We start from the raw sequence: 56,858 nt of genomic DNA, 5'->3' as shown, positions 1-56,858 counted from the left end.
TAAAGGCGTGCTTGGCAAGATGGCCGCCACGCTCGTCGGCCAAGCCAACACCCGCTACCTCAGCGCGGAAGCGATTGCCAATGACTTCAACGATTGGCTTGCAACCTCAAGTCTGGTCATTGTCGAAGAATTCGAGGATACCGGGCGACGAGGTAGCGCAGCGCGCATCAAGAACTACATCACAGACGAAACCGCGGACATCAACCCAAAGCACGCCCCACGCTACCGAGCAGTGAATGTTGCCCACTTCCTGCTCTTTGCCAATGCATCCGCCCCGCTGAAGCTGACCGAGGCTGATCGCCGTTTTGTTGTACACCGCAGCCAGGCACAACCCCGCGCCACCAGTTACTACGCCGACTTGATGCGCTGGTTCACTGCCGATGGCCGCAGGCATGTCCTGCATTTTTTGCTCAACCGAGATCTGACCAGCTACAACCCTAACGGTCGCGCCCCGGTCACCTCATCCCACCACGAACTCGTTGCAAATGGCCGCGATCCTCAGACAGCCTACCTGCACCATGCTTGGGAGGCCGAAGAGCCCCCTTTCACCTGTGATTTGGTCACCGTCAAACACGTGGTAGATCACGTCAACAGCATCGGTCGCATCAGACTCACCACGCGCATCGTCGAGGACTTCCTCCGTGAAATCAAAGCGCGACGGCTAGGGCAATACCGACTCATCCCGAATCACTCCGGTCGCAATTACGTGTGGGCGATTCGTAACCAAAGCAGCTGGGCGGGTGACATTCCAGTCGAGCTCGTGCGCGAAGCCTACGTCCACCCGGACGACCAAGCCACCTATTTTCTCAACACGGCTGATTCGTCGACCGCTCCGCCGCTCGCAACGCAGCCCCAACGCCGCATTACATCCAACGGCATTTGATTCCAACAGCGCGCACTCCCAACGAGACGCGCCCCACCTCAAGGAGCCTTTCAATGCGCATTACTACAAACAGCACCAACTTGGTCGAGGCACACTTCGACACCATCCTTCTCAACGTAAACTACATCGTCGAGGCGAGCCCGATGACGGCGTCGATCAAGCTGCCGCCGATTCAGTTCCAGCCAACGAAGTACGTCAACCGTCCGACGCCCCCTACCTGCCCGCCGGGTACCTTCGTGGTGCTCCAATCCGACGGCGAATGTGTTCAGGCAGGCCTAGTCAGTCATGTCAATGACGACGCGGACTCACCCGAATTCGTGATCAGCGTGTGGCCCTTGACGGAGCCAGTCGGAACATTCAGCCCGAAGGGAGGGCGTACCGGAAATCTTAGCTGGGGGCCCAAAACTTACGTTTTCGAGGGAACTGTCTGGGAGGAGACCTTCTGCGGCCAACTTTGGCAGCTGACTCCCGCAGAAGGCGGCCGCCTGCGCCAGCAGATCTTCAATGGCGTACCCACGAACCTCCTTGAGGTTTTCTGGAGCCCGGAGGCACGTCAAGCGTTAGAGGTTTGTAAGGCTGAAACGCAGCGTTATGAGAATGCTGTGTTGAGGCTCATTGAAAGCCTGTAAATATTAGCAATTTACACAACTGCGCCGTCTCGATCAGGAAGATACCTTGGACGCTCATAGTGCTACGTAGCAGATGCCGCGTCCAGGGCATCAGCCACATTTCGAAAATCGGCGAAATCAGGCTCCCAGCCCGATATCGTGAGAACACAAAATTGTCGATTTCACACAGAAACCGCAATGACTCACCTTGTCCCTCGGCACTCCAACGTCAGGCTGATCCTTCGGCGCCCTATAGCCCCCCGCTTTCCCCTCAACTTTCTATGTCGTGCTGCAACGCTGCCGGGCAAGACACTAGCCGTTGCACTGGCTCTGTACGTACTCGCCCACGCCCTCCGATCACCAACAGTCTCGCTAAGCAAATGGGCAACTACCCAATTCTCATTATCCTCAGATGCAACCCTCGATGGCCTCACTCGGTTATCTAATGCGGGGCTGATCTGGGCAAGCCGTCGCCGTGGTCGGCATGCAGAAGTCACCATTCTCGATGATGAGGCATGCAGGCATGTTCGGGGCTGACAACTGTCAGTCGGCAGGATTAACACTCTGGTGTATTCACCATCCAGTCACTCACCTCGTTCGCTCCGTAGCTGCGTCTCCTAAATCGGTCCCATAGCTGGATTCTCTCGACGAGCGCCCCTGGGAACCTCCAGAAATCAAATGCGAGTCCGATATGTCCACCCCGCATAGCGGCCACTCAACCAATCTCCCCCGAAGCGGCCCCGCACTCGACGCCCGTCCCAGGCTCAACGGGCATTGGCGTATGACCCCATCGTCTCAGACACATGTCATTTCTATGATCCGCAAGGGTCAAGCTAGCCTCGGTCACCGCAGGGTGTCCGAGGCTTTTCTCTGGCTGCGCGTCAGCCATCAAACCGTAGAGAGACCCCATGACATGCTCACATCTGTGCTTTCCCGCGTTGCTCTGGCCGTCATCCCGGGGGCCGGGCCGCTGGTGTCCGTGCTCGTGCCCATCGTGGCCGAAGCCGTGGTGACCTCCATCGCCCAGCACAAGATCGACATCCACGCGTTGATCGACTAGGCCTCACTCAGCCAGCCGCCCCCCAAACCTTTCAAGCCCCCTACGGCCAAGTGCCGTCGGGGGCGTCGTCTTTTCTGGAGCGCCCCCATGACTCATCCCACCACCAGCCTCTCACCGCAGACGAACTTTCTTCGCCTATTTGAGGCCGAGGCGCCGACCCTGAGCGGCAACTCGGCAATCCACTACGCCGTCTTCGCCAACCTCGACCGCAGTCAGATCTTCCTGACCATCACCGCCAACCGTGGCGGCGGCAACTGGAACCGTGAGGTGGTCAGCCTCACTGACATCGACACGGCCCTGGCCGAGGTACCCGCAGGTGAGCCCTTCGGCTCGAAGGTACTCCGACTGGCCTTCGTTGGTCGCAGCAACAACAACGCCCCGTTCATGGCCGCGGCGCTCGTCCACGCCGGCCTGATGGCGCCAGCCAAGGACATGAAGCACAAGCTCGTACGTGCAGGCGACTGGACGGCCTGGGCCAACACGATGCTTGCTCGCGACGGTGAGCCGACTCTCTTCCCGCCAACAGCGCCTGCCGAAGGTCAGACCGCTCCGCCCACCCCCAGCGTGGCATCTGACAGCGGCAAGCCGGCGAAGAAGGGCAAGCGCGCCAGCAGCGCACCGGCACCGACACCCGACCCGGACGGGGAGGCCGAGCATGCTGACCATCCGTAACGAGACCGACATCGCTCAAGTGGCCGACGGCCAGCTACGTGAGCTGATCGCCCATCGGCTGGCCGACCTGTGCCAGGAGGAAATCTACGATCCGGACGCGCAGGGCTTTGTCGTGGTGATGGAGCCTGGCGACAGCACCGCTGCCGTCGAGACTGCCATCGGAGCCCCGCTACTGCGGAGCCCGGTAACGGGCATCGAGTACGGTCACCCGGACTTCCAGCCCGTGGCCGAGTACTTCGGCCGGCACGCACACTGGTACGAGGTAGTCGTCGTTCCCAGCGACGGCGACTTCGGCGTGATCCTCTTCGTGCCCCGCCAGCAAGGCGGCATCGAGACGCGCCTCTTGGCGCTGTGTGCGGAGTATGCCGTCACCGAGTCAGCCCAGGTCTAGCCCGGTGGCGCTTGCGCCCCTAAGGACCGCGCCGCTTTTCCCCACTTTCCCACTTTCCCCACTTTCCCCCGACGCCCAAAGCCTTCCCGCTTTGGGCGTTTTACTTTCGGAGTTCGCAATGTTGTCTTCCTTCCGCTTTCCCTTCGGCGACGTGGTCGCCACAGCCGGTGCGGACGCCCTACTGCGCGAGCACAACGTCGCCCCCGTCCGACTCTTGGCGAAACACCTGTCCGGTGACTGGGGCCAGGTTTCGGCCAACGATGCACAAGCCAACGAGGCCGCCCTCAGCAACGGCGGACGCATCCTGTCCAGCTACTGCGTGGGAGATCAGACGATCTGGCTGCTCACCGAGGCCGACCGATCGGTGACGACCTTCTTGCTGCCCAGCGAGTACTGACCATGACCGCCACGAACCACCCCATCCCCCGCGACGCTGGGGTCGCCCGCCTCGTCCAGCAACTGGACAGCAACCGTCGTGAAGCCTTCGAGGAGCGCGCCGGCATCCTGGAGTTCGACGCGAAGCTGCCTCGGCTGGAGGCTGAGCGGCAGGCGCTGATCCAGACCTTGGCCCGGCACGGCTTCCCCAACGCGCCGCCTGTGCGTCTGCTGACCGCAGAGATCGACGGGACGACCCAATGGCTGCTGACCGGCAACGAGCTTGCTACTCGGCTGGCTCTGGTCCGACGGGGTGTCACGGATGCCGTCGAGGTCGATCTTTCCGACACGCTGCGCCACCAATTCGCCGACCTCGCCGTGCTGGCGATCTTTCCGTAACCCCCTCGGCAGCGTCCCCGACGCCGAGCTCCACCCCCAAAGCCGGCAATCGACCGGGAGGCCGTCCGACCCAAGCCTCGGACGCACCTCGTCCTTGAGGCATCGCTAGCAACTGCGCAGGACTCCGGTACGTCAGCGTCACCGCACTTCCGACGGACACGCGGATTTCAACGGCGCGGAGCTTTCCTGCCAGAAGCGTTGGCGCCCATCTCCTCTCGACTCCCCCTCACCGGCACCAGTCCGCGATCCAACTTTGCGCGCAAAGGACGACTTGCGAACAGACCCATAGCGGGTTCGGCGTCACGCCCCCGCCTCGACCAGCCGCCCCCGGCTCCCTGCCGGGCGCGGCTTTCTTTTTTCTGTCTTCGATGAGGCCAACCATGACCCAGAAGCGCAAGTTCCCCTTCACCAACCGCAACATCGCCGCCCTGCTCGCACACGATCCGAATGCCGCGTCGAGCTCGGCGGAGTACTCCGACATGACCGTCGCCGGACTCAAGATGATCGTCGGCACCAACGTCAGCAGCAAGCGCTTCGCCTTCCGCTACCAGACCGTCGGCGGGCGCAAGCGCTACGCGCCGCTGGGCACCTTCCCGGCCATCGACGTGGCCGAAGCCCGCCGGCTCGCGCTGGAGATGCGCGCCATCGTCGATCGCGGTGGGGATCCGCTGGAAGACCGCGACCGCGTGAAGGCCATGCCGACGTTCAGCGAGTTCGTGCGCCAGGAGTACCTGCCCTACGCCTACCAGGCCAAGCCCGGCTCCGCCCACGACGACGAGTCGAAGTTCCGGCTTCACCTCGAGCCCAAGTGGGGCAAGCTGCGCCTGTGCGACATCACCACGCGCGACGTGCAGATGCACCATGCGGCGATGCGCCAGAGCCACAGCACCGGCACCGCCAACCGCCATCTCGCCCTGATCTCGGCCACGTTCCGCAAGGCGCTGGAGTGGGGCCGGGTGGACCGCAACCCGGCCACCGGCATCCGCACGTTCCGCGAGGAGAACCAGCGCCAGCGCTTCCTCACCCCCGACGAGATCGGCCGCCTCTTCGCGGCGATGGAGGCGGAGCCGAACCAGACCGCCGTGTCGGCGCTGAAGCTGGCCCTGTACTCCGGCGCGCGCCGCGAGGAAGTCCTGCAGGCACGCTGGGAGCACGTGGATCTGCAAGGCGGTCAGTGGTGGCTGCCGAAAACCAAGAACGGCCGTGGGCGCTACATCGCCCTGTCAGACAAGGCCAAGGCGCTGCTCACCGCCCAGCCCAGCCTCGGCACCTCGCCGTGGGTCTTCCCGGGACGCTTCGGCGACAAGCCGCTCAACAACCCGCGCAAGGCCTTCTGCCGGGTGCTGGCCGCCGCCGGGGTCGAGCACCTGCGGATCCATGATCTGAGGCACAGTTTTGCCAGCTTGGCGGTCAATGCGGGGGCGACCCTGTACGAAGTGCAGGACCTGCTCGGGCACAGCTCGGCACAGATGACTCAGCGCTACGCTCACCTGGCCGACGCCGGGCGCAAGCGGGTGGTCAGCAAGGTCGGCGCGGTGGTCACCGCGGCCGTGCGGCAGGCGGTGGGTGACGAGGACAAGGCGGCCTGACCACTGGTGAGTTAACAGGAACCCCGAACGGCTTCGCGGCCGTTCGGGGTCGTTGTCTGTTTTTTTCCCCGCCGGGTCACCTCTACTACCCTACGGATTCCCCTAGGTCAGGTCAAGGTACAGCCTTGGCCACCTGGACTTTCCTCGTTTACCCCAGTCCCACCGACCTCTGCTGAAGGCTACCACCGACAGCCTCCTTGCATCCGGGCACCGACGACATCGTGGGAAGTAGGGGAACTGGGGGCCCCCAACATCGCCAAGGATCGAGGCACGATCCGGCCTGGGGGAGGCGGCGGGGATTTCCCCCAGCTTGAGGAGTGGCTGCCATCCGCCCTAGCAGCGCGTAGAACGCCCGACAAGGGCGATCCGACAGGAGTGCTTGGGGTCGGATCACCTGAACGGGGCAAGCAGGCTAACCGAGGCGGGAGACACCGAACTGGCGAGTTGCACGACACGTCGGCCCGGTCCCCTTGCTTTGCCCCCTACGACGGCATCGCGCCCGAGGTCTCGGAACCGCGGCGCTTCCTCCCCCACCGGACCGACGCCCCTCCCCAACCGTTTCCCTAGTTCCTGCGCCCGCCACGCCTTGGCACGCCTGCACTTTCCCTGCTTACCCCAGTTTCCCCACACCGCAGTGCGAGGCTGCTACCAGCTGCCGGCGGTCAGCAACCGCCTCCCCAATCCCCGGGGAGCGGCTGCCGGCCGCCCCTGTCGGCAACAGAACATTGTCTTCCTCAACGGTAACCTGACCATGTCTGCCCCTCCCCTCGACCTCTCCGTGCGCACCTACGCTTCGCCCCCTACGACCACCGGGCCAGTCCGCTTCGACTGGCTGCAGGCAGTAGCCCAGATCTCGGGGCGCTCGAAGGCGCTGTACGTCGCCGTCCTTCTCGCTTGGCTTGCGGCACGCCAGGGAAGGCCAGACGTCAGGGTGACTCGCAGCCACATGGCCTTGTGGTCGCTGTCGCGTGACGCCTGCGGCGATGCCCTGCGTCTGCTCCGGGCGCACAGGCTGGTGCTGGTCTGGTCGGCGCCAGGACGTGCCCGTGTCGTCATCCTTACGGAGCCAGGCAGCGATAAGCCCCTGATCATCCGTTAACGAATGCCCTTCCTACCGAAAACCACGCAGTCCAAATCCTCTTAGCCTCTTGGCGGTGACGGTGATCGCGCACCGCAGAAGGTCTACCAGCACGCAGGCAAGGCTTCGGTCGAACAGCAGAAAATGTCAAGAACCCGGCTGTAAGTCTCCGCGGCGCGCTCGGGAGAGCGCCCGCTTCCTAGTCTGCAATGCGGCGATCTGCGGGTCGAACAGCTCGCGGCAGATTCGCTCCAGTTGCTCGCGGGCGTAGGCGCGGTTGGGCTGCGGCTGCATGTCGGCCTGCCGCAGCAACTGCTCGCGCATCCGCCGCGCCTCCACGAGGCCCAGCGTCGCCTCATGGACGCCCATCTGACGGCCCTGGAGGTCCTGAGCACGCGCAAGCTGGCGTGCGCTACAGGCAAGCGCGACCGCCTTCTCAAGCTCCTGCGCCTTCAGCAATTCGACCAAGGACGCCGCCAGACGAACAAACTCGGGAGTCACGTCCGGGGCCCGGCCTGCCCCTCGTCGGGCGCGACGACGTCGCGCACGAGCTGGGGCAGGATGCTGAGCGCCTGCCGACGCGCGTCGCCATCCGCCTCGGGAATGCCCTTCATAACCTGCTCGATGACGAGCGCCGCCGCCTCGCCGCGCGTGCGGATGTTCTTCCTCTCCGCCATCAGTCTTTCGACCTCGGCCCGCATCACCTTGGCCATCGCGTCGCTGCGCGCCTCGATGCCGGCCACCTCGGCGTTCGACTGGGCGCGGATCTGGGCGATCTCGACGAGGCCGTTCGCGATCGACACAACGCCCTCCATCGTCCTGGCGCCACTCTCGACCAGAGTGTCCATCTGCTTTTCGGAGAGGCGGGAGCGACGAGCGGGAAATGCGTGCCCCGGTTGCGCGACGGGGTTCGGGGAGCGGCGGACCGGCAGGTCCAGAGGATCCTTACTCATGTTTTCATCCTATCCATTCAAGTCAAAGAAGCAGCCACAAGTTCGGCGCGCAATTCGGCAAGGTAGCGACGGCGCAGCCGGACGTCGTCGAGGTGGGCGTCGCGGTCCGCATCGACCACGTCCGTCGCGGTAAGCTCGACGTCGTAGAGATCCTGGACGATGCGGTAATTCGCCTCCCGGAGCGCCGGAATCTGGTTCTCGAGCAGTTCCTGCGTGACCGTCCGGCACCACTCGTCGAGCGCATCGTCGCCGCGCTGCGTCAACTGCTTCTGCCAGACGTTGGCCTCGTAAACGAAGCTCACGACCTCGACCAGCACCAGCACGACGACATTCAGCCGTTCGAGCATCTTCTTCGAGAACACACGGCCGATCTGGTTATACACCTCCCGGCCGAACTGCTTCCCGAACAGCTGCCCGGCGCGCGACACCGCCATCTTCGCGAGATTGCCCGCGCCGGCCGCGGCGCCGCCGACGCCGCCCAGGCCACGGAGCAGGGAGCCGACCGCGTTACCTGCCAGACGTTGTCCCAACATCGACACGAGATTCTTCGTGAAGACCGCTACCGGATCCTCGCCGCGCAGCGCCACGCCCTGGTCCAGTTCGGCAATCGCGGTGTTGGCGATCTCCTCAAGGCGCCGGTTGAGTGCATCGAGTTCGGTTGCGAGATGCTCCTCGATCGCGCGCCCGACGCCCCGCACTTCATGGGGCAGGCAGTGCCCCGCGATCCATTCCGCGCAATCGACGTGACCGAGCCACTTGCCCGAAGAGCCGATCTCGCTGGACAGTTTGCGGGATACCGCCTCGGTCATGCGAACGATGAGGACTGGCAATGCCGTCTCCAGCCGCGACATCGTGGCATCGATCTCCTGCAATGACTCACTCAGCGCGCGCCGCGCCACATCGATCTTCTCCGCGATGGCGGCCCGCCCCAGGGCGCTCGCCATGAGTTCGGCCTCGCGTCTCTCGGCCGCGGCGTCCGCATCGTCCAATAGTTTCACCAACGCCTGCTCGAGCTTTCGCCGCACCGCGTCGAGGCGGGTCGGATCGAAGGCCAGGCTGTACACCTGGGTCCACAGGTTTGTGGCAACGACTGCCCCGCGCTGCTGCGCCCCCCCTTCCGCGGGCCTATTAGCGGACGACACAATCTGCAGCGGCATCGGCCGCCTCACCCCGTCCTCGGCCAGGCGCTTGATCTCGGCGATCCGACGATCGTCTTCAGCGCGGCCCGGCGGCGCCCGATTCACGACCAGCAGCAGCGGGATGTCCCGGTCGTGGCGGGTTGCGGACTCGACGGCCTCGAAGAGGTCCTGGTCGGTCTGGCCGAAACCGGTGCGATAGCCCACGACGAACACGATGACGTCGCTTTGCGGCAGGAAGCTCATCAGCACTTCCTCGTGGCGGCTGAGCACCGCGTTGTAGCCCGGGGTGTCGAACACATGCAGGCCGACGTGCTTGGGCAGCGCGGGTTGTGCCCGCACCTGCAGGCGCAGCAGGTCGTCGCCAGGCTCCAGGCTCAGCTCGGAGAAGCGCTCGAACGTGACGCTCTCCTGCGTCGCATCGCGATAGATTGCGAGAAAGCGCGCCTCGGGCTCTTCCCGGCAGGCGACATGAGTGACGATCCCCGTCGTCGGACGGGCGCTAACCGGCAGCGCAGGCTGCGCGAGCAAGGCATTGACGAGGGTCGACTTGCCCGAACTCGTTTCTCCGACCACCGTGACGTAGGCCTGCGGAAACACGAGCCGCTGTCGGAGCAGGCTGGCAAGCGTCGCACGCGCCTCGTCGCCCGCCCCCTCGAAAAGCTCGACGAGGCGGGCAGCGCCCTCCTCCCACGTACTTATCCGGTCGTTCATGCCGCCACCTCGCCAATCCGGCTGCGCAGGGACTTCACCTCTTCGAGATGTGCGGCGCATTCCTCGGCGAGACGGGCCTTCTCGTCCGCCGACGCATTCATCACCGTGGCGGACGCCTGCTGCTCGGCCTCGAAGCCTGCCATGCACGACGCACGCCAAGCCTCCAGCAGTTCGCCCAGGCGGCGGCAGAAGGCGTCTGCCACCCCGTTGAGCACTTTCGCCGTCTCGTGGATGTAACGGTCGATGGCCGCGTTCACCTCGCCCTCGACTGCGTTGATACGCTGCTCATTGACGTATTCCTTTGACTTGTTGCCAAGCCATCCCCCGGCTAGGCTCCCGAGGAGCCCCCCGATGATGGCGCCGATGGGGCCACCGACGGCGAAGCCGGCAAGCGCGCCACCCACGCCTCCGCCCGCCGAGCCGATGGGCCGGACCAGGTTTTCCCACTTGGTGTTTTCTTCCTTGTGCACCGTAAACCGCAGTGCCGGCGCAGCGGCGTCCCAGGCATCCAGCCCCTCCAGCTCCATGCGCAGGTTATCTTGCAGGGCCAGCGCATCCTCCTGAACCTCGACGAAGATGTCGTCGGTCATCACCGACTGCTCGTCGACCAGGGCCCGCTCGAGCCGCGAGCCATCGACGATGCCAGCGCGCATCTTGGTGCGCATGCGGTTGCGCAGTTCAGCGCCCTTGTCGTTGCTCCACATCTGAAGACGCTTGCGCACCGCCTGGCGGAACGCATTCGCATCCTCACGCATCCGCGCAGCCCTCGCGTCCAGGTCCCGCAGGCGCTCGGCAAACATCGACGCCTCGTTCCGGATCCGCTCGGCGTGCCCACTGCGATCCAGCGCGGCTTCCTCGAGGCGCCGCGCGACAACATCCTCAAGCCCGTCGAGTTCGGCCGCCAGCGCCACGCGCACATCCGTCGCGACACGATCGCTCCAGTCGGCCCCCAGGCGCTCGAGTTCGCCGCGCAGGGCGGCGAGGCCGGACAGCGCCGCCAGTCCCTCGTCGCGGGTGAGCGCGGCACGCAGCGCCTCGTAGCCATTCACGACGCGGATCATCGGCGGCGCCTTCAGCCCGATCCTTGCCTGCTCTGCGATGCCCTGCAGCACCTTGGCGTTGTGCTCACACCCGGCCTGCGCCTCTTCGTCAGTCTCGTCGTACCAGCGGTTCTGGACGAAGATCGCGGTCCGCAGCGCAGCCCAGTGCAGCCCCACGAAGGTCGCCTCGGAGCGCGTCAACGGCGGCACAGTGCGGATCATGAAGATCACGCCAACCGCCTCCTCGAGGTAGCGCTGGGTGGTGGCCGCGTTGGCGGTCGTGATGCTCCCCACGCCTGGCAGATCCACCAGCACGAGACCGTGGCGGAACATTTCCCGGTCCGACTCCAGCACCACGCGGACCACGCCCTTCTCGTTGCCCGGATTGTTCTCGTTGTGGACAACCGAGCGCAGCGCCTCCTCGGTGCGCGGCAGCGTTTCAGTACGCCCGTCGCCGTAGTGCACGATCGCGCTGGGCGTCGGGCTGGCGGCCCAGCGGATCTCCACCGGGACGCAGGTGGTCTCGTCCGCGTCGATCGGCAGGACCGGCTCGTCGAAGGCGAGCGCATTGAGCAGTGTGCTCTTGCCGCTGCCCTGGATACCGGCGATCGGCAGGACGAAGCGGTCCGCGCCCAATTGATGCTGGTAGGCCTGCAGGCGTGCCGTCACGCCCGGGCGATCAGCGGCGTGCGCTTCGTAGCGCTCGCCCAGTTCTGCCAGCCTGGCATTAGCCAGCACGGCGAGCATCGCTTCCTTGTTTTCATTCATGACTTCGCGCTCCGCGAGGAAAGGAAGAGACGGCGCCACCACGGCCGGTTCAGGCTGTCGAGGCCCTGGGCAAGCTGCTGCAGCGCCTCGTGCTGGGTCGCCTGCCGCTGCCCGACGTCCTGCAGCATCGCAACGGCATCCTTCAGCAGGCCGGCCAGGGCGTCCTGGGCTGCGTCCTGCCGGCTGGCCATGGCCTGGTGATCGCGCCTCAGCGCGTCCAACTCGCGCCGCTGCTCCGTGGCCTGCACGCCACCCTGCGCACTCAGCTCGGCGAGGCGGGCAACCTCCTGGACGAGGCGATCGACGGACGGGGCCTGCTGGGCGAGGCGCTCGTCAAGCACCCCGATCGCCGCGCGCACCGCGGCCAGGCGCTCGACTTGGCCGCTCGATTCGGCCTGGAGTGCCTCGGTTCGCGCGGCCAGGTCGCTCCGTGCCGCCTCCAGCGTGGCCTCCTGGCGGAGCACCTCGTCGCGGGTCGCCCCCGCGTCGGCTAGGAGGCGTGCCTGCGTGGCGCGGACCTCGGCCAGCAGACGCTCGAATCCGTCCAGCCGCCCGTCTAGCGCCTGCAGCCTCGCCTCAACGCCGCCAAGCAAGTCGGCCTGCCGGCCGAGCTGGGCCTGAAGCGCGCAGCCGGAGGCGGCAATGGGCTCCAGGGCGCGCGCCTGCGCGGCCTGTGCATCGCTGAAGGTCTCGACGAACGCTTGCTGGAGGTCGTCGCTCAATTGCTGGGTCCAGGATGGCGCCCTCGCGAGCTCGGTGCTGAGCTGATCCAGCACTTCACGCGTCGCCTCGTCTACGGTGACTCGGGTTCGGTTGATCATGGGTCTTTCTTCGAAGGGGAAGGTCGGCCGTCAGGCGGCGAGCGCCTTCCAGTTGCGGAGGATTTCGTTTGCCGCCTTGCGGGCGCGCGGCGGGATCGAGGCCAGGAGTTCGGTTTCATCCACCACGGTCCGCAACTGCCCGGCGGTACCGAGCAGCCAACCGGCTAGGGTCGAATGGAAGAGTTCCTCGTCATTGACGATCACCCCCGCCGGCATCCCGCCGCTGCGCGCGATGATCCGGCGCAGCTCGTTCAGCGCGTCGGCGATCGTGCTCGAATTCTCCAGTTCGCGGATCGACTGCACCACCACGACGGTGGAAGTGGCCTGGCCGCCGAGGACAATCCCGCTGCGGTGCAGGAGGCTTTCGCTGGAGCCGATCTGCTGGATGTTGACCAGGGCGAACAGCACGCAGGGCGCTGCCATGAACTGCGCCATGGCACGCCGGGAGGCCAGATCGGGGCCGTCCAGGCAGACGACGCCAAGTTCATCGAAGCCGTCCCGGCCGATTTGGAGGGACGCGAAGCCAGCCCCGGCACCTCCCACAGGCTCGAGCAGGTCGAACCAGAACCTGCGCAGGAAATCGTCCAGACTGTCACGGTCGAAACCGAGGATCAGCACACGCACCTCCCCCGCGGCCTCGGCGCGAATGCGGTCGAGCAGCCGATCACGCAGGTCGAGGAACCGTCGCCTTGCAAGCAGCGCGGCAAGGTGTGCCAGCCCGACAACCGTCGCCTCGACTTCCGTCTCGCACAGATCCTCGGCGAGATGGAGGGCCGCCGCCACGGTCGGCCCCGTGGCGGCGGCTTCGCTGGAAACCGACGGATCCAGCAGCAGGGCGGCCAGCTCCCGGGCCACCGCATTGCGCTGGGCGATGTCGGCTGCGGCCGTCATCTTCGTCCTGATCGCTGCCTGCTGGCGCGCGAGCTCGGCACGGAACTGCTGGCGCACGTCCCGGGTGCGCTGCTGCGCCTGCTCCGAGTAGGCCGCGACCTGGTCTTCCTCCCGCTGCGTCGCGGCCGTCACGCGCGCTTGGAAGCCCTTGAGGTCGGCAATCTCGGTCCGGTGCTCGTAATACTCATCGACGCCCCAGTTATTATTGAAAAAATCTGCTTTGCGCTTTATCCAGCCCCAGGCGCCGGACTGCTCGACCCGACGCTTGTGGGGTGTCTCGGTGGTCTCGAACTGCAACCCAGGGTTCGCGCGTGCAGGCATCCGTCCAAGCTCGATGTCTTCGCGACGCAGATTCAGGGATTCGCAGTCCTGCGCGACGGCCGCCGCGAAGCGCCGGTTAAGCTCGATAAGGGCGGCCGGCGAGGCCCGAAGCCACTTCTCGACCTCGGTCTTCAACGCATAGGCGGGGTCCACGTCGCGCTTCTTGAGGCTCGCTGCCTTGCCGCGCAAGGCCTCGCCCTCGCACACCGCCGCACGCAGAACTGCCTGCAGCGCCTCGTCGAAACGACCATAGCACGCCTCGATATCGCCCATCTGGCGCTCGATCCGGGCCAGGTCGGCACGATGGCGCCGCTCCAACTCGACGGGATCCTCCGCCCCCGCGTCCTGGACGACCGTGGCGAGCCAGCGGCGCACCTGGGCGAAGCGACCGGCGACGATCACCGGAACGAGCGCCTCGAGCTGCTCGCGCACCCCGGCCACCAGCTGGAGCAGCCCCGATTCGGGCAGCCGTCTCTGAAGGGCCCAATGGGCCGACACCTGGCTCACCGAGACCGCGTCGACGCCCGCCCGCTTCAAGACGGACAGCACTCGGCGCAGGTGCTTCTCGAGAACCTGGTTCCGGGTTTCAATGACCTGGCCATGGGCACCGAGGCGCTCGACGACGCTGTCGACCATGTTCTGCACGACGATCACTGGCTTGCCGTGGTCCCGGGCCCGACAGACGTACTCCGTGAGCTTGGCATCGGAGTTCGCCTTGCAGGTCGTCAGGAACAGCACGACATCCACCGTCGGGAGCAGCACGTCGAGGGTGAGCGTCTCGTGGTCGTCGTGACCATAGGCGTCGAGGCCGGGGGTGTCAACAAGCGACACACCGCGCCCAAACCGAAAACGCGGGGAACGGACGCGGATCTCCTCCACGCCTTCACGGTTTCCCGGATTGGTCTTTTCGTCCGCAAAGCCCGCGAGGCCGGCGTTGATTGCGTCACCACGGAATACCTGCGGCTGGCGGGCGGGGTTCTTGAAATAGACGACGCCTTCAGTCACCTCGCCCCATTCGCACACCACCAGGCAATTCGAGCTCGGGCGTACTGCGTCGGGCAGGAGCCGGGCCTCCAGCAACGCATTGACGAGCGTCGATTTTCCAGAACTCGTGACACCCAGCAAGCCGACCCGGAAAGCATCGTTGCGCCACAGGCTCTCTCGACGATCCAGCCACTCTAGTTCATTACGGAAGTAGGTCGCCAGCTTACCGTTCTGCCCCATGAGGGTGCGGATCTGCCGGACCAATTCTTCAAGCCGGGCCTTTTCGGGGTGGACTGCGTGGTCCATCGTGAGCCTCCGGCTAAGGCACGTTTCGGCCGGAGCCGGCAGTTTCATCAACTCTTCCCATCGAGAGTGAAAGGCGAACGCCTCTCGATCGCATCACACGACTCCGCGTCAACTTCTCGCGACCATCCTCCATACATCCCCAACGAATCCAATTCATAAACGATCTCCTGCGTCCAATGTGTACGGCGTCTGCACGCCAGCGGCGGAAGAACCACTCAGCCTATGAAGATTTCATTTCCGCTCTTGGCCCTTCAGCACGACACCACATGCAACCACCGCCCGAACACCGCACCAATGGCAGCTACAACTCCTCGCGCAGCTAATCCGGTAACCGACGAACCAGCAGAAGCACCAACGACAGTACCAACATCAACTTGGGAACTTGCGTGATCACCGTAAATGCACCACTCACAAGTCAGAGAACCCCGAGTAATGCACAACCCGATCGTCACCGACATAAATCCGATGATGGCAGTACCCTGTTCGAGGGATAACCAAGTGCGAACCGATAGCAATGCCAGAGATGTGATTCCCCATGCAGAACGTTGATGTTAAAGACATCACGGACTTCACCAAGAACATTGCGCATGAGGATCAAGAAGACCGCAGACGACCAACACTGCGGTGCAACCCGACCATCCTTCTGCGCAAATGCAGTTAGGACCCGTGGCTTTGCGTCCGAGGCTCTCACCTCGTTTGCCGATGCTGTAAATCCTGTATGGAATAGAAACCACGCGATATGACTTTATTCACACAATCCAAAATGCCTTGAACCGATGCAGGATACCTGCAGCAATGTACCTCGCCCGCTTCGGAAGCATCTGCGTACTCATTTGCTCGGGCACAGCTCAGCCCAGATGACGTAGAGGTACGCGTACTTGGCCGACGCTGGGCGCAAGTGGGTGATGGGCAAGCTCGGTGCAGTGCTCACCGCGGCAGTGCGACAGGCGGCGGGTAACGAGGAAGATGACGAGGACAAGGCGACCTAACTGCTGGTGAGCGAACAGGAACCCCGAACGGCTTCGCGGCCGTTCGGGGTCGTTGTCTGTTTTTTCCCGCCGGATCACCCCTACTCCCCTACCGCATCCCCTAGCTCAGATCACGGCGCGACCTTGGCCAACCTCGACTTTCCCCGTTTCCCCCAGTTCCCCCGACTTCTGCCGAAGGCTGCCCCCGGCACCCCGGCACCCGGGCACCGACAACATCGTGGGAAGGAGGGAAACAGGGGGGAACCCAACATCGCCAAGGATTGAGGCAGGACCGGGCCAGGGGGAGGCGGCAGGGATTTCCCCCAACTCGGGGGAGCGGCTGCCGGCCGCCCCTGTCGGCAACAGAACATTGTCTTCCTCAACGGTAACCTGACCATGTCTGCCCCTCCCCTCGACCTCTCCATGCGCACCTACGCTTCGCCCCCTACGACCACCGGGCCAGTCCGTTTCGACTGGCTGCAGGCTGTCGTCCAGATCGCGGGGCGCTCGAAGGCGCTCCACGTTGCAGTCCTTCTCGCCTGGCTCGCCGCGCACGAGGGCAGGCCAGACGTCAGGGTGACCCGCTGCCACATGGCCTTGTGGTCGCTGTCGCGGGATGCCTGCGGCGATGCACTGCGCCTGCTCCGGGCGCACAGGCTGGTGCGGGTGTGGTCCGCCCCGGGACGTGCGCGTGTCGTCATCCTGACGGAGCCGGGCAGTGACACGCCCTTGACCATCTCCTGACAGCAAAAACTCCGAACGACATCGTGGCCGTTCGGGGTTCTGGTCTGGCGCTCCAGCCCTCGACAGACAGGTAAGCGTCGGCGCGTTAGATGCCTACGGCAGCCAAGGGGGAACAGTCCACTTCTCTACACTTATCGCCTAACCTTAACATTCGCTTTCGCGTAATACTTGCAGGCGAATAAACGCTTTAAGCGCCGGATCCTTGAACGTGGTGTAGTTTGCGAGACGATCTACACCATCCGCACGTTCGACATCCTTTAGCACTTCTCCGTAGCGCGGCTCCTTCAAGTCTCTCAAGGGACCGGAAAGGGTGGAGCTCGCCACATCCTTGCCCAAATACGCACTGACGCGTGTGCGAAGCATCTCCATCGTCACATACTCGTCTTCACACTCGGCCATCGCCCGTAAAATCTGCTTGCGATAACGCAAATCTCCAGTACTTTCGATGGCTGCAAGGTACGCTCGGTTTAGCCGAGCAACTTTTTTTCCGACAAAGGTATTAAGTGCAGCATCGACATCAGCCATCGAAACTTCTCGAGGACTGCGTTCAAATGCTGCTTCAGCAGCTTCAAGTGCAAGATACTGGAGGATGCTGGGAGAACCTACGCAAGTTCGTACAAGTTTCCCTGCCACGGATTGGGATATTTTGATCGCAAGATCTCCCATCCCTTTAGAAACAACAAACTCCGCCTCACTTTCGGTCATCGCCTTCAAATGAATCTCTTGGAGAAGGCGGTCAATACCGGGATCGGACGAAACTAAACGGCTTGCATCGGATGATGTGCCGAGAAGCACGATACGGAACTTTTTACAGTTAGCGTTACCGTAACTCTTTAAAAATTTTGCAAGATCTTGCGAAAAGCTTGGCGAAGCTTGATGCAACTCGTCGAGCAACAGGACTATTCCCTCAGCTTCGCAAAGTTCAATCAATTTTGAATCGGTGGGCGAGGTCACAACAAACTGCTGCTCTTCCTGCTGGGTCGAGGTTGCTGTCTTCGTTCGTTTAGATGCAACTACAGCCTTGAAAAATCCAGAAGTTGCTTCAGCCTGACCTGACTGTTCGTGCACAGCAGAGTTCGTACTGCCCACCACTCGTTTCGTGGTGACGGCGTAGCCAAGCGCCTCTAGGCAAGAACTGAAAATTTCATCGAGTGACTTACCCGCAACGCTCTTAATATTAACGAGGCGGCCTTGGCTGTCTTCGTCACGAAGTACGAAGCGGGCCATGGATGTTTTACCAACTCCATATTCTCCGTAAACGACCGGGATCATCCCTCTGCTCAGGGTTTTCTGGAAATCCTTCTCTGCCTCTCCTCGGGCCGCGTACACGTTAGTAGGCAGGATCGGCAGTTGGCCCGGAGTGAAGACATTATTCGGAGTGAGCATCGCGTTACGAAAGCTGGGAATATGAAGGCTGACAATATACTCGACTGGAATCAGAACATCTGCAACGCGCTCGCCTCTGGCACGTCGTCTCGGTCGTCGCGAAACCGGCGATGCCCCGGCCCGCGGAGTTTCCCCCGCGCTGAACGCAAAAACGCCGACCACATGGATCGGCGTTTTTACTTGAATTTTTTGGTGGCCAGTCGCGGAATCGAACCACGGACACGCGGATTTTCAATCCGCTGCTCTACCAACTGAGCTAACTGGCCCCGAAAGAGAGCGCATTATAGGAAGCGGTTCGGCACTCGTCAAGCACTTTCTGTTTTTATTTTAATCAGCCCGGAGGAAAGTGTTCCGAAGCCACCCGCGGCAAGGCCGGGCGCTCCGCCAACTCCTCTTCGAAAGCCGAGCGACTGCGCGGGAAAACCACTTGGGCGATGGTGCCCTTGCCGGACGGGTTGGGAATCAGGCTGACTTTGGCGCGGTGCAACTCGGCAATTTCACGCACGATTGGCAAGCCGAGGCCCGAGCCACTCTCGGCGCTACCGAGTACGCGGTAAAAGCGCTCGAAGACCCGCTCCCGGTCGGCCTCGGGCACACCGATGCCGGTATCCTCGACCTCGACGATGGCGCGCTCGGTGGCGATCGTGCGCACCGTGACGCAACCGCCATCCGGCGTGTACTTGATGGCATTGTCGATCAGGTTCTTCAGCAGTTCCCCAAGCAGCACAGGGTTGCCATCGATGACCAAGGGCTCGTCGGTGGTTTCGAGGCCGAAATCGATGTTCTTCTGGCGTGCACGCGGCACAAAGTCGCTGAGCATGTTGCGCAGCAGCGCCTCGAGATCCACCCGTTCGACAGCATAGATTTTTTCGTAACTGGCCTCGGCGCGGGCCAGGGAAAGGAGCTGGTTGATCAGATGGCTGGCGCGCTCTGCGCTCTGGGAGATATGCAGCAGCGAGCGGTGGATCTGCTGCGGGTCGGTTTCCATCAGGGCCAGATCGGTCTGCATGCGCAGGCCGGTCAGCGGCGTGCGCATCTGGTGGGCGGCATCGGCGATGAAGCGCTGCTGAGCCTGTAGGTTCTCCTCAAGACGCGCCATCATCTCGTTGAAGGCGACGATCAGTGGACGCACCTCCTCCGGCACGCCCGACACCGAGATCGGCGACAGATCCGACGGGCGGCGGCGGCGGATCAGGCGCTGCAGCTGGTTGAGCGGCGCGATGCCGCGGGACAGACCCAGCCAGACGAGGATCACGGCAATCGGGATGATCGCGAACTGGGGCAGCAAGACCCCGGTCACCACCCGCGATGCAAGGGTGCTGCGCTTGTTGCGCGTCTCCGCCACCTGCAGCAGCACCAGCCGATTGGGCATGCTGTCGATGGGGCGCAGGAACTGATAGGCGACGCGGACTTCCTCGCCGGCGATGGTCTCATCCCGATACATGACCAGATCCGGCACGACGTTGTCCGGTGGGCTGAGATTGGGAATTTCCTTGTCGCCAGCAAGCAGCTCGCCCTTGAAGCCGATCACCTGGTAATAGACGGTGTCATCCTCATCGGCCCGCAGGATCAGGCGTGCCGGCGCCGGAAAATTGACCTTCGCCTGGCCGTTTTCCAGCTTGACGAGCCGGGCGATGGCCCGCACGTTGACCGCCAGCGCCTGATCATAGGGCTGATTGGCAATGCTGTTGGCGACGTTGTGGGTGACGATGATGGAAATCGGCCAAAGGAACAGCAGGGGCGCGAGCATCCAGTCGAGGATCTCGCCAAACAGCGAATTGAAGGCCTTGCCGTCTGCAGAGGACGCTTCCTCCGCCACCTTGCGCCATCTAGGCGACCACATCCGGCTTTTCCAGGCAGTACCCCAGGCCACGCACGGTGACGATCTGCACGCCGCTCTGCTCGAGTTTCTTGCGCAGGCGGTGCACATACACCTCGATCGCGTTGTTCGACACCTCCTCGCCCCAGCCGCACAGGTGGTCGACCAGTTGCTCCTTGCTGACCAGGCGGCCGGCACGCAGCAACAGCACCTCCAGCAAGCCCACCTCCCGGGCCGACAGTTCCACCACCTGGCCGTCGATCTTGACGACCCGGTCCGCCTGGTCATAGACGAGACGCGCGTATTCGATGCATCGGGCCTGGCCGGTGCCGCGACGGGTCAGCGCCCGCACCCGGGCCTCGAGCTCCGGCAACGCGAAAGGCTTGGTCAGGTAATCGTCCGCCCCGGCATCCAGCCCCCGCACGCGATCCTCGACGCCATCCTGGGCAGTCAGGATCAACACCGGCAGCACCGATTTGCGCGCACGTAGTCGGCGCAACACCTCGATGCCCGACAGCTTGGGCAGCCCCAGGTCGAGGATCAGCAGATCGAAAGTCTGGCCGAGCAAGGCCGTATCCGCCTCTGCGCCGTTAGCAACATGGTCCACCGCGTAGCCGGCCTTCTTGAGCGCACGGCACAGGCCGTCGGCAATGATCAGGTCGTCTTCAGCCAACAGAATCCGCATGGCACTCCCGGTGAAACTGAGGTGTAAGTTTGAAGTAAGCAGGCCATTGCATATTCGCCTCGCTGTTCTCCTTTTACTCGGTCTTGGGGGCACGGGCCCGGCTTTCGCCTGGACCACGCCTCGGGGGATCGGGCCGCCCGACGGCTCTGTCCCCCGCCGTCTTTTTCCCAGCCTGGCCGCTTCCGGCCACCCCTGACGCACCGCGCCACCGGTCTCAGCCACCTTCCGGCCGAAGACTGCGCTGCCACACGCCCAAAACGAATCCGTCCGAGTCTAGCACAGGGCTCCTTGCCCCATTCCGGCATGCCCTGGCCGACCATGCAAATTAAAACCCCGGCGGCCTTTCGGCCCACCGGGGTTAGCGAACGACCACCGGGCTTTCGCCCGGCGGGGAAACAGCTTAGTGGCTGGAAGCAGCCGCGGCACCGATACCGGTTTCGGAACGGATCAGCTGGGCGGCGAAGTCTTCGCGCTCCTTCTGGGCATTCGGGCTGCGGTCGAGCAGCGAGAAGATCCAGATACCGACGAAGCCGATGGTCATGGAGAACAGGGCCGGCGAGGTGTAGGGGAACGGAGCAGATCCCTTCGGGTTGCCCAGCACAGCCACCCACACGGAGTCGGACAACACGGTCATCAAGACGGCACTGATCAGGCCGAGGAAACCGCCGATCACCGCGCCCTTGGTGGTGCAATCCTTCCACAGCACGCTCATGAAGAGCACCGGGAAGTTGGCGGAAGCCGCGATGGCGAAGGCCAGTGACACCATGAAGGCGATGTTCTGCTTCTCGAAGGCAATGCCAAGCACGACGGCGATGATGCCCAGAACAACAGTGGTGATACGGGATACACGCAGTTCGGCGGCGGAATCCGCGTTGCCGTTCTTGAACACGGTGGCATACAGGTCGTGGGACACGGCGGAAGCGCCGGACAGGGTCAGACCCGCAACCACGGCCAGGATGGTGGCAAAGGCAACCGCGGAGATGAAGCCGAGGAAGATGTTGCCGCCAACCGCGTTGGCCAGGTGGATTGCCGCCATGTTGCCGCCGCCCTTCAGCGCGCCCTTGGCATCCAGGAACTCCGGATTGGTCAGCACGAAGGTGATCGCACCGAAGCCGATGATGAAGGTCAGGATGTAGAAGTAGCCGATCCAGACGGTCGCCCAACCCACGGACTTACGGGCTTCCTTGGCATCCGGCACGGTGAAGAAGCGCATCAGGATGTGGGGCAGACCAGCGGTACCGAACATCAGGGCCATACCGAAGGAGATGGCGGAGATCGGGTCCTTCACGAAGGTGCCCGGCCCCATGATGGAGTCGCCCTTCTTGGCGGCAGCCACAGCGATATCCACGCCCTTGGCGGCAGCCTCCTCGATCAGCTTGGCATCCTTGGCGGCCAGCGCGGTCTTGATCTCGACCGCCTTGGCGAACATCGCCTCGGGGCTGAAACCGAACTTGACCAGCACCATGAAGGCCATGAAGGAGGCACCGGCGAGCAGCAGGCAGGCCTTGATGATCTGCACCCAGGTGGTGGCCGTCATGCCGCCGAACAGCACGTAGACCATCATCAGCGCGCCAACCACGACCACCGCGATCCAGTATTCGAGACCGAACAGCAGCTTGATCAGCTGACCGGCACCGACCATCTGAGCGATGAGGTAGAAGGCCACGACGACCAGCGTGCCGGATGCCGCGAAGGCGCGGATCGGAGCTTGCTGGAAGCGGTAGCCGGCCACGTCGGCAAAGGTGAACTTGCCGAGGTTACGCAGGCGCTCGGCCATCAGGAAGGTGATCACCGGCCAGCCGACCAGGAAGCCGATCGCATAGATCAGGCCGTCATAGCCATTGGCCATCACAGCGGCGGAAATACCCAGGAAGGACGCGGCGGACATGTAGTCGCCGGCGATCGCCAGGCCATTCTGGAAGCCGGTGATGCCACCGCCGGCGGTGTAGAAGTCGGCAGCCGACTTGGTCTTGCCGGCCGCCCACTTGGTGATGAACATCGTGAAGGCGACGAACACGCCGAACATGATGATCGCAGTCCAGTTGGTGGCCTGCTTCTCAGCCTGGCCCAGATCGGCACCAGCCGCCAACGCAGCACCGGAAGCCACGACGGCCAGCAGGCCGAGGAAAAGTTTGGAAACGCGCATCACTTGGTGGCCTCCTTGATAACCTGAGCCTTCAGATCGTCAAACTCGGTGTTGGCCCGGCGGATATAAATGCCGGTAATGATGATGGTGAAAAAGATGACTCCCAGGCCAATGGGAATCCCGAGCGAGGTCACGCCAGCGCCGGTCTTCTGCGCCAGAAATTCCTTGTCGAAGGCCACCAGCATGATGTATCCGTAATACACGATCATCATCATGGCCGTCATAACCCACCCGTAGGCGTTGCGTTTCGAAACCAGCTCCTGGTATTTGGGATTTGCCCGGATGCGGTCGCCGAGTTCGTCTCTCATTTTTTCCTCCTCTCCAATTAACCTTTGCCGAGGAACCACAGGATTCCTCTCAGGGTGATGTCAAGGTACCGGGCCTCCCTTACTGCGAACTTACGTATTCTATGAACCGATAAAAGTCCTTAATAAAGAACAAGAGGCCCCCAGAAAGCAGAAAACCCCGCCGAAGCGGGGTTTTCCAAGGCTTTGGGAGCCGGGCGGGAATTACATGCCCATGCCCATGCCGCCCATACCACCCATGCCGCCCATGTCGGGCATGCCGCCGGCCGGCTTGTCTTCAGCCAGTTCGGCAACCATGCAGTCGGTGGTCAGCATCAGGCCGGCCACGGAGGCGGCGTTCTGCAGCGCGGTACGGGTCACCTTGGTGGGATCCAGAACGCCCATTTCGACCATGTCGCCGTACACATCGGTGGCGGCGTTGTAGCCGAAGTTGCCGGAGCCTTCGGTAACCTTGTTCACCACCACGGAAGCTTCGGCGCCGGCGTTGGCGACGATTTCACGCAGGGGCTGTTCCATGGCGCGCAGCACGATCTTGATGCCGGCGTCCTGGTCGTGGTTGTCGCCCTTCAGGCCGGCCAGATTGGCGCGGGCACGCAGCAGCGCGACGCCGCCGCCGGGGACGATGCCTTCTTCAACGGCAGCGCGGGTGGCGTGCAGCGCGTCTTCCACGCGAGCCTTCTTTTCCTTCATTTCGACTTCGGTGGCAGCGCCAACCTTGATCACGGCAACACCGCCGGCCAGCTTGGCCACGCGCTCTTGCAGCTTTTCACGGTCGTAGTCGGAAGTGGCTTCCTCGATCTGCACGCGGATCTGCTTGACGCGGGCTTCGATGCGCTCGGCAACGCCGGCGCCGTCGATGAGGGTGGTGTTTTCCTTGCCCACTTCGATACGCTTGGCCTGGCCGAGGTCGTCCAGCGTGGCCTTTTCAAGGGTCAGGCCGACTTCTTCGGCGATCACCTGGCCGCCGGTCAGCACGGCGATGTCTTCCAGCATGGCCTTGCGACGGTCGCCGAAGCCCGGAGCCTTGACGGCACAGGTCTTCAGGATGCCGCGGATGTTGTTCACCACCAGGGTGGCCAGGGCTTCGCCATCGACGTCTTCAGCGATGATCAGCAGCGGACGGCCAGCCTTGGCGACTTGCTCGAGAACCGGCAGCAGGTCGCGGATGTTGGAGATCTTCTTGTCGAACAGCAGGACGAAGGGGTTGTCCAGGATGGCAACCTGCTTGTCCGGGTTGTTGATGAAGTAGGGGGACAGGTAGCCGCGGTCGAACTGCATACCTTCGACGACGTCGAGTTCGTTGTTCAGGCTCTTGCCGTCTTCAACGGTGATGACGCCTTCCTTGCCGACCTTTTCCATCGCGTTGGCGATGATGTCGCCGATGGAGGAATCGGAGTTGGCGGAGATGGAACCGACCTGGGCGATTTCCTTGTTGGTCGAGCAGGGCTTGGACAGCTTCTTCAGCTCTTCCAGGGTAGCGACGACAGCCTTGTCGATGCCGCGCTTCAGGTCCATCGGGTTCATGCCGGCGGCAACGAACTTCATGCCTTCGCGGACGATGGACTGGGCCAGCACGGTGGCGGTGGTGGTGCCGTCACCAGCGATGTCGGAGGTCTTGGAAGCGACTTCCTTGACCATCTGGGCGCCCATGTTGGCAAACTTGTCCTTCAGCTCGATTTCCTTGGCCACGGACACACCGTCCTTGGTCACGGTCGGGGCGCCGAAGGAGCGCTCGAGCACCACGTTGCGGCCCTTGGGGCCCAGGGTCACCTTGACCGCGTCGGCCAGGACGTTGATGCCTTCAACCATGCGGGCGCGAGCGGAATCGCCAAACTTGACTTCTTTAGCTGCCATTTAGTATTTCTCCGGAATTCTTTATCTAGGGACTGGGGAAGACGCGGGTGGCGAGGCTCAGGCCTCGAGCACGCCCATGATGTCTTCTTCGCGCATGACCAGCAGTTCCTGGCCATCGACCTTGACGGTCTGGCCGGCATACTTGCCGAACAGGACGCGGTCACCAACCTTGACATCCATCTTGCGCACTTCGCCGCTCTCGAGGATCTTGCCGTTGCCGACAGCCAGGATCTCGCCCTGATCGGGCTTCTCACCGGCGGAATCGGGGATCACGATGCCGCTGGAAGTGGTGCGCTCGGCTTCAACGCGCTTGACGATCACGCGATCATGCAAGGGACGGATATTCATCTATAGATCTCCTACTCGTTTCAAACCGGGCAAGGCTGCCCGACGGAAAAATGCGTTGGCCAATTCAGGTCTTGGCGAGAACCGGGGACGACGCCTATTAGCACTCACCCCCAACGAGTGCTAATAATAGGGTCGCCCAGAACGCTTTTCAAGTCCGCTTGCACAGCTTTTTCACTTCCTTCATATGCGCGGCACCTCTCCTGCCAGGAAACACAACGCAAGCTTTGCGCAAGAAAAAAGTAAGCTCACCGACAGAAAGTCTTTCTAGACTTAGCTAACTGCCCCATCCCAGATCCCGGCATGCGTCCCTGTCCCTTCTTCATCCTGGCCGCCCTTGCGCTGCCCCTCCCCTGCCTAGTGCAGGCCGCCGACGTCCAGCCCCTGGGTCTTGCTGACGCCGATCGCCTGCTGCTCGAAGCCAACCCGGCCATCGTCCAATCTCGCACAGCCCTGGCCGGCGCACGCGCCGGCATCGACATCGCAGCGGCCCGACCGAACCCGCAGCTGACCGTCGGGGCCACCTCTGTCGATCCCGGCGCGAAGGGCAGCGGCGGCTACTGGAAACGCCCCACTGACAACGTCGTACGCATCGACCAGGTGTTCGAGCGCGGCGACAAGCGCGCGCTGCGCCTGCGCGCCGCGGAAAGCAACCTGACCGCTACCCAGGCCGACCTGGACAACACCATCCGCCTGGCCCGCATCGACCTGGCCAACGCCTGGCTCGACCTGCGCGCGGCCCGCGAGATCCGCCGCATCGCCGACGAGAACGCCGCCCTCGCCCGCCGCGCCGCCGACGCCGCCGAGCTGCGCGGCAAGGCCGGTGACCTGGCTGGAGTGGACGTGGCCCGCTTCGCCGCCGATGCCGCCCGTGTCGCCAACGACGCCGTGCAGGCCGAGCTGGACCTGTCCCGCGCCCGTGTCGCGCTGGCGCTGCTGCTCGGCAACCGTGTCCCCGCCGATCGCGTCGATACCACCGACGAATGGCCTGGGGCCGACGCCCTGCCGGCACCAGGCGCATCAAGTGCAGGCGAGCGCTACGACATCGTGGCCGCCCGCCAGCGTGTCGAACAGGCCAATGCCTTGCGTGACGTGGCCCGCGCCCAGCGCACCCGCGACGTGTCGATCGGCGTGCAGTACGAACACACGCCGGTCAATCCGAACAGCACCGTTCCCGAAAACGCCTACGGTCTCAGCGTCTCCATCCCGCTGTTCCTCGGCTACGACTACCGTGGCGATATCGCCAAGAGCGAAGCCGATTACATTGCCGCCGAACAGCAGCTCGTCGCCACCCAGGCCGGCGTCAGCAGCGAGCGGACTCGCCTGCGCGCCGAGCAGGCAGCCAGCGCAGCGCGCTTCACCCGCATTCGCGACGTCGTGCTGCCGGCCGCCGAACGGGCCGCGCGCGGAGCCGACATCGCCATCCAGAAAGGCGGCATGAGTCTCACCGACTATCTCGACACCCAGCGCACCCTGCGCGCCACCCGCATCGAGGCCATCCAGGCCCGCGCCGACCTCGCCCGCGCCGCCATGCTGCTGCGCCTGGCCGGAGACACCCAGCAATGAAAACCCGACTGATCGTCATCGCCGCGGCCGTGGCCGCCGCTGCCGGCGGCGCCTACGTATATATTCACAACGGTACGGACGAAGCCACCTCCGAACCGGTGGTCATGAAGCCGTCGGCAGAGCCCGGCGTGCTGCGCTTCCCAACCGCTGCGCCGCAACTCACCCAAATCAAGGTGGAACGGGCCGAAGTGGCGCCGGTGCCGCTGGACGAACCGCTGGCCGCCCGTGTTGCCTACGACGAGAACGCCACCGCCCGTCTGTTCGCGCCGATCGCTGGCCGTGTGCTGGAGATCCACGCCAACATCGGCGACCAGGTCAAGGCCGGTCAGGTTCTCGCCATCCTCGATGCGCCCGAGCTGGGTACCGCTGCAGCCGATCTCGCCAAGGCTCAGGCCGACGCCCACCAGAAGAAAGCCGCCTTCGAACGCAGCAAGAGCCTCTTCGATGCGGAAGTCGTCCCCAAGCGCGATCTCGAAGCGGCCCAGTCCGACTGGCACCAGGCCCAGGCCGAGGTCGAACGGGCCCGCCTGCGCCTCGCCAACCTGACGCCGGGCAGCGGCGCCGCTCAGGGCGGTGAGCGTTACGTGCTGCGCGCACCGATCGCCGGCATCGTCGCCACCCGCCGCATCAACCCGGCGATGGAGGTCCGTCCGGACGCCGACGAGCCGCTGTTCGTGGTCACCGACATGAGCCGCCTGTCGGTCCTCGTCGATGTTCCCGAGCGTGATCTGCCGCTGGTCACCGTCGGCAAATCCGCCCAGGTGGAAGTCTCCGCCTATCCCCACCGCAGCTTCGTGGGCAAAGTCGTGCGCGTCGCGCCGACCCTCGACCCGCAGACCCGCCGCGTGCAGGCGCGGGTCGCCGTCGACAACAAGGAAGGACTGCTGAAGCCTGAGATGTACGCCAAAGTCGGCATCCTCGCCGACAACCAGGGCGAGCTGCCAAAGATCCCGACCGGCGCGCTGCTGGTGGAAGGCGTCAAGAACTATGTCTTCGTCGAACGGGAGCCCGGCGTCTTCGAGAAGCGGGAAGTGACGCTGGCGGTGCAGACCCGCAGCTACGCCTACGTCTGGCAGGGCATCAAAGCCGGCGAGAAGGTCGTCGGCGTCGGCGCCCTGCTGCTCAACGCCGAACTGGCCAGCAGCTCCCGCTAAGGACGCACGGGCATGTTCGACTCCATCATCACCGCAGTCCTGCGCCAGCGCGCCTTCGTCATCATCGCCGCGCTGGCCCTGCTCGTTTACGGCCTGTATTCCTTCAGCCAGATCTCCATCGAGGCCTTCCCGGACGTGCAGGACGTGCAGGTCCAGGTCGTCACCCAGGCCATCGGCCAGGCTCCGGAAGAGGTCGAGCGCACCGTCACGCTGCCGATCGAGCGCGAGATGAGCGGCGTGCCGGGCATGACCCAGCTGCGCTCGGTGTCGATTACCGGCCTGTCGGTGGTCACCCTCACCTTCAACGAGAAGACCGCCGACTACTTCGCCCGCCAGCAGGTACTGGAGCGCCTGCAGACCGTCAATCTGCCGCCGGGCGTGCAGCCCACGCTGGCCCCGCTGACCACCGCCGTCGGCGAGATCTACCGCTATGTGCTGGACTCGCCACCGGGCGCCTCCCAGGAGGAGGTCCGTGCCATCCAGGACTGGACCATCCGCCCGGCCCTGCGCATCGTGCCGGGCATCGCCGACGTGGTGAGCTTCGGCGGCTCGATCCGCGAGGTGCAGGTGCGCATCGAACCCGACCTGCTGCGCAAGTACGGCGTCAGTCTCGACGACGTCAGCAAGGCTCTGACAGGAGCCAGCGGCAACGGCAGCGGCGGCCTGCTGCGCCGCGGCGACGAGGCCCTGGTGGTGCGTTCGCTGGGCCTCTTCAACAACCTCGACGACGTCCGTGACGTGGTCGTGGTGGCCCGCGACGGCAAACCGGTACGCATCAGCGACGTCGCCGAAGTGGTCGCCGGCGCCCGCCCGCGCTCGGGCATCGTCGCCTTCAACGACCACGATGACGTCATCGAAGGCATCGTGCAGATGACCAAGGGCGGCAACGCCGCCAAGGTCGTCGAGGCTCTGCGCGCCAAGGTGGACGAGGTCAATGCGCGCCTGCCGGAAGGCTACAAGGTCCGCCCGATCTACCAGCGGACCGAGCTGATCGGCCACACCGTCGCCACCGTCGGTGAGAACCTGCTGGTCGGCGCAGTACTGGTCACCGCGATCCTGCTGATCTTCCTGCGCAACCTGCGGGCGGCGATCATCGTCGCCGCGGTGATTCCGCTGTCCCTGCTGTTCGCCTTCATCCTGATGCACGCGCTGGGCGTGTCGGCCAACCTCATCTCCCTCGGTGCGGTGGACTTCGGCGTCATCATCGACAGCGCGGTGGTGATGGTGGAAGCCCTGATGGTGCGCCTGGCCTTCGACGCCCGCAGCGAGCACCACGGCATCACCTCCCCGGTCGGCCGGCGCATCCATGCCCTCAAGCAGACCTGCATCGAGCTCGGTTCGCCGATCCTCTTCTCGAAGGCCATCATCATCGTCGCCTTCCTGCCGATCTTCACCTTCCAGCGCGTCGAAGGGCGGATCTTCACGCCGGTGGCGCTGACCCTGTCCTTCGCGCTGCTCGGCGGCCTGATCCTGACCCTGACGCTGGTGCCGACGCTGCTGTCCTTCGCCCTCAACAAGGACATGGCCGAGAAGGAAAGCGCCTGGCTGCACAATCTGCAGCACCGCTACCGCGACCTGCTGGTGCGCCTGCAGTCGCACCGGGCGGTGACCATCGGCCTGTCCGGCATCTCGCTGGTCGTCGCGCTGGCGCTGGCGCCGCTGCTCGGCTCGGAATTCCTGCCCAAGCTCGACGAAGGCAACATCTGGCTGACCGTTACCCTGCCCCAGTCCTCTTCCCTCTCCAACACCAAGGAGATCGAGCGCAAGGTGCGCGGCATCCTGCTCAGCTACCCGGAAGTGAAGGCGGTGATCACCCAGGTCGGCCGCCCCGACGACGGCACCGACCCGAAGGGCCCCAACAACCTGGAAATCCTCGCCGACCTCAAGCCCCACGGCGAATGGCGCTTCGCCAGCAAGGACGCGATGGTGGACAGCATGGCCGCCAAGCTGGCCACCATCCCTGGCCTGCCGTCCAACTTCTCGCAGGTCATCGAGGACAACGTGGAGGAGTCCCTGTCCGGCGCCAAGGGCGAGCTGGCGGTCAAGGTCTTCGGCCCCAACCTGCAGGTGCTGGAAGCCAAGGGCCAGGAGATCGCCACCGTCCTCAACCACATCCAGGGCTCCGCCGACGTGGCGGCCCTGCCGGTCGGCGGCCAGAGCGAGGTGGACATCCGCCTGCAGCGCGAAGCCCTGGCCCGCTACGGCATCCTGGTGAACGACGTGAACGCGATGATCCAGACGGCCCTCGGCGGCACCGCGGTCAACGTGTACTACGACGGCGAGCGGCGTTACGACGTGACGCTGCGCTTCGGCCCGCAATACCGCGACCAGGTGGACGACATCGCCCACCTGCCGGTGGCCCTGCCCGACGGCAAGGGCAGCATCCCCCTCGGCGACCTGGCCGACATCGAGCTGCGCCAGGGTGCATCGCGCATCCAGCGCGAAGCCGGCAGCCGCAACGTGATCGTCAAGGCCAACCTGCGTGGCCGCGACCAGGGCAGCTTCGTCGCCGAAGCTCAGCAGAAGGTCGCCGCCGAAGTCTCACTCCCGGCGGGCTACTCCGTCACCTGGGGCGGCCAGTTCGAGAACCAGCAGCGCGCCATGGGGCGCCTGAAGGTCATCGTGCCAATCACCCTCGGGGCCATCTTTTCGCTGCTGTTCTGGGCTTTCAAGGACATCCGCCCAGCCCTGCTGGTGCTGGCGATGGTGCCTTTCACGCTGATCGGCGGCTTCGCCGGGCTGGCCGTCGCCGGCCTGCACCTGTCGGTATCGGCGGCAGTGGGCTTCATCGCGGTGGCCGGCATCTCGGTGCAAAACGGCGTGATCATGGTCGAACAGGTCATCGAGATCGCCCGCCGCGGCGCCACCCGCACCGAGGCTATCCTCGACGGTGCGATGCTGCGCCTGCGCCCGATCGTGATGACCGCCCTGATGGCCGGCCTCGGCCTGCTGCCGGCGGCTCTATCCCATGGCATCGGCTCGGAAACCCAGCGCCCCTTCGCGGTGGTGATCGTCGGCGGCATCGTCAGTGCCACGATCTTCACGCTGTTGCTGCTACCCGTACTGTTGTCCTTCGGCGGCCCCAAAGACGGCGGCCAGAACGGCAGCCGAGACGGCCACGAAGGCTGAGGCCACACTCAAACAGCCCGTCCTTCACCGACAAAAGACCTACCATGCGCATCCTCATTGTCGAAGACGACCCCCTGCTGGCCGATGGCGTCGCGCAACTGCTGCGCGGTGCGGGCTTCACCACCGATTACGTGGGCACCGCCGAATTGGCGGAGGCTGCGCTGTCCGCCGAGAAGTTCGATCTGCTGGTACTCGACATCGGCCTGCCCGGCATGGACGGACTGGAACTGCTGAGCCGCCTGCGGGCCCGCCACAATCCGGTCCACGTGCTGATGCTGACCGCCCGCGACGCCCTCAACGAACGCGTACGTGGCCTCAACCTGGGCGCCGACGACTACCTCACCAAGCCCTTCGCGGCAGTCGAGTTGCTCGCCCGCGTCAATGCGCTGGCCCGGCGCAGCCGCGGCCAGGGCAGCGCGCGGCGCGAATTCGGCCCCCTCGCCCTCGACGAGGAAGCCCACCGGGCCTGGCTGAACAACCAGCCGCTGGAACTGCCGCAGCGGGAATGGGCGATCCTGACCTTTCTGCTCGACAACCTGGAACGCGTCCTCAGCAAGGAGCGCATCGTCGCCGCCGTGTGTTCGTGGGACGAAGACATGAGCGAAAACGCCGTCGAAGTGTACGTCTCCCGCCTGCGCACCAAGTTGGAGCCGGCAGGCATCCGCATCCGCACCGTCCGCGGGCTGGGCTACATGCTCGAAGACATGCCCCATGACGCGAAGCCTGCGTAAGGCACTGCTGCTCTGGCTGCTGCTACCAGCCGGGCTTGCAGTCGCAACCTTCCTGCCGCTGGCATACCACCTGATTCACCAGCCAGCGGTCGAGGCCTTCGACCAGGCTCTGGCCGATGCCGGCCTGGCCCTCGTGCCTCACCTGGATGTAGTTGGCGGCGAACCCCGCTTCGTCTTCCCGGCGGCAGCCGAACAGGTTCTGCGTACCGACCGGGTGGACGAGATTTACTTTTTGGTTCTCGGCCCCAACCAGCGCTTCATCGCTGGCGACATCGGCCTGCCCCACGCCACGTCCGGCGATGACGAAAGCATCGAATCCGATGGCGAGGAACGCATCAATTTCGACTCCCACTTCCGCGGCCACCCGATCCGCGTCAGCACGCTGCGCCGGACCATCGACGGCGAGTCCTTTCTCTTCGTCACTGCCGAAACCACCCGCAAGCGCGACCAGTTGCGCGTGGACCTGACTTTCGCGCTGGTCCTGCCGCTGCTCTTCTTCGCCGGCGCCACCGGGCTCACCATCTGGTTTGGCATCCGCCACGCACTGTTGCCGGTAGAGGACATCCGTGCCGCGCTCAAGCGCATGGGGCACCGCGCGCTACAACCGCTGGATTCGGACTCCGCCCCGACCGAAATCCGCCCCCTCGTCGAAGAATTCAACCTCGTACTGGACCGCCTGGACCAGGCTTCAGCAGCCCAGCAGCGCTTCGTCGCCAACGCCGCCCACCAGTTGCGCACCCCGCTGGCCGGCGTCCGCACCCAGCTCGAACTGCTGCAGCGGGAGACCGACGCCGATGCACGAGCGGCCCGTTGCAGCCAGTGCATCAGCGCCATCGAGCGCCTCGGGCACCTGGTCAACCAGATGCTGGTGCTGTTGTCGGCGGAACCCAGCGGCCGGCACGCCGACCTGGCGGCCCCCATCGACGTGCCGGAACTGATCCGCGAGCGCAGTCCGGAGTGGATCCGCCTCGCCGAGACACATCGCATCGACCTGGGCTTCGAACTGCAGCCAGCCTGCGTTAGGGGCGACAACCTGCTGCTCGGCGAAGCCATCGCCAACCTGGTGATCAACGCCATCCACTACACGCCCGCCGACGGGGAAGTGACGATCCGCTGCCGACAACAGGGCCACGACGTCTTCATCGAGGTCGAAGACAACGGCCCCGGCATCCCACTGGCAGCCCGCGAGAGCATTTTCGAGCGCTTCTTCCGCCTGCCGGGCACCGGAGGCCAGGGCAGCGGCCTGGGCCTTGCCATCGTGCGCGAGATCGCCCGCGGCTTCGGCGGCGAAGTCCACGCCCTCGACCCGACCGGCGGACGGGGCGCCCGCCTGCAGGTACGCCTGCCTAGCAGCCCGTCCCCCACCTGAGCCCCCGCCAGGCCCCCGCGGCACGGAAAAATCCGCTTTATCTCCGCCGATCCACCCACTGCCACACCGCCGGCATTTTCATCCCCATGCAAAACGGGCATTGAAAGATGGCGACCTTACCCGTACCGTATGCGCCGAACACACGCAGCACGGCTTGCGCCCCTCGCTTGCCCCATGCGCCCCCTTATCGCTACAGGATGGAGATCCCCAGCATGACCATGGATGTCGTCGATTACGAAATCTTCGGGAACGAAATGCAGTACGTCGAGGTGGAGCTCGACCCGGGCGAGGCCGCCGTCGGCGAAGCCGGCGTGATGATGTACATGCAGGACGGCATCCAGATGGACACCATCTTCGGTGACGGCTCGGCCCAGCAAAGCGGCCTGTTCGGCAAGCTGCTCGGCGCCGGCAAGCGCCTGCTGACCGGCGAGAGCCTGTTCACCACCATCTACCACAACGAAGGCAGCGGCAAGCGCCGGGTCGCCTTCGCCGCCCCCTACCCGGGCAAGATCGTACCGGTGGACCTGTCCACGGTCGGCGGTACGCTGATCTGCCAGAAGGACTCCTTCCTCGCCGCCGCCAAGGGCGTCTCCCTCGGCATCGCCTTCCAGAAGAAGATCGGCGTCGGCCTGTTCGGCGGCGAAGGCTTCATCATGCAGAAGCTGGACGGCGACGGCATGGCCTTCATCCACGCCGGCGGCACCCTGCTCGAAAAGACCCTCGCCCCCGGCGAAACCCTGCGCGTGGACACCGGCTGCGTAGTGGCCTTCCAGCCCAGCGTCGATTTCGACATCCAGTACGCCGGCAAGATCAAGACCGCCCTGTTCGGCGGTGAAGGCCTGTTCTTCGCCACCCTCACCGGTCCCGGCAAGGTGTGGCTGCAGTCCCTGCCCCTGTCGCGCATGGCCGACCGCATCGTGATGGCCTCCCGCGTGGTGCAGGGTGGCGGTGGCAAGGAGAGCACGTCGTTGCTCGGCGGCATCGGCCTCGGCTCCCTGCTCGGCGACGACGATTGAAAGCCACCGCCCGGTCGTCCGCAGGCGGCCTTCGCCCATCCGCGGGGAGGATGTCGCGTAGCGACAGGAGCGTGTTCCAGTGAGCGACGCACCGGTTTCCGCCCGCTACTACCCGGCCGGCGGCGATGCCCACGGCCACCCGGCGCTGCTGTACTGGGAGGGCGGGCACCTACTCGTCGCCCCCGAAGACTCCGAGCCGCTGCACATACGCGCCGCAGCACTGCGGGCCGAGGCGCGGGGCTTCAACCACAGCCAGTGGGCGATCGCCTGGCCCGGCGAGGGCGGCGAGCACCTGCTGATCGTCGCCGACACGGCCATCGCGCCGCTGCGCGCCGCCGCGCCGGCCCTGTTCGCCAGCGGCGCGCACGCCCAACGCAAGACCCACCGGCGCTTCGGCCTCGGCGTGACAGCGCTGATCCTGCTGCCGCTGCTGCTCATTGCCGGCATCTTCCTGGCTGTCGAGCCACTGGCCGACCGGGTCGTCGAACACATCCCACCGTCCATCGAGAACCAGATCGGCGAAGCGGTGCTGGCCCGCACCCGCCTCGACAGCAAGCTGATCGAACAGGGACCGGCAGTCGATGCGCTGCAGCTCATCGGCAAGCGCCTGGCCCGCCCCGGCGAAAACCTGCGCTTCTACCTGGCCGAACGCCCGGACATCAACGCCTTCGCGGCCCCCGGCGGCGTGGTGGTGGTGTATTCGGGACTGATGAAGCAGGCCGGTTCGGCGGAGGACGTAGCCGGCGTGCTGGCCCATGAGATCGCCCACGTGGAGCTGCGCCACAGCCTGCGCCAGATCGTCCGCTCGGCTGGTCTGCGGGTCATCGTGTCGGCGCTGTTCGGCGACTACGGGGCCCTCGGCGGCTGGGGTGCCCGCCTCGGCGAGCTGAAGTTCTCCAGAGATGCAGAGCGGGAAGCCGACGCCCGCGGCCTGCAACGCCTGGCCGAAGCGCACATCGACCCGCAGGGCATGCTGCGCTTCTTCGAGACGCTGGCGCGCAGCGAAAACGGCACCACCTCGGCGGTGCCGACCGTGTTCTCCACCCACCCGGCCACCGCCGAACGCATCGAGCGCCTGCGCGAAGCGCTGGCCAGCCAACCGGCCGGCGCGGCCCAGCCCATCCCGGTAGACTGGCAGGCCGTCCGCCAGGCCTTGCCCGACACCCGACCATGAGCATCTTCGACGACGCCAAGATCGACTGCCACGCGCACATTTTCGACTCGCTGCATTACCCCTATGGGGAAGACAGTTTCTGAGTGCCTACTGCCCGATCCGGCCCAACACCGGGCCGTGCTGTGGGACAACCCACACAGCCTGTTCGGCTTCGCGTAGGCAAGTCCGCTAACATAGTCAGCTCATTCCATAGGGGTCATCGCCAAAGCATGAGCACACAAGAAAAACATCCCGTCGTCTTCGGTACCGAAGACCTGCTGTTGAGCCTCTGCAACTCGGTCACCAAGGTTCTCAGCGTGGCCACCCACAGCCAGATCCGCTATTCGGGCATGGTCCAGCGCATCACCAAGACCTGCCTGAAGCCGGACATCGGCTGTTTCGTGCTGTTCGACGGCGGTTTCTCCGGCCTGGTGGTCATCAACTTCTCGGCCCAGTCGGCGATGGAGTTGTACGAGAGCTATATGCTCAACATGGGCATGGCAAAGGACGACCTGGCCAGCACCTACACCTCCGACGACGTCAGCAATGTGATGGGCGAACTGATGAACCAGATCGTCGGCGACTTCACCGGCCAGATCGGGCGCGAGCTGCAGACCCACATCACGCAGAACCAACCGAAGATGCTGGTCCTCAACAAGCAGGTGGTCCTCAGCGTCGATACCCACCTGGATCAGCCCGAGACCCGCCGCGTGACTTTCTACACCGGCCGCAACAACATCTTCTACCTGGAGCTGGCGATCGACCGTACGGAGTTCATCAAGCTCTACGACTTCGAGCCCCAGGACGCCCCCGATCCGGACGCGCTGATCGACGCTGCCGACGGCGCGCCGGCGGCAGCAGCTCCGGCCCCCACCAACGGCGGAGGCGACGATCACGACGACCTGCTCAAGTCCCTCGGCTTCTGAGCCGGATTTTCAGGCGGGCAGGTCTGCGCGGGTATCCACGTCGCGCAGGCAGCCCGCGTCGTCGGTTTCGATGGCGAGCAGTTCCGCCTTGTGGGCAACGAGAATGGCGCGCGCGCCCTCGTCACCGACCAAAACCAGCAGTTCATCCCGCCAGCGCGCCGCGAAACCGACCGGGTGACCCCGCCGCCCAGCGTAAACGGGTGCTACCAGCGCCGCACCGCCACGGAGGGCAGCGGCAACCCGGCGCAGCGTGTCAGGTTGCACAAAAGGCATGTCGGCCAGCGCGACCACCCAGCCCGCCGCGTCCATGCTGGCCGCCACGGCCGCCGCCAGGCTGTGGCCCATGCCGTCCACGGCCGCCGCGCAAAAGACCGTTTCCAGCCCTTCCGCCTGAAGCAGCCCGGCCAGTTCGCGCTGTTCCGGGCGGAGCACCGCGATGCTCCGCGGACAGGCTTCGCGCAGCTGTCGCGCCGCCGCCACGGCGATCGGCGTGCCGGCGGGCAGCGGATGCAGCAGTTTGTCACCGCCAAAACGCCGCCCCTGCCCGGCCGCCAGCAACAGCCCAACGATCTCGCCGGCCACCGCTAACGCACGCCGCAGCCGGCGCTGGCAACAGTACTCGCTTCGGCCCGCGGCACCACGACACCGTTCTTCACCGCGGTCATCTCAGCCAGCACGGACACCGCGATCTCCGGCGGCGTGCGGCTGCCGATGTGGATGCCGATCGGCCCGTGCAGGCGCCCGACTTCCCCTTCCGACAGGTCGAAATACTTGAGCAGGCGCTCCTTGCGTGCCGCGTTGTTCACCCGCGAGCCCAGCGCGCCGACATAGAAGGCCGGCGACTTGAGCGCTTCCAGCAGGGCCATGTCGTCCAGCTTGGGGTCGTGGGTCAGCGCGACGATGGCGGTGTGGGGATCGGGCCCCATCGCCAGCACCGCGTCGTCGGGCATGCCGGCCACCAGTGGCGCGCCGGGCACTTCCCACTCGACGGAATATTCCTCGCGCGGGTCGCAGACGCTCACCGCGTAGTCGAGCGCCTGGGCCATCGGCGCCAGGTAGCGGGCGATCTGCCCGGCACCGATGATCAACAGGCGCCAGTGGGGGCCGTGGATCGTGCCGAGCCGAGTGCCGTCCCACAGCAGGGCTTCGCCGCGGCAGGCATCCAGGATGCGCACCGCGCCGCTGTCCAGCTCGATTTCCCGACGCACCAGTTGCCCGGCCTCGATGCGCGTCGTCAGTTCGGCAAGCTGGGTCGCGTCCGGCGCCGGCTCGATGACCAGTTCCAGCGTGCCGCCGCAGGGCAGGCCGAAGCGGTTGGCCTCTTCCCGCGTCACCCCATAGCGCAGCACGAAGGGCTGGCTGCCGGCGATGCGCCCGTCCAGCATGCGGGCGATCATGTCGTCCTCGATGCAGCCGCCGGACACCGAGCCCTGCACCCGGCCGTCGTCCCGCAGGGCCATCCAGGCCCCGGCCGGACGGGGCGCCGAGCCCCAGGTCTGGGCGACGGTGACGAGGGCCGCCCGGTGCCCTTCCTCGCGCCAGCGGCGCAGCGCGGCGAGGACCTGCAGATCCTGGCTGTCCATTGATGCAAACCTCCTCATGATCCGCCACGGATCCCCGTCGCGGCGATGTCATTCACTTTCGCGCCACAGGCCCGAAGGTCGCGGGCGCGGCCTCCCTGCGGGAGGCCGGCCACGCGCTCAGGCCTTCAGCTCGTCGGAGCGGAAAGGCAGGCGGGTCAGCCACTTGCCGGTGGCGGCCGCGATCGCGTTGGCCACCGACGGCGCCACCGGCGGCACGGCGGGCTCGCCGATGCCGGTCGGCTTCTCGGCGGACGGCACGATGTACACCTCGGTCTTCGGCATCTCGTTGATGCGGATCGGTGCGTACTCGCCGAAATTGCCCTGCTCCACGACGCCGTCCTTGAGGGTGATCTCGCCGTGCAGCGCAGCCGACAGCGCGAAACCCACCGAGCCCTCGACCTGGGCGCGGATCACGTCCGGGTTGATCGCCACGCCGCAATCCACCGCGGTGACGACGCGATCCACGCGCACGCTGCCGTCGGCCTGCACCGTCACCTCGGCCACCTGGGCCACGTAGGAGTGGAAGGACTCATGCACGGCCACCCCGCGGCCGCGGCGCTCGCCCGGCTTGCCCTTGGCCAGCGGCGTGCCCCAGCCGGCTTTCTCGGCGGCCAGGCGCAGCACACCGGCGTGACGCGGATGCTTGTCGAGCAGCTTGAGGCGCAGGGCCACCGGGTCCTGCTTCGATTCGGCCGCCAGCCGGTCAATGAAGGTCTCGGTGGAATAGGCGGTATGCGTCGAGCCCACCGAGCGCCACCACAGGGTCGGCACGGTGATGTCGCTCGGTGTGTGCAGCTCCACCTGCAGGTTGGGGATACCGTAGGGCAGCGTCGCCGCGCCTTCCACCGACAGGCCATCGACGCCGTCCTTGATCATGAAGCCCTCGAAGGGCGAGCCCTTGGCGATGGACTGGCCGACCAGGCGATGGCGCCACGCGCGGATCGAGCCGTCGGCGTTCAGCGCGGCCTCCATCGCATGGTGGAACTGCGGCCGGTAGTAGCCGCCCTTCATGTCGTCCTCGCGCAGCCACACCATCTTGACCGGCGCGCGGGTGCCGGCTGCCTTGACGATGGAGGCAGCTTCCTTGACGTAGTCGGAATCCTTGCAGGCGCGCCGGCCGAAGCTGCCGCCGGCGTACAGCATGTGGATGTTCACCTTCTCGGGCGGCAGGCCGAACAGGGCCGCCAGATTGGCCTGGTCTACGGTCTGGAACTGCTCGCCGTTCCACACTTCGAGGCTGTCACCGGTGAATTGCACGACGCAGTTCATCGGCTCCATCGCGGCGTGGGCGAGATAGGGGAAATCGTAGCTGGCCTTGACGACCTTGGCGGCACCGGCGAACGCGGCGTCACCGTCACCGTCCTTGCGGGCGATCAGGCCGGGGGTCTGGGCCAGTTCATGGTAACGGGCGAAGATCTCCTCGCTACCGAGCTTGAAGGCAGCGCTGTCGTCCCACTCGACGCTCAGCGCATCGCGGCCCTTCTTGGCGCTCCAGGTGTCCTTGGCGAGCACCGCGACACCGTTGGGAATCGCCACCACGTTGACGACGCCCTTGACCGCCTTGGTCTTGCTGGCGTCGAAGGACTTGACCTTGCCGCCGAAGCGCGGCGGGTGGGCGACCACCGCCACCAGCATGCCCGGCAGATGGACGTCCTGGGTAAACTGGGCCGTGCCGTTGGTCTTGGCAAAACTGTCCTTGCGCGGCGCATGCTTGCCGACGAGGCGGAAGTCCTTCGGGTCCTTGAGGGGCACAGTAGCCGGCACAGCCTCGGCGGCGGCCGCTTCGGCCAGTTCGCCGAAGGTCGCCTTGTGCTTGCTCGCCGCGTGGGACACGACGCCGTCGCGCACGCTGATCTCGGCGGTCGGCACGTTCCAGCGCTTGGCGGCAGCGGCGACGAGCATCGCCCGCGCCACGGCGCCGGTCTGGCGCAGCTGATCCCAGGAATTGGCCATCGCGGTGCTGCCGCCGGTGCCCTGCATCGGGCCGAAGGCCAGGTTGTTGTAGCGCTTGGCATCGGCCGGCGCGCCGTCCACGCGCACCTGCGACCAGGCGGCGTCGAGCTCTTCGGCAACGATGGTGGCCAGGCCGGTGTAAGTGCCCTGCCCCATTTCCAGGTGCTTGGAGATCACCGTCACCGAGTTGTCGGCGCCGATGCTCAGGAAAGGCGTCGGTTCAAACGTGGCGGCAGAACCGGAGACAGCCGTCTTGGCACCCTTGGCGGCGAAGGCCGGCAGCGCCAGGCCGAGGGTCAAGCCGGCGGAACCTTGCAGGAAGTGGCGGCGGGAGAGGTTGTGAATGGCTTGGGTCATGTCGTCTCTCCTCAGGCCAGCGCCTTGGCGGCTTCGTGGATGGCCGCGCGGATGCGCACGTAGGTGCCGCAGCGGCACAGGTTGCCGGCCATCGCAGCATCGATGTCGGCGTCGGTGGGGTTCTTCTTTGTCTTCAGCAGGCCCACGGCGCTCATGATCTGGCCGGACTGGCAGTAGCCGCACTGCACCACGTCGAGCTTGCGCCAGGCCTCCTGCACGGCCTTGCCGACGCGGGAGTTGTCGACGGCCTCGATAGTGGTGATCTTCTTGCCCGCCACGCTGGACACCGGGGTGATGCAGGAGCGGGTCGGCTGGCCGTCCACATGCACGGTACAGGCGCCGCACAGGCCGGCGCCGCAGCCGAACTTGGTGCCGGTGAGGAGGAGCGAATCGCGCAGGGTCCACAACAGCGGGGTGTCGGGGTCGACGTCGGCGCGCTGGGGCTTGCCGTTCACATTCAGCTGGATCATGGTCTATCTCCGTGGGGTTGCCGGATTGTTCTGTGTTCAGGGGTGGGGCGAACGGATTCGCCTACAGGCTTCGATGGACATGCCGGGAGCGGATAAATTCGCCCGGCGGTCGGCGGGAACCCTGCCACCATGAGCGGAAATGTAGCCGAAGCCCATCCACAAGGCATTGCAGGATCCTGTGAGATTCTTGCCCAATCATCCAGAATAGTGTCTCATCCGCTGCGCCCTCGAGGAGAAGACGATACCCTCGGCATCCTGGGCAGGAGGATCAAATCATGACTGGATCAGGCATTTCCACTCAGCCGGCTCCATTTGCGCTCGACGCCTCACGCCTCGAGCTGGCCGCGCTGATTGAACGATATTGCACCGTGGACGGCCCCAATCCGACACCGATCAGCGGCCTCAGCCTGTTCCGCGCGTCGAGCACCAGCACGCCGATCTGCGCCGTCTATCGCTCGGTGCTGGCCGTCGCGGCCCAGGGCACCAAGCGCCTGAGCCTTGCCGACGAGGCTTTCCAGTACGACAGCCAGCATTACCTGATCACGTCGGTGGATCTGCCGGTGATCGGCCAGATCACCGAGGCTTCGCCGGAACGCCCCTACCTGTGCGCGGTGTTCGACATGGACCCGCGCCGGATCGCGGAACTGGCCGGCTCCATGCAGCTGGCGCCGCTGCCGCCGGGGGCCGGCGCGCTCGGCCTCGGCGTCAGCCCGCTCACCTCGCCGGTGATGGACGCCTTCCTGCGCCTGGTACGCCTGCTCGACACGCCGGACGACATTCCGGTGCTGGCGCCGCTGCGCGAACAGGAACTGCTCTACCGCCTGCTCACCGGCGCCCAGGGGCAACGCCTGCGCAGCATCGCAGCCACCGACAGCCAGGGCCACCGCACCGCCCGCGCGATCGACTGGATCAAGGGCAACTTCGACCAGCCTTTGTCCATCGATGCGCTGGCCGACGCGGTCAACATGAGCAAGTCGTCGCTGCACCACCACTTCAAGGCCCTGACGGCGATGAGCCCGCTGCAGTACCAGAAGCAGATCCGCCTGCAGGAAGCGCGCAAGATGATGCTCACCGAGGCCATCGACGCCGCCACCGTGGCGCGCCGGGTCGGCTACGAGAGCCCGTCCCAGTTCAGCCGCGAATACCGCCGCCTGTTCGGCGCCCCGCCGCTGCGGGACATCGCGCGGATGCGCTGAACAGCGCGGGGCAGTTCAGCCCTGGACCTTGAAAGCGCCGTCGTCGTAGGCCTCGCAATAGACCTTCCAGTCCTTGCGCAGCCGGTCGCTGCATTCGTCGGCAGCCCCCAGCAAGGCCTTGCGCCACTTGCCGGCGCCGAAGTCGATGAGCACATCGGCAATCGCCGAGCCGCTGCGCCCGCTGCTGCGCAGCTGGGCGCTGGCGACGATGGCCCCCATCGTACCGATGACACCGCGGATGGCCTCGAAGCCGGTATGGGACGCCTCCAGCGTCACCCGGTCCTCGGTCGGCTGCAGGCCGCGCAGGATGTAGGAGCGCTTGCCCATTTTGACGGGCTGCAGGAAGGCCATCGACACCGCCTGCATGCGCCGCTGCACCGTCACGACCCGCGCCGCCTCGGACTTCCAGGCCGGCTGCGGCGTCTTGAGATAGGGCGCCAGCGACGAGGGCAAGGCCTCCTTCAGGTCGAGCAGGTAGTTGCCGTCCGGCGAGCCCTTGCCACGGACCAGGATCACGAAGCGATCCACCCCCAGGCTGCCGTTGCCGGCAATCCGCCGGGCCACGTCGAGAACCTCGTAGAAGTCCGGGTCAGCCTGGGATTCGGCCAGTTCGCCGATCAGCTTGGTGACCTTGTCGCGCTGCTTGTCGGTGACCGGCAGTGCCTTGCCGTTGTCCAGGCGCAGATGGCGATGCTTGCCCTTGAGCACCGTCCGCCCGTCCAGGAAGGCCGGCCGCAGCCGCCCTCGCAGGCCATCGAGGAGATGGCGGACCAGACCGCTGGAGGTGTCGCGCTCGACCCAGCCGGCCTTACCGGCGACCAGCGTGGCCCGGTAGGCGTCGAGGAATTCTTCGCACAGCTCGCCGGCCTGCTTCTTCTTCAGCTCCATCGACGCGGCGCCGATCTGCACGCTGGCCAGACAACGCACCAGGTCCCAGCTGGCCGGTGCCAGCGCGGCTTCATCGAAGTCGTTGAGATCGAAATAGACCAGCCGGTTGTCGCCCTTGTAGCTGCCGAAATTCTGCAGATGCAGGTCGCCGCAGCTCCAGACCGGCGGCGCGGTAGCAAACAATGGCTCGTCCGGCAGGCGCCGGTAGAACAGATGGCAGGTGCCGCGCAGGAAGACGAAGGCGCTCTCACGCATGTTGCGGTACTTGAGGACCAGGCGGTCCGGGTCCCGGCCGGCATTGAAGCCCAGGATCTGTTCAACGACCTCGTTCATATCCGTAGCCTCCATGTTCATCGAGTCATGCCAAGCATACGCCCGCCAAGCCTAGTGGCGATGCCCGTCATCGGGCAGGTCGTGGGGCTGGCGCGGTGGCGGCGGCGACTTCTCCATCAGCTTCATGCGCGCGATGCGCACCTCGCAGTCGCCAGGTACCGTCGCGCACAGGCTGGCATCGTCGATACGCAGCTTCCTCTGCGTAGCGCGGAAGCGCTGCAGGAAGACCCACGCAGTGTCCTGCGCGCCGAGCATGCCGAGGCGCGCCGAATTGAGCGCACCGACGAAACCGAAATACTCGATACCCAGGCGCCGTGGCCCGGCTTTCTTCTCCTCGGCGAGCAGGCCCGTCAGGCAGGCTTCGTAGGCGAAGGTGTCATGGTGGATCAGCCGGTAGCAACGCCCCTGGGCGTCGAGGGCAGCCTCGGTAATCCGGCCCGGCAATGCCGGGTCGGGGGCGCCGGCAATGGCGGCCGGCAGGCTCAGTACCAGCAGGAAGGCAAGCAGATGTCTCAACACGGGATCAGTCCCTCAAAACAAGCCGGGGCGACAACGCCGCCCCGGTCGAAAAGGCCGGCACGCGGCCGGCTCCGCAAGATCCTTGTTATTAGTTCAGACGGGTAATGCGCGGCGCCGGCGGCGCCAGGTTCAGGTTCTTCTTCATGTAGCCGACGAAGGCATCGATGTCGATGACGCCGCTGTTGGTGACGTTGGTGCCGCTGGTGGTGACCACCGAGAAGTTGTCGCCCGGTCCGGGGGCCATGAAGCTGTTGAGCGTGACCCGGTAGGTCTTGCTCATGTCCATCGCCACACCGTTGAGCTTGAGGGAGCCAGCCACCACGCGCTTGCCACTGCCGACGGCGGCGCCGGCCGGCTGGGAGGCATCCCAACTGTAGCTGAAGGTGCTGCTCGGCTGGAGCATGCGGCCACAACCATTGGCGCCAGTCTTGGCGGAGCAGTTGGGGGCTTCCCATTGCTGCTCCAGCAGGCGCACGATCTGTGCGCCAGTGAGATCCACGGTGGCCAGCACGTTGCCGAAGGGCGCCACGGTGAGCAGGTCGCCGTAGGTGACCGCGCCGCCGTTCTTGTAGATCAGGTCGGCACGCACGCCGCCCGGGTTGATGAAGGCGATGTCGGCCTGCGGGCCGCCGGACAGGTACACGTCGGCCATCACGTCGCCCATCGGACCTTCGGCGGTTTCATCGCGGGTCGGCGTGGAGCTGTTGGCGAGCAGGGCCCGCTTGATGTCGGCGGTGATCGAGCCGACCACCATGTTCTTCAGCGTTGCGGCGAGATTCACGTAGGACTGCACCGCCGCGTCGATGGTGGCGTCCTTGGCGAGGATCGAGTAACCCGTCGGCGCCGTGGTGTTGAGGTCGTTGATGACCGGCACGGTGTTGGCCGTCAGGCCGGTGACGCCCGTGCCAGGCACGATGGTCAGGTTGATGTCGGTGACCGCGCTACCGTAGAAGCCGGTGGAGGTCAGCAGCTTGCCGTTGCGCTTGCAGACGTATTCCTGGTGCGTGTGGCCGCTGACCACCACGTCCACGTCCTTACCGAGGGCATCGACGATGGGGAGGATGTCGCCGGACAGGTTCGGGCAGCTCTGGTCGTTGAGGGTGGAGGCCGTGGTCTGGCCGCCCTGGTGGATCAGCACCACCACCGCATCGACCCCGTCCTTCTTGAGCTGGGCGGCGTAGCTGTTGATGGTGGTCGCCTCGTCGAGGAAGTTGAGGCCGGCGACGCCGGTGGAGGTCACCACCGCCGGCGTGCCCTTCAGCGTCAGACCGATGAAGCCCACCGAGGCCTTGCCGAACTTCTTCACGTAGGTCGCCGGGAACAGGGTCTTCCCACTGGCGGTATCGACCGCGTTGGCGGACAGCCACTTGTAGCTGGCGCCCGGGAAGACGCCGCCGTTGATACAGGTGTCTTTGCCAACAGTGCCGCCGACGTAGCAGCCGCCGTTCTGCAGGCGCTGCAGTTCGCCCTTGCCGTGGTCGAACTCGTGGTTGCCGACCGAGGTCACTTCGAGGCCGATCTGATTGAGGATGTCCACGGTGGCTTCGTCATGGGTCAGCGTGGAGGTGACCGGCGAGGCGCCGACCATGTCACCGGCGCCGACGACGATACTGTTGGCGTTGCTGGCCCTGAGCTGCTTGATCAGCGTGGCCAGGTAGGCGGCGCCGCCGGTGCGCACGGTGGTGCCGGCGGCGTTGGCCGGGTCCTTCAGCACGACGGAGCCGCCGTTGTTGGCGGCCGGCACTTCGATGTTGCCGTGGAAATCGTTCATCGCGATCAGCTTGACGGTGACCGGATCGGGCGGATTGCTGGAGCCGGAGCTGCCGCCACAGGCGGTCAGGGCCAGCATGGAAGATGCCGCCAGCCAGGCAGCAATCTTGTTGACAGGGAATTGCATCGAGCGTCCTCGGAAGGTCAGGGATTAGCCCGCAACCTTGCCGAAGGAATATGACCTGCCGATGAAGAAACCTATTCCGGGTTCAGATGAACCAGTTCACGGCCTCCAGGCCGACTCGGCACAGGAAGGCGATCCCCAGCGCCAGCGCCACCGACAGGCCGATCGAGAACAGCGCATCACGCCGCCCGATGGTCTTCAGCATCACCGCAAAGGTGGACACGCAGGGCACATAGAAGGTCAGGAAGACCAGGAAGGTGGCGATCTGCACCCAGTCGAGCAGCGGCGCGATGTCCTGGGTGCCGAGGGCCTGGTAGACCATCAGCAGGGACAGCTCCTTGCGTAGCACGCCGAACAGGATCGGCACGCCGAGGACCACCGGCAGCCCCAGCCACCAGTGGGTCACCGGAAGCAGCAGCGTGTTGATCACCGCGTCGGCGCCGAAGTGGGCCAGCAGCGCCAGCACCACGCTGCCCAGCACCAGCAGCGGCGTGACGATGGTCAGGATGTCGCTGGTACGTTCCCAGGTGATGGACAGCAGGCGCCGCCACTGGGGCAAGGCGTAAGGCGGAATGGCCTGGATCAGGCCCGGGCTGGCCTGCACATAGCGGCGGGTCAGCAGCTTGCCCGATACCGCGATGATCAGCATTGTCAGCAGGAAGATGCCCAGCACCCCTTCCCAACCCAGGTATTTTCCGCCGATCGCCAGCACGATGGCCGAACGGGCCGAGCACGGCACGAAGGTGATCAGCAGCGACGCGACGATGCGCTCCCGCCCCGACGAAGTGGCCGCCACCGCCGACAGGGCCGGCACATTGCAGCCGAGGCCAAGCAGGAAGGGCACCGCCACGCCACCGTGCAGGCCGATGCGGTGGAAACCCCGGTCCACCACGAAGGCAACCCGGTGCATGATGCCGGACTCCTCCAGGCTCACCAGCAGCAACACCAGCGGCAGCATGTAAGGAACGACGATGCCGACCAGGCCGACCAACCCATCGGCGACGGCCCGGCCGACCACGCCGAGGGTGGTATCCGGCTCCCACTGGCCGACCCACGCCGCCAGCGGTGCCGAAGTCAGCGCATCGAGGGTCGTGCTGACCTCGAAGACCATGAACAGCACCAGCGCGAACACCGCCAGCGTGCCGATGAAGCCCCATTGGGGGTGCAGGAAGACCCGGTCCAGCGCGCGCTTCCAGCCGGCCTTCTCGGCGGCATGGCCGAGGCGGGTGACCTGCTCGTGCAAGGCTGCGGCGCGGTAATGACGGTCGGCGAACAGCTCCTCCGCCAGCGGGCGCGGCAGGTGGCGCGCCGCCTCCGCGCGGGCGTTTTCGATAGCCGGCAGCAGCGCCGGAAACAGGCGCGCCATCTCGGCGGTGAAATAAGTGTTGTCCTTGGCGAGCTGCGTCAGCAGCAGCGAGCGCGGCACCGGGAAAGCAGCTTCCACTTCCGGCCGGTCGAGGATCGCATTGAGCCCGGCCAGTGCCTTGACCAGGTGGGCGCCGGGCAGCTGAGGCAGCGGGCAGGTCTTGCTGCGCACCACATTGAGGGCCGTCTCGAACAGCGCCGGAATGCCCTTGCCCATGTGCGCGACGGTGGGCACAACGGGCACACCGAGTTCCGCCGAGAGGGCCTCCACATTGACGTAGATGCCGCGCTCGCGGGCCTCGTCGAGGCGGTTGAGGGCGATCACCAGCGGCCTGCCGAGCTGGCACAGCTCCTGGGCGAGGGCCAGATTGGGCTCCAGCGCGGTGGCATCCACCACCTGGATCAGCACGTCGGGCGCCTTGAAGCCGCCCTGGCCGGGCTCGCCGCGCAGCAGCGCCATCAGCAGCAGGCGGTCGGCGTCGTCGAGATCGTGAAGGGTACGTAGCGACGGCAGATCCACCAGCGCGGCCTGCTCCAGCCCGACATTCACCTGGCAGGCGTCGAAGCCGAGGGCGCTACCGTCGAGCTTGCCGGATTCGACGGCGGTGCTGGAAGCGGCCTGGAAGATCGTGCTCTTGCCGGTGTGGGCCAGCCCGACCAGCGCGATCTGCGGCCGGCGCGCACCGCGCAGCAGCTTGGTGGGCAGGGCGATGGTGGCAACAGCGGGAGCGGCGGCGTTCATGCGCGGCTCCCGCCCATGATGGAGAACCGGGCCGGCCCCGCCGGATTGCGCTGCTGTCCAGGAATACGAATCATCGGGAACCGCCGAATGCAGATCAGTTGCGCCGATTATAGGTACAAATAAGAATTGTTCGCAAATGAATTCCCCGTCGCGCCGACAACGGGGTTTGCATCACTCAAGGGCTCAGACGCGCAGGCCGGCGCGGGTCATCATCAACAGGGCCTGGGCCCGGCTGGTCACGCCGAGGGAGCGCAGGATCGCCGACACATGGACCTTGACCGTACCTTCCGACAGACCGAGGAACTCGGCGATGTCCCGGTTGGACTTGCCCTGGGCCACCAGCTCCAGCACCCGACCCTGCGCCGCGGTGAGCTGGAAGCGCTCGGCGAAAGCCTGGCTGGCGCGCCGGTTGCGGTTGCCGTCGTTGCCGCCGATGGCCGAATCGGGCGTGAACACGCCGCCGGCCAGGATGGTCCGCACCGCCTCGATCAGCGTATTGCTGGGGCTGGCCTTGGACACAAAGCCCGATGCACCGGCCTTCATCGCCCGCTGCACCGACTCCCGGTCGTCGAGGGCCGACACCACCAGCGCCGGCACGTCGGGGAAGCGCTTGGCGATCACCCCCAGTAACGAGAAGCCGTTGATCTCCGGCAGCATCAGGTCCACCACCAGCAGGTCGCAGTTGGGATCGGCCTCCAGCAGAGCCAGCGCGTCGGTGGCATTGCTGGCCTGCTCGCAGTGCACGCCCTCCCCCACCTGGGCCAGGGTCAGCGCCATGGCCTCCCTCACCAGCACGTGGTCCTCGATAATCAGTATGCGCGTCTGCATCATTCCAACCGTTAAATTGAACGCTTGTCTAAAATCGGGGCCAGTTTAGCCTACCCAGCACCCGGTAAAACGGAGAAAATCCGGTCCCCGGGCCGAAACGGCACGATGACCATGCCGATTCCCCAGCATTTTACCCGCCACGCCGTGGCCTTCCTGTCACCTGCGCCCGTGCTACCCGTTTCGGGCGGCACCCCTGCCACAGGCAGTGCGAGCGCGTACGATCTCCTCGCCATGCAGTCCATCGCCCCATTGCCCCCAGCCTGGACTGACGCACCCGGCGCGGTGACGACCTCCAACCGGCAGAGGATCATGGCCTCCGGCGCCCCCGACAGCAATGAACTGTTCCGCTTTGCGTCCGGACTTCGGCACGGCGTGGATGTCGGCAGCACCTGGCGCCCCGCAATACGGGACAGACGCCGCTTGAACGGCACATCGCTGGCGCCACGCCATCCAGCCAACTATCATATGACGGAAGCGCAATCCCGGCGGCTGGCCGCCAACCGTTCATACCGGAGTCCGATGGCGTCCGAGCAGAAATCCAGCATGATCTTCGTGAGCTCCGCCCCCCCTTCTCCCGCCCACAACGGGCGCACCTCCCCCCACAGGTCCGAGTTCTGATATCCAATGGGGCGCCTGCGACTCTTCCTCCTCGCCCTGTGTGCGGCCCTGCTGGCTGGGGCCGCCCCTGTGCGCGCGGCCCAGGTAGCCCTGGTCCTGTCCGAGGAGGGCGGCGCCTTCGCCGAAGCCGCCGAAGCCGTGTCGTCCGAACTGCGCAGTGCCGGCCACCGCATCCAGAGCATCACGACGCCCCTGCGTGCCGAGGACGGCGCCGTCCTCAATGCCAGCGCACTGATCGTCACCTTCGGCACCCGGGCCGCCCAGATCATTGCCGGGCTCGCGCCGCGCAGCCTGCTGCTGCACACCCTGCTGCCGCGCAGCGCCTATGAACGCCTGCCCCAGCGCGCCGAGGACGGGCGGCGCACGTCGGCGGTCTTCATCGACCAGCCGGCCAACCGACAGATCGAGCTGCTGCGCCTCGCGCTGCCCGACTGGTCGCGGGTGGCACTGATCGTCGGCCGGGAAAGCAGCGAGCTCGGCGCCCGTCTGCAGGCCAATGCCCGCGAGCGGCGCCTGCGCCCGGTGCTGGAGCAGGTCGGTGACGAGAACGATCTCTACCCGACACTGCAGCGCGTACTGGCCGAACCGACGATCCTGCTCGCCATCCCCGACGCCGCGCTGTACAACAACCGCACGATCTCCAACATCCTGCTCACCGCCTACCACCACCGCTCGCCAGTCGTCGGCTTCTCGCCTGCCTACGTCAAGGCAGGCGCCCTGCTGGCGCTGTACAGCACCCCGGCGCAAATCGGCCAGCAGGCTGGCGAGATGGCCCGCCACGGCCTCGCCGGCGGCAACCTGCCGGCGGCCACCGCCCCGCGCTACTTCCATGTCGGCACCAACCCCTACGTGGCGCGCTCCCTCGGCATCAACCTCGAAGACGCCAACACCCTGCGCGAACGCCTCGAGCGCTGGGAGAACGCGCAGTGATCCGTCCGGAAGACTGGGACATCCGCCCGCGGGCGATCCTGATCGCGATGCTGCCGACGGTGGTGATGGCGTCCGTGCTGATTGCCTATTTCACCACCACCCGCCTGTCCGACCTCGAAGAAGCCCATGTCCAGCGCGGCAAGGCCCTTGCCCGGCAACTCGCCGCCGCCAGCGAATACGGCATCTTTTCGGGCAACCAGGAGAACCTGCGCAAGCTCGCCAACTCGATCCTGCAAGAGAAGGACGTGGTCCGCGTAGCGGTCTTCAGCCCCTTGCAAGAGGTACTCGCCGACAGCAACAAGCCGGTCCAGACTCCGGCCGCGGTGAATCTGGTCCCCCACGAGAACAACGCGCCGCTGCGCTTCCGCGAGCCGGTGGCCGGCCCGGGCGTCAGTCTCGACGACCCCTTCCTAGACAGCACCACCGCCTCGGCCGCCATGCAGGAAAGCCGCCACGGCGAAGTCCTCGTCGAGATGAGCCGCGAGTCCCTGCGCGCCGAGGAGAGCCGCCTGCTGCGCAACGCCTTCCTGATGGTAGTGACGGTCCTGCTGGCCAGCGTCGCGCTGGCCATGCGCATGAGCCGCGGCATCTCCGGCCCCATCCTGCGCGTCGCCAGCGCGGTCGCCGGCTTCGGCCAGGGCAATTTCTCGGCGCGGGTACCGGTGGAAGGCGGCAAAACCCTCAGCACCCTGGCTGCCGGCGTCAACGAAATGGCCGACCGGCTTGGCGCATCGCAGGAAGACCTGCAGCGCCAGATCGACGCCGCCACGGCGGAGCTGAAGGAAAAGAAGGAAGAGGCCGAGCAAGGCAACCGCGCCAAGACACGCTTTCTCGCCGCCGCCAGCCACGATCTGCGCCAGCCGATGCACGCGCTGGGCCTGTTCGTTGCCGAGCTCGGCCAAAAACCCCACGCTCCCGACACCCGCCGCCTCGTCGAACAGATCGCCGTCTCCGCCGAGACCATGGAGAATCTGCTCGACAGCCTGCTCGACATCTCGCGCCTCGACGCCGGCGTGCTCGACCGACAGATCAAGCCCTTCCCGCTGCAGCCCCTGTTCGAGCGCATCGACGTGGATTACCGGCGCGAAGCCGAAGTGCGCAAGCAGCGCCTGCGCCTGCGCCCCACGCCCCTGTGGGTCGAGAGCGATCCGCTGCTCCTCGAACGCATCCTGCACAATCTGATCAGCAACGCGCTGCGCTACGCCCCCCGCGGCACCATCCTGCTGGCGGCCCGCCGGCGCGGCCAGCGGGTGCGCATCGAAGTCCGTGACAACGGCCCCGGTATTGCGCCGGAAGCCCAGGACGCCATCTTCCAGGAGTTCGTCCAGTTGGATAACCCGGAGCGCAACCGGGCCAAGGGCCTCGGCCTCGGTCTGGCGATCGTCCGCCGCCTGACCAGTCTGCTGCAGCATCCGCTGTCACTGAACTCGGTCCCCGGCAGGGGCGCCCTGTTCTCGATCGAGCTTCCGCTCGCGGCCCCGGTGACCGCATCCGACCGTCATGCACCGCCCGCCATCCATTCGTTCCAGGGGCTCCACGTGGCGCTGGTGGACGATGACGAACTGGCCCTTGCCGGAACCATCGGCCTGCTGGAATCCTGGGGCTGCCGGGTCAGCGCAGCCACCGGCCCCGATGCGCTGCTTGCCACGCTGGACCGGCAACACACACCGGACGTGCTCGTCTGCGACTACCGCAGCGGTGGCGAACGGGTCGGCCCGGACATCGCCACCCACCTGCGCCAGCACCTCGGCCGCCCCATCCCGGCCATCCTGCTCAGCGGCGACACCTCGCCGGACGTCGCCGGCGCAGCCCAGCAGGCCGGCATCCCGCTACTCCACAAACCGGTCCGCCCGGCCAAGCTGCGCGCCCTGCTGCAGCGCAAGACCCAAGCCTGATGCAGCACTACGGCGCATCGGTTACTATCGCTGCGTCGATGACATATCCAAAATCAGGGGGAGAACGATGAGCACCGAGAACAAGGCGCAGGACCCGATGGAATTCATGCGCAACATGTGGAGCAAGATGGGCTTCAGCCTGCCTGGCATGGTCACCCCGACGCTCGACGTGGATGAGTTGGACAAGCGCATCGCCGACATGAAAGCTGTCGAGAACTGGCTCAAGATGAACCTCAGCTCCCTGCAGATGGCCATCCAGGGCCTCGAAATGCAGCGCGCGACGATCGCCACGATGCAGGCCATGAGCAAGCTGGCCGCCGAAGGCGGCAAGGCGCCCGATGGCGAAACCGCCCAGCCCAACCCCTTCGCCAGCTCCATGTGGCCGTGGAACCTGATGCAGAACGCCGCCGAGCAGGCCAAGGCCCACGCCGAAGCGGCTGCTCCTGCCCAGGCATCGCCGGCCAGCAAGGCCAAGCCGAAGGACAGCAAATAAGGCAATACCACGGGGAGCACCCCGCTCCCCAACTGGCGGCGCTAAAGACCCCAGTGCGTCAGCGCCGCCAGCCACCCGGTCAGCGTAAGGGCCGCCGCCACCGTCGTCGCGGAGATCAGCCAGGCCACGCCGGGCCCGTCGCCGCCCATGCGCATCGCCAGGATGTAAGCCGACGATGCCGTCGGCAGTGCGGCAAACAGCACCGCCACCGTGAAACCCACCCCTGCCAGACCCAGCAGCACGGCCAGCCCCCAGGCGATGGCCGGCAGCACCAGCAGCTTGAGCCCGCACAGGTAGAGCAGCCCCGGCCACCCACCCTCATGGCGCCCGCCACGCAGGGCCGCCCCCACCGCCAGCAGACCCAGCGTCACCGCCGCATCGGCAAGACGCTGCAGGAAAGGCAGCACCGGCGCCGGCAACACGCCGCCGGCCAGGTTGAACAGGATGCCGGCCACGGTGGCAAGGATCAGCGGATTACGCGCCAGCTCCCGCCACAGCCGGCCCTCGCCGTGATGGGCGAGCAGGCCGACCGCCGCCATGTTGGCGAAAGGCACCATGGCCCCGCACAGGGCTCCCATCGTGGCCACACCGGTCGCACCGGCCACCTTCCCCGCCACCGCGATGCCGATATAGGTGTTGAAGCGGTAGGCGCACTGCACCCGTGACGCAAAGGTCATCGACGCGAGCCCCATCAGCGGTCGGGCCAGCAGCGCCAGCACAAAGCCGCTGCCGAGGGTCGCCAGGCCGACGAGAAACAGCGGCCCCATGGCCGCCAGCGCGATGGACGCCTTCGCCAGCGCATTGAACAGCAGCGCCGGAAACAGCACGAAATACACCAGGCGTTCGACGCCCGGCCAGAAGCCCTCGCCGAAACGCCCGTAGCGCCGCAGGCCGGCGCCAAGCGCAATCAGCGCGAAATCGGGCAACAGCAGCAGAAAGCTCTGCATCGCCGCTCAGGAAGGGGAAGACGGGAAGGCCCACATCCGGCGGAGTGTGCCAGAAGTCGTGACTGGATGAGCCTTGCCCACACGCGCCGCTACTCGTAGCTGCGCATGTCCTCAATCAGCTTGCCGTCGTTGGGCAGGCTGCCCGGCGCACAGAAATGCACTTCGCCACGCAGCTTGGTCAGTTCGCGCAAGGACATCGCGATGGCCTCGGCGAGCCCCTCCGCCGCCACCGCCACCTCGCAGTGCAGGGTCATGCGATCGGTCTGGGCCGGGTTGTCCACCACCAGCCGGCCACGGCCGAGTTCCGCATGGCGCTTGAGCACCGCCACCACCTGGCCCGGGTGGACGAACATGCCCTTCACCTTGGTGGTCTGGTCGGCCCGCCCCAGCCAGCCCTTGATGCGCGTGTTGGTGCGGCCGCAGGGCGAGATGCCAGGCAGCAGCGCCGACAGGTCGCCGGTGCCGAAACGGATCAGCGGATATTCCGGGCTGAAGCTCGTCACCACCACCTCACCCACCTCGCCCGGCGCCACCGGATCGCCGGTGCCGGGATAGACGATCTCCACCAGCACGTCCTCGTCGAGCACCAGCCCCTCCCGCGCCGGCGTCTCGTAGGCGATCAGGCCCAGATCGGCGGTGGCATAGGCCTGGTAGGCCTGGATGCCGCGGGCGGCCAGCGCATCCCTCTGGCTGGGCGGAAAGGCCTCGCCGGACACGAAGGCCTTCTGCAGGCTGGTCAGCGGCACACCCAGTTCGTCGGCCTTGTCGAGGATGATGCGCAGGAAGGACGGCGTGCCGGCATAGGCGACCGGCCGCAGATCGGCGATGGCCGCCACCTGCATCTCGGTCTGTCCGACACCGGCCGGAAACACCGTGCAGCCCAGCGCGTGGGCCGCCGTCTCCATCATCGAACCGGCCGGTGTGAAGTGATAGGAGAAGGTGTTGTGCACCAGGTCGCCGGCGCGGAAACCCGCCGCATAGAAGGCCCGGGCCAGGCGCCAGTAATCCTTGCGCGCGCCCTCCGGCTCGTAGATCGGCCCCGGCGACGCGAACACCCGCGCACAGCCCTTGCCCCAGCCCACCGTCGCCAGGCCGCCGAAGGGGCGCTCGCGGCGCTGCAGCTCGGCCAGCTCCGACTTGCGGATCACCGGCAGTTCCGCCAGCGCCTCGCGGCTCGTCACCGCCGCCGGATCCACGTCCCACAGCAACTCGCTGAAGGCCGGTGCGTGGGCGCGGGCATGGGCGATCTGCGCCGGCAGCGCGGCCAGCAGTTCCTGCTCCCGTTCGGCGGGAGGGCGGATTTCACGGGCATCGTGGTAGTTCATCGTCGCTCCATTCCTTTTCACGCCACCGTCCGCGGGCAGCCGTCTTCGCCCAGCATTTTGTCATATCCGGATTCGCCGGACCGGCGCCCGGCCGCTCACGACAGCCAGCGCTTGCGCCGCCGGTAGTGCTTCACATCGCGGAAGCTCTTGCGCCCTTCCGAAGACAGGCCCAGGTAGAACTCCTTTACGTCCTCGTTGTTGCGCAATTCGTCCGCCGCCCCCTCCATCACGACGCGGCCGTTCTCCAGGATGTAGCCGAAGTCCGCATAGCGCAGCGCCACCATCGTGTTCTGCTCGGCGAGCAGGAAGCTCACCTTCTCCTTGCCGTTGAGGTCCTTCACGATCTCGAAGATCTCCTCGACGATCTGCGGCGCCAGACCCATCGACGGTTCGTCGAGGAGGATCATCTCCGGCCGCGCCATCAGCGCACGGCCGATCGCGCACATCTGCTGCTCGCCGCCGGACGTGTAGCCGGCCTGGGAACTACGCCGGGTCTTGAGGCGCGGGAAGTAGGCATAGACCCGCTCCAGGCTGTCACGCAGTTCGGCGCGAGACTGGCGACGCGTGTAGGCGCCGGTGAGCAGGTTCTCCTCGATGGACAGGTGGCCGAAGCAGTGGCGCCCCTCCATCACCTGGATCACCCCGCGCCGCACCAGCTCGGCCGGCGTCATGCGATCGATGCGGTCGCCCTTGAACTCGATGGAGCCCTTGGTCACATCGCCGCGTTCAGCACGCAACAGGTTGGAAATGGACTTCAGCGTCGTGCTCTTGCCGGCGCCGTTGGCTCCCAGCAGCGCAACGATGCGGCCCTCGGGCACCTCCAGCGAGACGCCCTTGAGCACCAGGATCACGTGGTCGTAAATGACTTCGATGTTATTGAGGCTGAGATAGGACATGGGGTCCTCAGCCTTCCTTGCTGCAGTCCCGCGGCTTGATGCCCTTTTCCTTGGCGTAGGCGGCGGCCGACTCCTCGATCATGCCGCGCACCAGCGGACGGTCGGACTCGACCCAGTCGGAAACCACCTTCCACTGGCCGCCGTCCCACTGCTGGAACTTCACCACACCGGGCCCCTCGTGATCGGCGCAGCTGACCTTCAGCGGCGGCAGGAAGCCGGTGGCGCCGAGGGCCTTCAGGCGCGCTTCGTCGAGATTGAGGTTCTCGAAGCCCCAGCGTACCTGCTCGCCGGTCAGCGCCTTGCCCTTGCCGTACTTCTCCTGGGCCTTGCGGATCGCCTCGACGGTGATGATTCCGTGCACCACGCCGCGGTTGTAATACACCGAGCCGATGCGGGTCTTGTCCTCCATGTTGCCCTTGCCCTTGCCATAGACGAACTTCTTGATGTCGGCGACCACCGGATAGTTGGCCCCGGCCACGTTGAAGCCGGCGGCAGTGAAGCCCTTGGCTGCCGGGCCGGCCGGCACGGTGTCTTCCTCTGCGCCGGACCACCACACACCGACCATCTTTTCGCGGGGGTAGCCGACCTTGGCGGCCGCCTTGAGGGCCGTCGGATTCATCACCCCCCAGCCCCACAGGATCACGTAGTCGGGCTTGAGCTGGCGCAGCTGCAACCACTGGGACTGCTGTTCGTTGCCCGGATGAGCGACCGCGATCTTGGTCAGCTCGAAGCCGTGCTTGGCGGCCAGCTTGTCGAGGATCGCGTGGGACTCCTTGCCGTAGGCAGAGTCGTGGTAGAGCAGGCCGATCTTCTTGCCCTTCAGCTTGTCCATGCCGCCTTCCTTCGTGCCAATGAAGTTCACGATGGCGGAGGCCTGGGACCAGTAGGTGGTGATCAGCGGAAAAACCCACGGAAAGACGCGGCCGTCGGCGGCGTCGGTGCGCCCGTAGCCGATCGTCACCACCGGGATCTTGTCCTGGGCGGCCTTGTCGAGCACCGAATAGGTGATGCCCGTGGACACCGGCTGGAACACCGTGTTGCCAGTGCTGCCCTTCTTCTTCAAACGCTCATAGCACTCCACGCCGCGGGCGTTGTTGTACTCGGTCTCGCACTCTTCCCAGGTCAGCCTGACACCGTTGATGCCGCCGTCGCGCTCGTTGATCAGCTGCATGTAGTCGATCCAGCCGCCGAAGACCCCGGAGCCGCCGGCCGCATACGGGCCGACCCGGTAGCTCGGCAGGCCGATGAACTGCTCCTCGACGGCTCCTGCGACGGAGGAGGCCAGCAGGCCGGCGAGGGCCGCGCCCAGCAGGGCGGAGTACTTCAGTTTCATGGTGTGTC

The 56,858-nt window shown here is 65.7% G+C and carries 48 protein-coding genes, 1 tRNA gene, 1 pseudogene and 1 riboswitch (1 of these 51 only partly in view); of the genes and pseudogenes, 22 read left to right on the top strand and 28 right to left on the bottom strand.

Going from position 1 to position 56,858, the window contains the following annotated elements; genetic code table 11:
• The 9 genes from AC1PQG_RS02345 to AC1PQG_RS02305 form a co-directional block, all read left to right on the top strand.
• On the top strand, positions 1-883 hold the 3' portion of the coding sequence (locus tag AC1PQG_RS02345; RefSeq protein ID WP_481121071.1) for a primase-helicase family protein. Its footprint begins 491 nt before the window's first position; 883 of the gene's 1,374 nt are visible here — the last part of the coding sequence; its start codon lies beyond the left edge, outside the window; the stop codon is at positions 881-883.
• Between the two features lie 53 nt (positions 884-936).
• Positions 937-1,512 carry a hypothetical protein gene (locus AC1PQG_RS02340; protein WP_481121070.1) on the top strand — a complete coding sequence of 192 codons (576 nt, stop codon included), beginning with the start codon at positions 937-939 and terminating at the stop codon, positions 1,510-1,512.
• Between the two features lie 892 nt (positions 1,513-2,404).
• Positions 2,405-2,551, top strand: a complete 147-nt coding sequence (locus AC1PQG_RS02335) for a hypothetical protein (protein ID WP_481121069.1) — start codon at positions 2,405-2,407, stop codon at positions 2,549-2,551.
• An 87-nt stretch (positions 2,552-2,638) separates the two neighbouring features.
• Positions 2,639-3,223, top strand: a complete 585-nt coding sequence (locus tag AC1PQG_RS02330; RefSeq protein ID WP_481121068.1) for a hypothetical protein — start codon at positions 2,639-2,641, stop codon at positions 3,221-3,223.
• Positions 3,207-3,614: a hypothetical protein gene (locus tag AC1PQG_RS02325; protein WP_481121067.1), complete on the top strand. Its 408-nt coding sequence runs from the start codon at positions 3,207-3,209 to the stop codon at positions 3,612-3,614. Before AC1PQG_RS02330 ends, AC1PQG_RS02325 begins: the two co-directional genes overlap by 17 nt.
• A gap of 118 nt (positions 3,615-3,732) precedes the next feature.
• Positions 3,733-4,011: a hypothetical protein gene (locus tag AC1PQG_RS02320; protein WP_481121066.1), complete on the top strand. Its 279-nt coding sequence runs from the start codon at positions 3,733-3,735 to the stop codon at positions 4,009-4,011.
• A gap of 2 nt (positions 4,012-4,013) precedes the next feature.
• Positions 4,014-4,388, top strand: a complete 375-nt coding sequence (locus AC1PQG_RS02315; RefSeq protein WP_481121065.1) for a hypothetical protein — start codon at positions 4,014-4,016, stop codon at positions 4,386-4,388.
• A 380-nt stretch (positions 4,389-4,768) separates the two neighbouring features.
• Complete coding sequence (locus AC1PQG_RS02310; protein ID WP_481121064.1) at positions 4,769-5,977, top strand: tyrosine-type recombinase/integrase; 1,209 nt, start codon at positions 4,769-4,771, stop codon at positions 5,975-5,977.
• A gap of 751 nt (positions 5,978-6,728) precedes the next feature.
• Positions 6,729-7,076 (top strand): hypothetical protein, encoded by a 348-nt coding sequence (locus tag AC1PQG_RS02305; RefSeq protein WP_481121063.1) that lies wholly within the window; start codon positions 6,729-6,731, stop codon positions 7,074-7,076.
• Positions 7,077-7,202: 126 nt separating this feature from the next.
• Here AC1PQG_RS02305 and AC1PQG_RS02300 read toward each other — a convergent pair whose 3' ends face one another.
• The 7 genes and pseudogenes from AC1PQG_RS02300 to AC1PQG_RS02270 all read right to left on the bottom strand — a co-directional run bounded on the left by AC1PQG_RS02300 (position 7,203) and on the right by AC1PQG_RS02270 (position 15,526).
• Positions 7,203-7,523, bottom strand: a complete 321-nt coding sequence (locus AC1PQG_RS02300; RefSeq protein WP_481121062.1) for a hypothetical protein — start codon at positions 7,521-7,523, stop codon at positions 7,203-7,205.
• Positions 7,524-7,552: 29 nt separating this feature from the next.
• A complete protein-coding gene (locus AC1PQG_RS02295) occupies positions 7,553-7,903 on the bottom strand; it encodes a hypothetical protein (RefSeq protein ID WP_481121061.1) in 351 nt (116 codons plus the stop codon).
• A 1,355-nt stretch (positions 7,904-9,258) separates the two neighbouring features.
• Positions 9,259-9,858: pseudogene (locus tag AC1PQG_RS02290) on the bottom strand (dynamin family protein); the annotation flags it as partial.
• Complete coding sequence (locus AC1PQG_RS02285) at positions 9,855-11,666, bottom strand: dynamin family protein (protein ID WP_481121060.1); 1,812 nt, start codon at positions 11,664-11,666, stop codon at positions 9,855-9,857. The gene AC1PQG_RS02285 and the pseudogene AC1PQG_RS02290, both read right to left, overlap by 4 nt.
• Complete coding sequence (locus tag AC1PQG_RS02280; RefSeq protein WP_481121059.1) at positions 11,663-12,487, bottom strand: hypothetical protein; 825 nt, start codon at positions 12,485-12,487, stop codon at positions 11,663-11,665. The genes AC1PQG_RS02285 and AC1PQG_RS02280 overlap by 4 nt, the downstream gene beginning before the upstream one ends.
• 30 nt (positions 12,488-12,517) lie before the next feature.
• The gene (locus AC1PQG_RS02275; RefSeq protein WP_481121058.1) at positions 12,518-14,989 is read right to left on the bottom strand and encodes a dynamin family protein; all 2,472 of its coding nucleotides are present in this window, start codon (positions 14,987-14,989) and stop codon (positions 12,518-12,520) included.
• Between the two features lie 408 nt (positions 14,990-15,397).
• Complete coding sequence (locus AC1PQG_RS02270; protein ID WP_481122957.1) at positions 15,398-15,526, bottom strand: lecithin retinol acyltransferase family protein; 129 nt, start codon at positions 15,524-15,526, stop codon at positions 15,398-15,400.
• A gap of 85 nt (positions 15,527-15,611) precedes the next feature.
• A riboswitch (cyclic di-GMP riboswitch) is annotated at positions 15,612-15,700 on the bottom strand.
• Positions 15,701-16,353: 653 nt separating this feature from the next.
• On the opposite strand from AC1PQG_RS02270, the gene AC1PQG_RS02265 reads away from it, so the two are divergent.
• Positions 16,354-16,701, top strand: a complete 348-nt coding sequence (locus tag AC1PQG_RS02265; RefSeq protein WP_481121057.1) for a hypothetical protein — start codon at positions 16,354-16,356, stop codon at positions 16,699-16,701.
• Positions 16,702-16,845: 144 nt separating this feature from the next.
• On the opposite strand, the gene AC1PQG_RS02260 is transcribed toward AC1PQG_RS02265, so the two are convergent.
• From AC1PQG_RS02260 to AC1PQG_RS02225, 8 genes are all read right to left on the bottom strand, one after another.
• Positions 16,846-18,087, bottom strand: a complete 1,242-nt coding sequence (locus AC1PQG_RS02260) for an AAA family ATPase (RefSeq protein WP_481121056.1) — start codon at positions 18,085-18,087, stop codon at positions 16,846-16,848.
• Between the two features lie 190 nt (positions 18,088-18,277).
• A tRNA-Phe gene (locus tag AC1PQG_RS02255) sits at positions 18,278-18,353 on the bottom strand.
• A gap of 65 nt (positions 18,354-18,418) precedes the next feature.
• Positions 18,419-19,930: a sensor histidine kinase gene (locus tag AC1PQG_RS02250; protein WP_481121055.1), complete on the bottom strand. Its 1,512-nt coding sequence runs from the start codon at positions 19,928-19,930 to the stop codon at positions 18,419-18,421.
• Positions 19,917-20,591, bottom strand: a complete 675-nt coding sequence (locus AC1PQG_RS02245; protein WP_481121054.1) for a response regulator transcription factor — start codon at positions 20,589-20,591, stop codon at positions 19,917-19,919. The genes AC1PQG_RS02250 and AC1PQG_RS02245 overlap by 14 nt, the downstream gene beginning before the upstream one ends.
• A gap of 400 nt (positions 20,592-20,991) precedes the next feature.
• Entirely contained in the window at positions 20,992-22,737 is a 1,746-nt protein-coding gene (locus AC1PQG_RS02240) for a cation acetate symporter (RefSeq protein WP_481121053.1), read from the bottom strand.
• Positions 22,737-23,045 carry a DUF485 domain-containing protein gene (locus AC1PQG_RS02235; RefSeq protein ID WP_481121052.1) on the bottom strand — a complete coding sequence of 103 codons (309 nt, stop codon included), beginning with the start codon at positions 23,043-23,045 and terminating at the stop codon, positions 22,737-22,739. Before AC1PQG_RS02235 ends, AC1PQG_RS02240 begins: the two co-directional genes overlap by 1 nt.
• 201 nt (positions 23,046-23,246) lie before the next feature.
• Positions 23,247-24,896: a chaperonin GroEL gene (groL, locus tag AC1PQG_RS02230; RefSeq protein ID WP_481121051.1), complete on the bottom strand. Its 1,650-nt coding sequence runs from the start codon at positions 24,894-24,896 to the stop codon at positions 23,247-23,249.
• Between the two features lie 57 nt (positions 24,897-24,953).
• Positions 24,954-25,244: a co-chaperone GroES gene (locus AC1PQG_RS02225; RefSeq protein ID WP_374482108.1), complete on the bottom strand. Its 291-nt coding sequence runs from the start codon at positions 25,242-25,244 to the stop codon at positions 24,954-24,956.
• A 300-nt stretch (positions 25,245-25,544) separates the two neighbouring features.
• Between AC1PQG_RS02225 and AC1PQG_RS02220 the strand changes: the two genes are divergently transcribed.
• From AC1PQG_RS02220 to AC1PQG_RS02185, 8 genes are all read left to right on the top strand, one after another.
• Entirely contained in the window at positions 25,545-26,807 is a 1,263-nt protein-coding gene (locus tag AC1PQG_RS02220; protein ID WP_481121050.1) for a TolC family protein, read from the top strand.
• On the top strand, positions 26,804-27,961 hold the full coding sequence (locus AC1PQG_RS02215) for an efflux RND transporter periplasmic adaptor subunit (protein ID WP_481121049.1): 1,158 nt from the start codon (positions 26,804-26,806) through the stop codon (positions 27,959-27,961). Before AC1PQG_RS02220 ends, AC1PQG_RS02215 begins: the two co-directional genes overlap by 4 nt.
• Before the next feature lie 12 nt (positions 27,962-27,973).
• Positions 27,974-31,090, top strand: coding sequence for an efflux RND transporter permease subunit (locus AC1PQG_RS02210; protein ID WP_481121048.1), 3,117 nt, complete (start codon positions 27,974-27,976; stop codon positions 31,088-31,090).
• Between the two features lie 44 nt (positions 31,091-31,134).
• Positions 31,135-31,821 carry a response regulator gene (locus tag AC1PQG_RS02205; protein ID WP_481121047.1) on the top strand — a complete coding sequence of 229 codons (687 nt, stop codon included), beginning with the start codon at positions 31,135-31,137 and terminating at the stop codon, positions 31,819-31,821.
• Positions 31,802-33,190, top strand: a complete 1,389-nt coding sequence (locus AC1PQG_RS02200) for a sensor histidine kinase (protein ID WP_481121046.1) — start codon at positions 31,802-31,804, stop codon at positions 33,188-33,190. Before AC1PQG_RS02205 ends, AC1PQG_RS02200 begins: the two co-directional genes overlap by 20 nt.
• Positions 33,191-33,402: 212 nt before the next feature.
• A complete protein-coding gene (locus AC1PQG_RS02195) occupies positions 33,403-34,206 on the top strand; it encodes a TIGR00266 family protein (protein WP_481121045.1) in 804 nt (267 codons plus the stop codon).
• A gap of 79 nt (positions 34,207-34,285) precedes the next feature.
• Entirely contained in the window at positions 34,286-35,380 is a 1,095-nt protein-coding gene (locus AC1PQG_RS02190; RefSeq protein ID WP_481121044.1) for a M48 family metallopeptidase, read from the top strand.
• A 209-nt stretch (positions 35,381-35,589) separates the two neighbouring features.
• Positions 35,590-36,285 carry a DUF3334 family protein gene (locus tag AC1PQG_RS02185; protein WP_481121043.1) on the top strand — a complete coding sequence of 232 codons (696 nt, stop codon included), beginning with the start codon at positions 35,590-35,592 and terminating at the stop codon, positions 36,283-36,285.
• Between the two features lie 9 nt (positions 36,286-36,294).
• On the opposite strand, the gene AC1PQG_RS02180 is transcribed toward AC1PQG_RS02185, so the two are convergent.
• The 4 genes from AC1PQG_RS02180 to AC1PQG_RS02165 form a co-directional block, all read right to left on the bottom strand.
• On the bottom strand, positions 36,295-36,867 hold the full coding sequence (locus tag AC1PQG_RS02180; protein ID WP_481121042.1) for a nucleotidyltransferase family protein: 573 nt from the start codon (positions 36,865-36,867) through the stop codon (positions 36,295-36,297).
• A 2-nt stretch (positions 36,868-36,869) separates the two neighbouring features.
• Complete coding sequence (locus tag AC1PQG_RS02175; RefSeq protein ID WP_481121041.1) at positions 36,870-37,868, bottom strand: XdhC family protein; 999 nt, start codon at positions 37,866-37,868, stop codon at positions 36,870-36,872.
• A gap of 117 nt (positions 37,869-37,985) precedes the next feature.
• Positions 37,986-40,178: a xanthine dehydrogenase family protein molybdopterin-binding subunit gene (locus AC1PQG_RS02170; protein WP_481121040.1), complete on the bottom strand. Its 2,193-nt coding sequence runs from the start codon at positions 40,176-40,178 to the stop codon at positions 37,986-37,988.
• An 11-nt stretch (positions 40,179-40,189) separates the two neighbouring features.
• On the bottom strand, positions 40,190-40,648 hold the full coding sequence (locus AC1PQG_RS02165) for a (2Fe-2S)-binding protein (protein WP_481121039.1): 459 nt from the start codon (positions 40,646-40,648) through the stop codon (positions 40,190-40,192).
• Between the two features lie 275 nt (positions 40,649-40,923).
• On the opposite strand from AC1PQG_RS02165, the gene AC1PQG_RS02160 reads away from it, so the two are divergent.
• Positions 40,924-41,844, top strand: a complete 921-nt coding sequence (locus tag AC1PQG_RS02160; RefSeq protein WP_481121038.1) for an AraC family transcriptional regulator — start codon at positions 40,924-40,926, stop codon at positions 41,842-41,844.
• A gap of 15 nt (positions 41,845-41,859) precedes the next feature.
• Here AC1PQG_RS02160 and AC1PQG_RS02155 read toward each other — a convergent pair whose 3' ends face one another.
• The 5 genes from AC1PQG_RS02155 to AC1PQG_RS02135 form a co-directional block, all read right to left on the bottom strand.
• On the bottom strand, positions 41,860-43,065 hold the full coding sequence (locus tag AC1PQG_RS02155) for a DUF2252 domain-containing protein (RefSeq protein ID WP_481121037.1): 1,206 nt from the start codon (positions 43,063-43,065) through the stop codon (positions 41,860-41,862).
• Between the two features lie 51 nt (positions 43,066-43,116).
• Positions 43,117-43,584 carry a hypothetical protein gene (locus AC1PQG_RS02150; RefSeq protein WP_481121036.1) on the bottom strand — a complete coding sequence of 156 codons (468 nt, stop codon included), beginning with the start codon at positions 43,582-43,584 and terminating at the stop codon, positions 43,117-43,119.
• Between the two features lie 88 nt (positions 43,585-43,672).
• Positions 43,673-45,481, bottom strand: a complete 1,809-nt coding sequence (locus tag AC1PQG_RS02145; RefSeq protein WP_481121035.1) for a bifunctional metallophosphatase/5'-nucleotidase — start codon at positions 45,479-45,481, stop codon at positions 43,673-43,675.
• An 82-nt stretch (positions 45,482-45,563) separates the two neighbouring features.
• Positions 45,564-47,585 (bottom strand): FeoB small GTPase domain-containing protein, encoded by a 2,022-nt coding sequence (locus tag AC1PQG_RS02140; protein ID WP_481121034.1) that lies wholly within the window; start codon positions 47,583-47,585, stop codon positions 45,564-45,566.
• Between the two features lie 183 nt (positions 47,586-47,768).
• Entirely contained in the window at positions 47,769-48,416 is a 648-nt protein-coding gene (locus tag AC1PQG_RS02135) for a response regulator transcription factor (RefSeq protein WP_481121033.1), read from the bottom strand.
• 621 nt (positions 48,417-49,037) lie between these two features.
• On the opposite strand from AC1PQG_RS02135, the gene AC1PQG_RS02130 reads away from it, so the two are divergent.
• The 3 genes from AC1PQG_RS02130 (at position 49,038) to AC1PQG_RS02120 (ending at position 52,349) form a co-directional block, all read left to right on the top strand.
• A complete protein-coding gene (locus AC1PQG_RS02130) occupies positions 49,038-49,961 on the top strand; it encodes an ABC transporter substrate-binding protein (protein WP_481121032.1) in 924 nt (307 codons plus the stop codon).
• Complete coding sequence (locus AC1PQG_RS02125) at positions 49,958-51,856, top strand: hybrid sensor histidine kinase/response regulator (RefSeq protein ID WP_481121031.1); 1,899 nt, start codon at positions 49,958-49,960, stop codon at positions 51,854-51,856. The genes AC1PQG_RS02130 and AC1PQG_RS02125 overlap by 4 nt, the downstream gene beginning before the upstream one ends.
• Positions 51,857-51,923: 67 nt before the next feature.
• Entirely contained in the window at positions 51,924-52,349 is a 426-nt protein-coding gene (locus AC1PQG_RS02120) for a PhaM family polyhydroxyalkanoate granule multifunctional regulatory protein (RefSeq protein WP_481121030.1), read from the top strand.
• Positions 52,350-52,390: 41 nt separating this feature from the next.
• On the opposite strand, the gene AC1PQG_RS02115 is transcribed toward AC1PQG_RS02120, so the two are convergent.
• The 4 genes from AC1PQG_RS02115 to AC1PQG_RS02100 all read right to left on the bottom strand — a co-directional run bounded on the left by AC1PQG_RS02115 (position 52,391) and on the right by AC1PQG_RS02100 (position 56,850).
• Positions 52,391-53,296 carry an AEC family transporter gene (locus tag AC1PQG_RS02115; protein ID WP_481121029.1) on the bottom strand — a complete coding sequence of 302 codons (906 nt, stop codon included), beginning with the start codon at positions 53,294-53,296 and terminating at the stop codon, positions 52,391-52,393.
• 89 nt (positions 53,297-53,385) lie between these two features.
• A complete protein-coding gene (locus AC1PQG_RS02110; protein WP_481121028.1) occupies positions 53,386-54,621 on the bottom strand; it encodes a phenylacetate--CoA ligase family protein in 1,236 nt (411 codons plus the stop codon).
• Between the two features lie 95 nt (positions 54,622-54,716).
• The gene (locus AC1PQG_RS02105) at positions 54,717-55,517 is read right to left on the bottom strand and encodes an ABC transporter ATP-binding protein (protein ID WP_481121027.1); all 801 of its coding nucleotides are present in this window, start codon (positions 55,515-55,517) and stop codon (positions 54,717-54,719) included.
• A 7-nt stretch (positions 55,518-55,524) separates the two neighbouring features.
• Positions 55,525-56,850, bottom strand: coding sequence for an ABC transporter substrate-binding protein (locus tag AC1PQG_RS02100; RefSeq protein WP_481121026.1), 1,326 nt, complete (start codon positions 56,848-56,850; stop codon positions 55,525-55,527).
• Between the last annotated feature and the right edge of the window lie 8 nt (positions 56,851-56,858).

The organism is Zoogloea sp. GDB6 (genome assembly GCF_056724105.1).
This window is presented reverse-complemented; position numbering and strand designations above follow the sequence as displayed.

What these genes read in the sequence shown, in the direction of transcription:
- AC1PQG_RS02240 (WP_481121053.1), bottom strand. Translation starts at nt 22,737, where the DNA reads ATGCGCGTTTCCAAACTTTTCCTCGGCCTGCTGGCCGTCGTGGCTTCC.
- AC1PQG_RS02185 (WP_481121043.1), top strand. Translation starts at nt 35,590, where the DNA reads ATGAGCACACAAGAAAAACATCCCGTCGTCTTCGGTACCGAAGACCTG.
- groL (WP_481121051.1), bottom strand. Translation starts at nt 24,896, where the DNA reads ATGGCAGCTAAAGAAGTCAAGTTTGGCGATTCCGCTCGCGCCCGCATG.
- AC1PQG_RS02305 (WP_481121063.1), top strand. Translation starts at nt 6,729, where the DNA reads ATGTCTGCCCCTCCCCTCGACCTCTCCGTGCGCACCTACGCTTCGCCC.
- AC1PQG_RS02265 (WP_481121057.1), top strand. Translation starts at nt 16,354, where the DNA reads ATGTCTGCCCCTCCCCTCGACCTCTCCATGCGCACCTACGCTTCGCCC.
- AC1PQG_RS02115 (WP_481121029.1), bottom strand. Translation starts at nt 53,296, where the DNA reads ATGCAGAGCTTTCTGCTGCTGTTGCCCGATTTCGCGCTGATTGCGCTT.
- AC1PQG_RS02205 (WP_481121047.1), top strand. Translation starts at nt 31,135, where the DNA reads ATGCGCATCCTCATTGTCGAAGACGACCCCCTGCTGGCCGATGGCGTC.
- AC1PQG_RS02215 (WP_481121049.1), top strand. Translation starts at nt 26,804, where the DNA reads ATGAAAACCCGACTGATCGTCATCGCCGCGGCCGTGGCCGCCGCTGCC.
- AC1PQG_RS02130 (WP_481121032.1), top strand. Translation starts at nt 49,038, where the DNA reads ATGGGGCGCCTGCGACTCTTCCTCCTCGCCCTGTGTGCGGCCCTGCTG.
- AC1PQG_RS02135 (WP_481121033.1), bottom strand. Translation starts at nt 48,416, where the DNA reads ATGATGCAGACGCGCATACTGATTATCGAGGACCACGTGCTGGTGAGG.
- AC1PQG_RS02195 (WP_481121045.1), top strand. Translation starts at nt 33,403, where the DNA reads ATGACCATGGATGTCGTCGATTACGAAATCTTCGGGAACGAAATGCAG.
- AC1PQG_RS02100 (WP_481121026.1), bottom strand. Translation starts at nt 56,850, where the DNA reads ATGAAACTGAAGTACTCCGCCCTGCTGGGCGCGGCCCTCGCCGGCCTG.
- AC1PQG_RS02335 (WP_481121069.1), top strand. Translation starts at nt 2,405, where the DNA reads ATGCTCACATCTGTGCTTTCCCGCGTTGCTCTGGCCGTCATCCCGGGG.
- AC1PQG_RS02165 (WP_481121039.1), bottom strand. Translation starts at nt 40,648, where the DNA reads ATGATCCAGCTGAATGTGAACGGCAAGCCCCAGCGCGCCGACGTCGAC.
- AC1PQG_RS02220 (WP_481121050.1), top strand. Translation starts at nt 25,545, where the DNA reads ATGCGTCCCTGTCCCTTCTTCATCCTGGCCGCCCTTGCGCTGCCCCTC.
- AC1PQG_RS02200 (WP_481121046.1), top strand. Translation starts at nt 31,802, where the DNA reads ATGACGCGAAGCCTGCGTAAGGCACTGCTGCTCTGGCTGCTGCTACCA.
- AC1PQG_RS02330 (WP_481121068.1), top strand. Translation starts at nt 2,639, where the DNA reads ATGACTCATCCCACCACCAGCCTCTCACCGCAGACGAACTTTCTTCGC.
- AC1PQG_RS02235 (WP_481121052.1), bottom strand. Translation starts at nt 23,045, where the DNA reads ATGAGAGACGAACTCGGCGACCGCATCCGGGCAAATCCCAAATACCAG.
- AC1PQG_RS02270 (WP_481122957.1), bottom strand. Translation starts at nt 15,526, where the DNA reads ATGGGGAATCACATCTCTGGCATTGCTATCGGTTCGCACTTGGTTATC.
- AC1PQG_RS02260 (WP_481121056.1), bottom strand. Translation starts at nt 18,087, where the DNA reads ATGCTCACTCCGAATAATGTCTTCACTCCGGGCCAACTGCCGATCCTG.
- AC1PQG_RS02310 (WP_481121064.1), top strand. Translation starts at nt 4,769, where the DNA reads ATGACCCAGAAGCGCAAGTTCCCCTTCACCAACCGCAACATCGCCGCC.
- AC1PQG_RS02295 (WP_481121061.1), bottom strand. Translation starts at nt 7,903, where the DNA reads ATGGACACTCTGGTCGAGAGTGGCGCCAGGACGATGGAGGGCGTTGTG.
- AC1PQG_RS02170 (WP_481121040.1), bottom strand. Translation starts at nt 40,178, where the DNA reads ATGACCCAAGCCATTCACAACCTCTCCCGCCGCCACTTCCTGCAAGGT.
- AC1PQG_RS02110 (WP_481121028.1), bottom strand. Translation starts at nt 54,621, where the DNA reads ATGAACTACCACGATGCCCGTGAAATCCGCCCTCCCGCCGAACGGGAG.
- AC1PQG_RS02340 (WP_481121070.1), top strand. Translation starts at nt 937, where the DNA reads ATGCGCATTACTACAAACAGCACCAACTTGGTCGAGGCACACTTCGAC.
- AC1PQG_RS02320 (WP_481121066.1), top strand. Translation starts at nt 3,733, where the DNA reads ATGTTGTCTTCCTTCCGCTTTCCCTTCGGCGACGTGGTCGCCACAGCC.
- AC1PQG_RS02315 (WP_481121065.1), top strand. Translation starts at nt 4,014, where the DNA reads ATGACCGCCACGAACCACCCCATCCCCCGCGACGCTGGGGTCGCCCGC.
- AC1PQG_RS02105 (WP_481121027.1), bottom strand. Translation starts at nt 55,517, where the DNA reads ATGTCCTATCTCAGCCTCAATAACATCGAAGTCATTTACGACCACGTG.
- AC1PQG_RS02160 (WP_481121038.1), top strand. Translation starts at nt 40,924, where the DNA reads ATGACTGGATCAGGCATTTCCACTCAGCCGGCTCCATTTGCGCTCGAC.
- AC1PQG_RS02145 (WP_481121035.1), bottom strand. Translation starts at nt 45,481, where the DNA reads ATGCAATTCCCTGTCAACAAGATTGCTGCCTGGCTGGCGGCATCTTCC.
- AC1PQG_RS02120 (WP_481121030.1), top strand. Translation starts at nt 51,924, where the DNA reads ATGAGCACCGAGAACAAGGCGCAGGACCCGATGGAATTCATGCGCAAC.
- AC1PQG_RS02250 (WP_481121055.1), bottom strand. Translation starts at nt 19,930, where the DNA reads ATGTGGTCGCCTAGATGGCGCAAGGTGGCGGAGGAAGCGTCCTCTGCA.
- AC1PQG_RS02285 (WP_481121060.1), bottom strand. Translation starts at nt 11,666, where the DNA reads ATGAATGAAAACAAGGAAGCGATGCTCGCCGTGCTGGCTAATGCCAGG.
- AC1PQG_RS02280 (WP_481121059.1), bottom strand. Translation starts at nt 12,487, where the DNA reads ATGATCAACCGAACCCGAGTCACCGTAGACGAGGCGACGCGTGAAGTG.
- AC1PQG_RS02325 (WP_481121067.1), top strand. Translation starts at nt 3,207, where the DNA reads ATGCTGACCATCCGTAACGAGACCGACATCGCTCAAGTGGCCGACGGC.
- AC1PQG_RS02225 (WP_374482108.1), bottom strand. Translation starts at nt 25,244, where the DNA reads ATGAATATCCGTCCCTTGCATGATCGCGTGATCGTCAAGCGCGTTGAA.
- AC1PQG_RS02155 (WP_481121037.1), bottom strand. Translation starts at nt 43,065, where the DNA reads ATGAACGAGGTCGTTGAACAGATCCTGGGCTTCAATGCCGGCCGGGAC.
- AC1PQG_RS02275 (WP_481121058.1), bottom strand. Translation starts at nt 14,989, where the DNA reads ATGGACCACGCAGTCCACCCCGAAAAGGCCCGGCTTGAAGAATTGGTC.
- AC1PQG_RS02210 (WP_481121048.1), top strand. Translation starts at nt 27,974, where the DNA reads ATGTTCGACTCCATCATCACCGCAGTCCTGCGCCAGCGCGCCTTCGTC.
- AC1PQG_RS02175 (WP_481121041.1), bottom strand. Translation starts at nt 37,868, where the DNA reads ATGGACAGCCAGGATCTGCAGGTCCTCGCCGCGCTGCGCCGCTGGCGC.
- AC1PQG_RS02140 (WP_481121034.1), bottom strand. Translation starts at nt 47,585, where the DNA reads ATGAACGCCGCCGCTCCCGCTGTTGCCACCATCGCCCTGCCCACCAAG.
- AC1PQG_RS02245 (WP_481121054.1), bottom strand. Translation starts at nt 20,591, where the DNA reads ATGCGGATTCTGTTGGCTGAAGACGACCTGATCATTGCCGACGGCCTG.